A 57,671-nucleotide genomic window follows, 5' to 3' on the forward strand; every position below is an offset into this window, starting at 1 on the left:
CCCCCCCCCCCCACCTCACTGTATTATTGATCTAGTCTGCATTGAAGATAAAGTGAGTTGAGAAGTGAAAATTGCATTAGGGGACTTCCGAAAAGCACTTTGGCATCTCCGCCAGGGTGGTCCGCAGCAATTGCAGGAGTGGTACCAGCGTCGCAACTATGATTTGCGCACCGGGGGACAGCAGCGCTACTTGCGAACCGATGTTGAGAAATTGCTTGGACTGCAATTCCCACCAGTAGAATTTGAACCTTCAGAAGACCACGATGGAAAGTTAAACGTTGCCGTCATTCTTGATGATTTCAGCGCGAAAGCTTGGGCGCCTGAATGGAACTGCACCTTTATCACCCCCAGCTCATGGCAGGATGAACTTGAAACACGAGAATTTGATCTTCTCTTTGTGGAGTCGGCCTGGGCTGGAAACAACAAGTCTTGGCAGTACCACCTAACCGGCCCTACAGCACCTCGACCAGCGTTTGTCGAGATGGTGGAAGCGTTTAAAGAACGATCTGTTCCAGCAGTTTTCTGGAATAAAGAAGATCCACCGCACTTCGCCGACTTCCTTGACTCTGCAAGGCTGTTCGATGTCGTTTTCACATCAGATTCCCGCAAGATTCCGGAATACCATGAAGCACTGGGCCATGAACGTGTCGCAGCGTTGAGCTTTGCAGCTCAGCCGAAGTTCCATAATCCGGTACGGACAGTTAGCCAAGAACGCCGAGATGTAGCTTTCGCCGGAATGTATTTTGCGGACAAGTACCCCGAACGACAAGAACAGATGGAGATCGTGCTTGGCGGAGCTATCGACATCTCGCCAAAGCTCACTAGCGGGCTAGACATTTTCTCCCGACAGCACGGCGGGGACGCGAAGTACCAGTTCCCGGCACCGTATGACCAGAATGTTGTCGGCTCGCTCGACTATGACAAGATGCTTTCTGCGTACAAGAACTACAACGTTTTTCTGAACGTCAACTCCGTGGTCGATTCGCCAAGCATGTGTGCCCGTCGAATATTCGAGATCACCGCCGCTGGCACTCCTGTGATTTCGGCTCCAAGCGCTGCGATAGAGAATTTCTTCACGCCTTCAGAGGTACTTCAGGTATCCACCAGGGAACAAGCATCTAACTCGATTCGCAGCTTGGTTCGGAGCCCAGAACTTCGCCAGCGAATGGTCCATATGGGTCAGCGCAGGATCTGGAAGAACCATACCTATGCGCATCGTGCTCAACAGGTTGAACAATTCGTTGGGCTCCGTTCTGCTCACGGTCAGCCAATGTCCATGTCCTGTACTCCAAAGGTAAGTGCGATTGTTTCGACCATAAGGCCTCACCAGCTTCAGCATATATTCGACACTGTAGGGAAACAGAAGGATGTTGAAGTTGAGCTCGTACTCGTGGCTCATAAGTTCTCGGCCGCCACTGGAGAACTGGCCGCTATGGCATCAGCAGCTGGAGTAACGAACTACCAACTGCTTGAGATGGGTGAAGAAAGTACTTTGGGTGACTGCTTGAACGCCGCGGTGGCCATGGCCAACGGCGACTTCATCACCAAAATGGATGATGACGACCTTTACGGGGAGTACTATCTATTCGATCAAATTTCAGCGCTTCGATACAGCGGTGCCTCGATAGTAGGCAAGCAGGCGCATTACATGTACCTCGCGGATTCAGATGCTACTTTGCTGAGATTTGCCGAGCGTGAGCACCGTTTTACGAACCTCGTGATGGGTCCGACGATGCTTGGTCGCGCGCACGTTTTCCGCGAGACACCCTTTGATACACGTAACCGTGGCGAAGATACAAGATTCCTAAAAGACGTCATTGAACGTGGAGGAACGATTTATTCGAGTGACCGTTTCAACTTTACCCAGATGCGCGGGAATGATGGCCTAGCGCATACCTGGGATCTGAGCGATGCGGAGTTGACTGCAACTGGTAGTATTCAGTGGTTTGGACGCAATGATAAACATGTCTTTTTCTAGGAAAGTCTTATTGTGCAAATAGTACGAGGTAAATCAGGGGAGTGAAGAAGATGAAAGTTATGCTTCTGACTCACTCGTTCACGCCTGAGATCTCTCCACCTCAGCGACGCTGGTCAATTATTGCCGACGAACTGGGGCAATTGGGGCACGAAGTTACTGTAGTGACCCCGAAATCAAATCGGATTGCAACTAGACGGCAAAGTCGTCTTCTTGATAATTATTATTTGAAGCTGCAGCACTATCCATCAATGCGCCGTTCCAAAACGATGCTCGGAAAAGTATTGAAGCATGGCGTTGATGCCGTTCTGAGCGTCCCTGCTGCATTCCGAGGGCAAAAGCCCGACGTTATTATCGCAACTGTCCCAGCAATTCCGACGCTAATTGTTGGCTTCGTGGCTAGCCGCTTGCGGGGTGTACCGTTAGTTGTCGACCTCCGGGATGCTTGGCCAGATTTGCTCAGTGAATCACAAGTAATCAAGTTCCGCTGGGTTGAGCCAGCTATTTCGAAGATCATCAGTTTCGTTGTGAATAGAAGCGATATGCTCGTTACGGTGACGTACGGCTTGGCGGGCAAGATGAAGCGAAATGGCGTGAAGAACGTCGTCACAATCACAAACGGCGTTGAAACCGAACGCGAAGATCTTACAGTTGCTCAACGCGATATCGATGACGAATTCCATATTCTCTATCTAGGGAACATTGGTCGGAGCCAGGGTCTGGAGACCGTTATCCGAGCGATGGAGTACGTACCAGAATCTGTACGTCTGCGCATTGTTGGCCAGGGTACTGAAAAGAGTAAATTGATGAGCCTAGCGATGGATCTTGGGCTTGATATTGACTTCCAAGACCCTGTCTACGGCCAAGAGGTACTGGAAAATTACTCGTGGGCGGATACATGCCTAGTTTCTCTGCGTCCTGACTGGCCGAGCTTTAACCACACAGTGCCCTCGAAACTCTATGAACTTCTTTACTTGAATCAGCACGTCAGCGGCTTGGTCAGAGGAGAAGCAGCGGAAATTATTCGGGATTCCGAGGCTGGGACTGTGATTGAACAAGATGTACCTTCCCTGGCCGCTTACATTAACAACTTGGTTGCGAACCCTGGAATTTTGCGGACCGATCGTCGCGGGACCGACTGGGTCAGGAAACATGGATCGCTACGTCAAGCCGGGCGGGAATATGCCGAACTACTAGCCACAGTTGTCGATGCGTACTCCAAGAGATAGAGCAGAACTTTTGAATCTAAAAGTCATTCCGAATGCAATCAACACCGGTAATTTGGTACTCTCCAACATTGCTGATGATCCTACTTATTTTGCGCTCCAAGTTGCTCGCCGCTTCAAGTCCAAGCCGGTTCTGCGCTCGTTGATTATTACTCTTGGGAGTGATAAATCCAGCATTCGGCTACGCGCGCTCTCGGCCATGCTGAAGGATGACACTAGTGCCCTGCTCTCTGCCTGCAGAGAATGGTTAAGCTCCGACAGCAACCCAAGCCAATCAGTATTCCTGGCTAACCTTTGCATTGCTTCCAATGAGTGGGAACTTGCAGAAGAATTACTCAATAGGGGCATACCTTCCATCGCCCACGTACGTGCCAAGGCCCGTCTATTGTGGTCATTGGGCTGGATGACAGATGCCATTGAGCTGTTGCAGCAGAATCGCAGTGGCCGTCAACTTCGTCACTATGAATCAGAATTGGCATCCTTCAAGGGGGCAGAGCCCTGTCTTTCTCCGCTCCGTACCGCCGGTATATCGACTAGCGCGACTCGTTCTGTTCTTTACGTTGCTACCAATTCGTTGCCACACACGGGTAGCGGTTACGCACAACGAACTCACTCAATTCTCGCGTCATTAAGGGATGCAGGATGGGGAGTCAAAGGACTTACCCGTGTGAATTATCCCTTGAATATCGGCAAACTATCCGTCTCAGAAGCTGACGTGGTTTCTGGTATCGAATACCAGCGCTGCCTGCCTTTTCCAGCGAAGCATGACTTCACCGGAAGAATCCAGCAACAAGCTGAAGACCTATTGAGCAGAGTCCTTCAAGAGGCCCCTTCTGTACTTCACACGACGACAGATTTTTCCAACGCTCTAGCGGTTAAGTCCGTTGCAGAAGCGACCGGTATACCGTGGGTTTATGAAGTTCGCGGACAGCTGGCAGACACGTGGCTTTCTACGCGTCCCGAGCGCTCGAAAGATTCAGAACGATACCGACTATTCGTGGAACGCGAAGCGTTTGTAGCTCGGCATGCCGATCATGTCTTCACCCTGGGCGATGCCATGAAACGCAACCTGATTGACGTGGGCGTTGATGAATCAAAGATTTCAATATTACCGAACGGGATAGGGGAAAAGTTCCTAGAGGAACCCGTGCCCAGGGTCCAAGCTCGCGCGCAGCTGGACCTTGATCCTGAAGCATTTTATGTGGGGACGGTTAGCAGCTTGGTCCCTTATGAGGGGCTTTCGACAGTTGTCCGTGCTGTTGCTGAACTTGCAAAGCAGCACAACGAGTTACGTTTGTTGATCGTTGGCGATGGTACGGATCGCGAAAATCTGATCAGTCTTGCCAAAAGTCTAGGCATCGCCGCGCGTTGCGTTTTTCCTGGTCGCATTCCGCGGGAACAATCGCACCTCTATCATGCTGCGTTGAACGCTTTCGTCGTGCCACGAATTGACTCTGCTGTTACTCGTTCGGTAACTCCGCTCAAACCAGTTGAAGCAATGGCATCGAACGTACCTGTCTTGGCGTCCGATCTTCCTGCCCTGCAGGAGCTGATCACTGACGGTGAGAACGGTCACTTGATACCTGCAGGGGATGTGGCTTCGTGGGCAGAAAATATCGAAAAGTTGATTTTAAACCCAGGGATAGCTGAGCGCATGGGCAAGTCAGGGCGGAAATTCGTGCTTGCCAATAGAACTTGGGAGCAAAACGCGCGCAGCATTGTCCAAGTTTACGAGCGAGTAATAAGTAAAGCTCCGTGACAATGAGACTGTCGTTGAACTCAGTGATGGGATATGGTTTATACGGCTAATCTTGCACATCCCGTGCTATAAGATCAGCTTGCAGGCCCTTTCGTAGGGAACATCGCTCGTACCAGAAGGAAAGTCACTTTAGTGAACAACATTAAAGAAGTCGCCGTAATCGGTTTGGGTTACATCGGATTGCCTACCGCCGCAATTCTTGCCTCGAAGGGCATCACCGTAAAAGGCGTCGATGTAACTCCTCGAACTGTAGAGGCGGTGAACAAGGGCGAGGTGCCGTTCGTAGAACCGGCGTTGGGCGAATTCGTTTCCGCCGCGGTGGCTGCAGGTACCTTGTCTGCAAGCTTCGATACTCCAGAAGCTGAAGCGTACATTGTTGCTGTGCCAACGCCGTTCAACGATGACTACACCGCTGACCTGTCATACATTGAGGCTGCAGCAGAGGGCATCGCTCCAAAGCTCAAGGGCGGCGAATTGGTTATCCTCGAGTCGACCTCGCCTCCAGGTGCAACCCAGCACCTCTTCGACTACCTGCTGAAGAAGCGTCCCGACCTGAACAAGGACAGCCTGCTTGTAGCACACTGCCCAGAGCGCGTACTTCCTGGCTACGTCATGGAAGAATTGGTCACCAATGACCGTATCGTCGGCGGTATCACCCCAGAAGCTGCAGAGAAGGCCAAGGCACTTTACGAGACCTTCTGCCAGGCAGCTATCCTCACCACCGATGCTAAGACTGCTGAAATGGCAAAGCTGGTCGAGAACTCGTACCGCGACGTGAACATCGCCTTCGCTAACGAACTGTCGGTCATCTCCGACAAGCTGGGCATTGACGTTTGGGAACTGATTTCCCTGGCCAACCGCCACCCACGCGTAAACATTCTTCAGCCCGGTCCAGGCGTTGGCGGTCACTGCATCGCAGTTGATCCATGGTTCATTGTCTCGGCTGCTCCTGAAGAGTCAAAGCTGATCCGGATGGCTCGTAACACCAACGATGCGAAGCCGAACTGGGTTATCGACAAGGTTGTAGAAGCTACCAAACTCCCATCCTTCAACGGCAAGGTAGCGGTCATGGGTTTGGCTTTCAAGGCGAACATTGACGACATGCGTGAATCGCCATCGATTGCGATCGCTCGCAAATTGGCTGAAGCCAACCCAACCGTCGAGTTCCTTGCAGTGGAGCCGCACGTAGAAGAATTGCCTAAGAATCTTGCGGGCATCGCCAACCTGAAGCTGGTTGCAACCGATGAAGCCCTAGAATCGGCAAGTGTAATTACTTTGCTGGTCGACCACGACCAGTTCAAGTCCGTACCAGCAACCGCGCTGGCCGGCAAGGAAGTTATCGACACTCGCGGTCTCTGGCGCTAGTTCTCCAAGCTGACAAGGTATATATCTATGAAGAAGATCATGCCGATCTATGGCACTCGTCCTGAGGCCATCAAGGTTGCGCCGATCGTCAAGGCTTTGAAAGAAGCTGACGAGTTCGAATGCGTTGTTGTCGTAACAGGACAGCACCGAGAAATGCTGGATCAGGTTAACGAGCTCTTTGGCATCACGCCGGACTACGACCTGGATGTCATTCAGCCGCGCCAGACCCTGAATGGTCTGCTTACTAAGACCATTGCTGGCCTTGACGAGATTTTCGAAAAGGAAAAGCCTGACGCTGTAGTGGTCCAGGGCGACACCACCACTTCGACGGCTGGCGCAATCGCGGCTTTCTACCGTGGTATCCCAGTGGTTCACGCTGAGGCTGGACTTCGGAGCTATGACATCTTCTCTCCATTCCCGGAGGAAGCTAACCGCAAGCTGACCAGCCAGATCGCCAGCCTGCATTTGGCTCCAACGTCGTTGAGCAAGCGTAACCTTGAGCGTGAAACTTTCAAGGGAAGTGACATCGTTATCACCGGTAACTCTGTCATTGACGCTCTGCTGACTGTTGTCGAAAAGAAGGTTCCTTTCTCGGATCCCAAGTTGGAAGAACTGGTTTCTTCTGACAAGCGCATCGTTCTGGTGACGACGCACCGTCGTGAGAACCAAGGCGAACCAATGCGCGGCATCGGCCGTGCATTGGCAAAGCTCTCCAAGGCGGAACCAGATGTTGAATTCATCTTGCCGTTGCATCGCAACCCTGCGGTTCGCGAAGCGTTGCTTCCGGAAATCGATGGACTGCCTAACGTGACTTTGACCGAGCCGCTGGCTTACGGCGAATTCACTCGCATCATTGATGCTTCGACCGTCGTCTTGACCGATTCCGGTGGCGTCCAGGAAGAGGCTCCAAGCCTCGGCAAGCCTGTTCTGGTCATGCGCCTGAACACCGAGCGTCCTGAAGCTGTTACCGCGGGTACCGTACGCCTGATCGGCACCGATGAGAAGCGCATCTTCGAATCGGTCACTGAGCTGTTGCATGATGAAGCGGCTTACAACGAGATGGCTAACGCTGTAAACCCTTACGGTGATGGCAGGGCTTCCGTACGTACCGTCGCTGCAATTGCAGAATTGCTTGGCGTAGGTTCGCGTATCGAGGAATTCGATTCCAGTCTGTCAGATCCAGAAGACATGATGCGGGCAACCAGCATCTAGTTCAGTTCAAAAGACCAGTTCAACACCAGTTGAACTGGTCTTTTCTGGTTTACGCCGGAAAGAGTCATGCGATGCAGGCCTTTTCAATATGGTTTGCATAGTTTTGTCAGTACGATCGAATCATGATGAATCAAACTGCAATATTTATTGATGCCGGATTTCTGCTCTCACTAGGCGGTCATCGTGCCGCCGGAACAACCTTACGATCAGCCTTCACAACACATTACGAGGCGCTGGTACGCGGGATCGTGCAAACCGTAAAGAAGAACACAGGTCTTAATAACCTCCGCGTTTATTGGTATGACGCCTCGAAAGACGGGCTATTTACTGAGCAGCATAAGCGGATTGGCTTGATCCCCGGCGTTAAAGTGCGCTTAGGTCGTATCTCTTATAACGGCGAGCAAAAAGGTGTGGACCTGAGACTGGCGCTGGACCTTGTAGGGGTTGCCCGTAATGGCTCGGCATCAATTGCTTACTTGGTCTCCGGCGATGACGACCTCGCCGAGGCCGTCGAAGAAGCGCAAGACTTGGGCATGAAAGTAGTGTTACTAGGCGTAGCGAAATCCGATAGCCGTCTTGGAGTAGCCTCGGTGGCTGAACACCTGGCTTTGACCGCTGACTACATTGAAATCGTTCCGAATCAACTATTGGATAGCGCATTCACCAAGGTTCTTGAATGGGACAAGAATCATTCTGAAAAGACGTCTCTAATTGCTAGTGCGTCTTTGGAGACAGAAGCAAAGCCAGCAGCGAAGCCATCGGTTCCTACTCCTGCCGTCATGGCTCAGAAGCCAGTTATCAGGCCAGCCGTTGAACCGGAAGCCGAACCTGTGGTGATCTACTCCAGTGGTGGTGAAGCTTCTGGCTATCAGGGTTCCGCGGCTTATGAGCAACAAGAGTTGAAGGTTGCAGAAGAGATCGGCGCAAAGGTTGCTGAATCCTGGCTTGCCTTCACGACACAGTCTGACGTAGTAGAACTAATTGCTGACAAGCCGCAGCTGCCACCCGAAATTGACAGGACTTTGCTCAAGGATTGCGCTCAAGTGCTGGGGGAATGGAAAACTGATCAGCAGATCATCCGCCGCACACTTCGTGGCGCCTTCTGGGACTATTTGGGCAAGATCATGTGACGAGTCAGTACAATCTGGAAATCCGCTTTCTGACGCTAGCTAAGGTAAATTTATATCGTGACTTCTCAGCAGAAACCTTTTTACATCACCACGGCTATTTCTTACCCGAACGGTACCCCGCACATTGGGCATGCCTACGAGGTAGTGGCTACCGACGTTATGGCTCGATTCAAGCGCCTGGATGGTTTTGACGTCTTCTTCCTGACCGGCACCGATGAGCATGGCCAGAAGATGATGCAGACCGCAGAGAATCTTGGGGTCACGCCGGCTCAGCTGGCCCAGCGTAACTCGGATGCATTCCAGGCCATGAATGATGAGCTGGGTACAAGCTACGACCGCTTCATCCGTACCACTGATGCAGACCATCATGCGGCTGCGCAGGAACTCTGGCGCCGCATGGAAGCCAATGATGACATTTACTTGGATAAGTACGCAGGATGGTACTCGGTACGCGATGAGGCCTTCTACACCGAAGACCAGACGGAAGTGCGCGAGGACGGTATTCGTTATGCCGTTGAAACCGACACCGAAGTTACTTGGACTGAAGAAGAGTCCTACTTCTTCCGCTTATCCAAGTACCAGGACAAGTTGCTGGAGTACTACCAGAACTACCCTGAATTCGGCGCGCCACGTTCCCGCTTCAATGAAGTAGTACGGTTTGTCGAAGGCGGTCTGATGGACCTTTCGATCTCTCGAACAACTTTTGACTGGGGTATCCCGGTACCGGGCAACGAGAAGCATGTAATGTACGTCTGGGTAGACGCGCTGACCAATTACCTGACGGGCGTTGGATTCCCGGACGTGGAGTCTGCTTCTTTCCAGAAATATTGGCCGGCAGATGTCCACGTGATCGGCAAAGACATCTCGCGATTCCACGCGATCTACTGGCCAGCATTCTTGATGTCTGCAAAACTGCCATTGCCTAAGCGCGTCATGATCCATGGATTCCTGCACAATAACGGTGTGAAGATGTCCAAATCCCTGGGCAACACTGTTTCCCCAGATGATTTTGTGAACCGTTATGGCCTGGACCAGGTGCGCTACTTCTTCCTGCGGGAAGTTCCGTTCGGTGCCGATGGCAGCTACAACCACGAGACCATCGTTGCCCGTATTAACGGTGACCTGGCCAATAACTTCGGCAACCTTGCACAGCGTTCACTTTCGATGGTCGCAAAGAACTGTGGGGGAGTAGTCCCGACCCCGGGCGAATTGCTGGAAGCTGATCAGCAGATTCTGGAAGCAGCCGGCAAGCTGCTGGAGATCAACCGCGATGCTTTCTCGCGTCAGGAATTTAGCAAGGCACTTGAATCCGTTTGGCACGTTCTGGGCGATACCAATGCCTACTTCGCTGAGCAGGAGCCATGGAAGCTGAAGAAGACCGATCCCGAGCGTATGGCTACTGTCTTGTACGTGACCATTGAGATTGTCCGCAAGGTGGCGTTGCTGCTTCAGCCAGTATTGCCGCAGGCCATGACTTCTATGCTCAATGCGTTGGCAGTTGGTGAAGGTTCGGCGCGAACCTTTGAGTCCTTTGATAGCGCTTTGGTCCCAGGCACTGAGCTCCCAGCTCCTTCTCCTGTGTTCCCACGCTACGAGGAAGAGAAGTAAAAATTTTCCTGAGAGGAAATTGAGGTGTTCTGCTTGATTCGGAATCAGAGCAGAACACCTCAATTTTTTCATTCAGTCAGGGTGTGACTACTCCGGTCTGGTAGGCGATGACTACAGCCTGGACCCGGTCACGAGCTTCCAGTTTGGCCAGAATATGGCCCACATGGGTTTTGACTGTGGCCTCTGACAGGAATAGTTTTTCTGCGATTTCCGGGTTGGAAAAGCCTTCTGCAATCAAGCCAAACACTTCCCGCTCGCGAGGTGTCAGCGATTCAACAGCTGCAATTAGGTGATCCTTGTGCTGTGACGAGCTCTTCTTGAGCATTGGCGCCATGTGGTCCAGCAACCGTCGAGTGGTCGATGGCGCTATGACGGCATCTCCTCGATTGACGGTGCGTACTGACTCCAAGAGTTCTTCTGGGGGCGCATCCTTCAAAAGAAAGCCGCTTGCGCCGGCTTGAATGGCGCTTAGCGCATATTCGTCCATGTCGAAAGTCGTCAGCACGATGATCTTGGGACCATCCGCGGCCTTCTTATCTGGATCCAATAGGCGTTCGGTAGCTTCGATGCCGTCCATTTCCGGCATTCGCACGTCCATCAAGATGACATCCGCCTGAGCCATCAGTGGTGCAGCTAGTGCTTCACGGCCATTGCCAGCTTCAACAATGACTTCCATATCCTCTTGGGAATTAATGAGCATTCTGAAGCCACTGCGAACCAAGAGCTGATCATCGACCAGGCCGACCTTGATGGCATCTGTTTTAGGCATTTGAATATTAGTCCTCGGTGTAAGGGATGGAAACATTAACGGTGAAACCGCCACCGGTCCGGGGGAGTGCAGTGCAGGTACCTTCATATAAGGCTACGCGTTCTTTCATTCCCTGCAGACCTTGTCCTACGCCTTCGAGGACGATGGAACCGGCACCTCGCCCATCGTCGCTGACGCTCAAATTCAAGCCCCGGGAAGTCCACTCAATATGGACTTGGGTCTGTGTATCCGGACCAGCATGCTTAATGACATTCGTGAGTGATTCTTGAACGCATCGATAGATTGTGAGCTCCGCGCCTGCCGGTAGTTCTTTCCGCGGCGTTCCAGAAGTTTCGAGATGGACATTCAGTCCGGACACGGCAACGCTTTCCACGAGTTCAGGTACGTTTGCCAATGACGGAAGAGGGCGATTCTCCAATTCCTCGTCCTTACGTAGAACTCCCAGAAGCCTGCGCATTTCTTTCAGCGATGCGCGGCCCGTATCTGAAACTGTTTTCAGGGTCTCGATGGCAATCTCCGGGTCTTTCGCCGCCGCGTATCGTGCCCCGTTGGCCTGGGTGATGATGACAGAGAGCGAATGGGCCACGATGTCATGCATCTCGCGGGCGATGTGGTTTCTCTCGTCGGAAGCTGCCAGGGCGCGCTCGGTGAGACGTTCCTTCTCCAGGCGTTCGGCATGATCCCTCAGGGACTTCATGGCCAGACGCCTCGTTCGCGCTAAGTCACCGAAGGTCCAGGAAAGGGTGACAACCAATGCAAGACCCACGAAAGAAATCATCATGTCGAAGGTGAAGACGGGGGATGGATCAGGCGAGTACCTTGAGGAGCCGAACATGCTGAACGTCGCCAACAACGCGCCAATCAGTCCCAGCCCCAGCGTGCTGAATGACTGCCAGCGTTTCCCGTAGACAGCCATGGTGTAAACCATGATTGGAACGGATACTTGCGAGAACATCATTAGCCCGTCAAAGCCCAGTTGCAATACATGCCCGGTGGCGACAACGAGGGTCGCTGCCCATGGGCAGCGGCGCCGCACCATCAGCGGAGCTGACTGGAGAAGAGAAAGGCTCAGCACGGAGAGAACGGCGGCAACTGACATCGAAGAAGCGAGGCTGAGAGCGGCCGGTATGCAGAACAGCGTGTACAACAGGCCGGTGATGAAATCTACCCGTCCGGGATTCTCGCGGATCCAACCGTCAATTCGACGGTGGGGATTGGCAAAGATCAAGAGTTCCTGCAATTCGACGTGTTAGTAACTGTTGATCCTTATAGCGAAGCAAAGGATCTGTTTATCCAAGGTTATCGGCAATGAAGACGGCGATGCCTCATGCCCAGGGAGGAAATATGTCGGCGAAAACTCATCAGATCTCATTATTTGAGATGAACTCTCAAATGGCGGACGCTAGTCGATAGAATCTGTGCCATGGGAAATGTAATTGATATTGCGGTCATTCCGGGTGACGGTATTGGCCCAGAAGTTGTTGCCGAAGCGGTTAAGGTTCTGAAGTTCGTCACTAACGGTGGCAAGAACGAAATCAAGCTGACCGACTACAAGCTTGGTGCAGAGCATTGGCTGGCGACTGGCGAAACACTTCCGGAAGCGACGCTGGAAGCTCTTAAGAAGCACGATGCCATTCTCTTCGGCGCGGTTGGCGCTGCCCCTGGAGATACGCGCATTCCGTCAGGAATTATCGAGCGCGAAATGCTTCTGAAGCTCCGCTTCTCGCTGGATCATTTCGTGAATCTGCGTCCGGCTAAGCTCTATCCTGGAATTGAGAGCCCCCTGGCTAACCCCGGTGAAATTGACTTCGTGGTGGTTCGCGAAGGTACCGAAGGCCCGTACGTAGGCAACGGCGGTTCGGTGCGCACGGGCACCGCGCATGAAATCGCTACCGAAGTATCGGTAAATACCGCCTATGGTGTGGAACGTGTTGTCCGCGACGCATTCCGCCGTGCATCAGAGCGTGAACGCAAGCGTGTCACCCTGGTGCACAAGCACAACGTGCTGGTGCACGCCGGGCATTTGTGGAAGCGCACTGTCGAAATGGTGGCGCAGGAATTCCCAGAGGTTACCCACGATTACCTGCACGTGGATGCGGCTACCATCTTCTTGACCACGGACCCATCGCGTTTCGACGTGATTGTCACTGACAACCTCTTTGGCGACATCCTCACCGACCAGGCCGGCGCCATTACCGGTGGTATTGGCCTGGCAGCCAGTGGCAACATCAATATGGACCGTACCTACCCATCGATGTTTGAGCCGGTTCATGGTTCGGCTCCGGATATTGCCGGCCAGCAGAAAGCAGACCCAACCGCGGCGATTCTGTCCGTGGCACTGATGCTTGATCACCTCGGGCTGGCTGAAGAAGCTCGCACAGTTGAGCAAGCTGTTGAAAAAGAGATCACTTCACGTCAAGAATTGACCGATAATCGCACCACAAGTGAAATTGGCGATGCAATTGTCGCGTTACTGGCATAAGCTGAAAGTGACGTTTCTGGTTAGCTAATAACCAGTAGCAAATTCCACGAACGGATGTTCCGCACAGGCGTGGAGCATCCGTTCTTTGTTTATTGAACTAGGAAGTCCAGGGTAGATGGAATTCACCGAAAATCTCTCAACGAATCGCAAGAGCGAACAGGACCGAGCCGGCGTCTTGGCTAATCCTGGGTTCGGAGACTTCTTCACTGACCACACCGCAGTCATCGACTGGTCAGCAGACGATAGCGGCCGTAACGGTGAATGGCATGATGCTCGAATTGAGCCATACGGCCCTATCGCCATGGACCCGGCCGCTTCAGTCCTGCATTATGGCCAGGAAATCTTCGAAGGCCTGAAGGCCTACCGCCATGCCGATGGTTCGGTATGGACTTTCCGTCCGCAGGCCAACGCTGCCCGCATGAACAAGTCGGCGCAGCGCCTAGCGCTCCCGCAGCTGGATGAGGACGTTTTCGTCGACTCGCTGCGCAAGCTGGTAGCAACGGATATCGATTGGGTTCCTACCGGTGACGGTGAAGCCCTGTACCTGCGTCCATTCATGATTGCTACCGAAGCATTCCTTGGTGTGCGTGCAGCGCGTGAGGTTTCCTACCGCGTCATCGCATCACCAGCAGGAAATTACTTCGGTGGTGAACTCAAGCCAGTGGCCATTTGGGTGTCGAAGAACTACGCACGAGCAGGCCGAGGCGGTACAGGTTCGGCTAAGTGCGGTGGCAACTACGCGGCCTCGCTCGTAGCCCAGCTGGAAGCTGAAGAAAACGGCTGCAAGCAGGTTCTGTTCCTTGACTCCTTCAATGACAATGCCATTGAAGAGCTCGGGGGCATGAATGTCTTCTTCGTGACGAAGGACAACAAGCTGGTGACCCCAGCGTTGACCGGAACCATCCTTGAAGGCGTGACCCGTTCGTCGGTCATCCAGCTCGCGAAGGATCGGGGCATGGAGGTCGAAGAACGCAAGATCACCCTGGATGAGTGGCGTGAAGGCATCGCCTCAGGCGATATCACCGAGGTCTTTGCTTGCGGTACAGCGGCGGTGATCACTCCTATCGGCCTGCTGAAGAACGGCGAAGAGCTCATCGGCGATGAGAACGCTGCAGCCGGCGAAGTGACCATGTCCATTCGCGAAGAACTGCTGGGAATCCAGCGGGGCACCGTGGAAGACCGTCATGGTTGGCTGGAGCGTCTGGCGTAAAGCTACCTCAAAGTTGCTGGTCTCGAGACTTGAAGTCTCGGGACCAGTGGTTTTTAACCCGAATTGGTCATGTGCAAACGCAGTTGCTAGCGTCAGTATGTAGCAGACGCTGCTCCGCTGCAAGAAGTTCTGGGGCCGATCGAACGGAGTAATGTTTGTCTGGAGAAGAGCACAGGGAAAATAGAAGCATTGCAAGACGAAGCTTGCTCGGCCTAGCTGTTGTTGGTGGAACCGCCGCAGGGCTTTCTGTCCTCTTCCCGGACCGTCGGGCCTCTGAGATTAGCGCTCCTTCGGTGACCCCGTCTCCGAGCCCCACGCCGAAACCGACTCCCGATATGCGGTATTTAGCGAATCTGAAGAGCGGGAAAGAAATTAGTGGCCATGAAAAGGTCTTCGGCAGAGCATATTCGACGCTGAAGATTCTTGAGGCGGTACCGCTAACCAACTATCGCAATTCCTCGAAACTTCGGTTGGCGGTGTCTGTTGTCGGGCATATCAATGAACTGCAAATAGTCGATCCCTCCGTCGGCACCGCCATTCACACCTTGAACCTGCCCGATGACAGCGGGCACGGAATTGATTCGATGGTTTGGGATGAACCCCGGCAAAGACTATATGTCAGTGTGGACGGGAGTGTTCTCGCATGGAATCCAGCAATTCCTGAGCAGTTCAGTACCCTGGTGGACGTAGAAGGTGCCTCGGTTGCATATGAGCTTCGGCTTGATTCGAGCGGCAATTTGTGGGGAGGCACATATCCACTCGGAGCAAGCTTCAGCTACAACGTTGAAAGCAAGAAACTTCGAATATTTGATCGTGTAGCCGAAGACACCGACTATATCCGCCGGCTGGCATTGGATGGCCGGGGCAGGGTATGGATGGGAACGGGGTCCCGGAATCCTAGGTTATTCACCTTTGAGGCGGGGAAGCCGGATGCAGTACGTGAAATAAACCTTCCAGTGGATGTGGCCCATGGATTCATTGGGTCAATCGACCCTATCGGGCACTACCTCGCTGTTACTGTTAGCTCCGTTTCCGAACAACTCATACTTGATACCCGGACGATGAAATGGCACGAGCCAGTGACCCGGGTATGGGCATCGCGCGAGATTTCCAAGGCCAGTTCGGGGAGATTCTTCAGCATCACTTCCGGCCATCTGCATTCAACTGCATTCCAGGGAATGGACGACAAGCAGCTCGGAAAAGTCGAGGCGCGCGGCATCTTGTGCATCATTCCGCAGAATGGGCGCATCCTCATCATCAGTACGACAACCGATGGGATTCTCTGCGAAACATTCGATCTGGGTTTGAATCGCGTACGCGCTACCCGCGAAATCAGATTGACCCCGAGCGCCATCAAGATCCAATCGCTGCTCGGACACAGTGACGGAAACATCTATATCGGAGGATACAAGGCGAACGGTGTCGCCGCATTGAATCCGGAAACTGGCGTTCGTTGGAACTCCGGCGATGACGAGCAGGTGATCAACCAGATCGAAGGAATGGTCGAATACGACCAGAACAAGACCTACATCGGTTCCTACGGTAGCGCTGACCTGGTCCTCATGGATACACCTCAAAACAGTGCCGACAGAAAATATGACCGGATTGCACGGCTGCTCACTGAGTACTCGCAATCGAGGCCCTTCGGCTGGGCAGCGAATTCATCCAGCGTGTTTTTCGGAACTGTTCCGGAATATGGAGTCTTAGGCGGTGTTCTGGGGAAAATTGATCCTGCTACTGATACGGTCTCTTGGGTTCTTGACGGGGATGGCAAAGGATTCGTTTCAGGCCATTCCATCATCGGGTTAGCCGCCGATGAATCGTATCTCTATGGCACCACTTCGGTGCGCAACGGATATGGCGTTGAAGATACGAAAAGTCCTGCCAAGGTCTTCAAGATGCACATAGCGTCCCGCAAGATCCTCTGGGAATCAAGTCCTGTGGAATCCGCGGGCGCGTTGTATTCACCTGCGATTACCGGCGGTTGGCTGGCGGTAGCTGATCTGCAGGGTGTGGCCTTGCTGGACTTGGACAGCGGACAGATGAAGAAACGGCATATCGTCAACAACGTTAAAAACACTTCCTATCGTCCTGGATGGCTAGCTGCAGACGTAAGGGCAACGCCGGATGGGCAGAAGATGGTTCATGCTGCAGGGGGCGGAATAACGGTGATGGATTATGTTGCAGGAACTACTCATTCCGTTGTGTCCACACGAAGCCATGACCGGCACGGCACAAGAGTGACCGTTGGTGCCGACGGCCACGTGTACGGGATTCTAAATCAAACCACACTGGTGCAGCTTGCCCTGGAGCCGGAATTGCCCTAGCCGAGTTCGCGGCGACGAGCCGAGGTGGATTGTCGTCCGAGGATTTCCTTTCCCTTCATTCGCCGTATTTCGCAGTCGCAGTTCCTGCAGTGACGGAAAAGCCGAGACGTCATAGTTTAGGCTTGTATTCATGCGCATTGCACGATTTGTAGTAGATAGCGACCCGCTGTACGGCGTCGTCGACGGTAACGATATTCATGTTTTGGCTGGAGATCCATTTTTCCAGGGGATCAAGACCACTGGTGCTACGCACTCCTTGGATGATGTTCGGTTGGTAGCCCCGATCATCCCTCGCTCAAAGGTGGTGGGCTTTGGCCGCACGTACCGCGAGCACGCCAAGGAACTTGGAAATGAAGTTCCTGCTGAGCCGCTGATGTTCTTGAAGCCGAATACTTCTGTAGTCGGCCATGGAGACCCCGTCACCCTGCCGGCGTTTTCCAATGAAGTTTCCTTCGAAGGTGAACTTGCCGTGGTGATCGGCCGAATTTGCAAGGACGTTCCAGCCGACAAGGCGCAGGACGTGATCTTCGGCTACACCGTAGCAAACGACCTGACCGCCCGCGATGCTCAGCGCACCGATCCGCAGTGGGCTCGTGCCAAGGGCTTTGATGGTTCTTGCCCGCTGGGCCCGTGGATTGAGACCGAGATTGCCGACCCGGATGATCTGGGAATTATCAGCCGCGTCAATGGCGAGGTTCGCCAAGACGGAACTACCAATGACATGATCTGGCCAGTCAACGAATTGGTTGCTCGTGCTTCCGAAGCTTTCACCTTGCTGCCAGGCGATGTCATCATGACTGGCACCCCTGCGGGTGTCGGCCTAGTAAATGCAGGCGACGTTGTAGAAGTGGAAGTCGAAGGTATCGGTTCATTGCGAACCGTCTTCCGTCGCTAGGAACCATTACTGATGTTGTGAGGCTTTCGATCGCTAATGTGATCGGGAGCCTCGCGCTTTAACTGCAAGTTTCTTTGCAGAAGGCATAGAATGAAAACATCATGACTGATCTTTCGTTGATTCCCGTTGTTACCGAAGATACCCCGGTACGCGTTCGTTTTTGCCCATCCCCAACTGGTACCCCTCACGTAGGTTTGATCCGTACTGCCCTCTTCAACTGGGCTTACGCGCGTCACACCGGCGGCAAAATGGTCTTCCGCATCGAAGACACCGATGCCAAGCGTGACTCCGAAGAAAGCTACAACCAGCTTTTGGATGCCCTGGCTTGGTTGGGTATCGATTGGGACGAGGGCGTCAACGCGGGCGGTCCGCATGAGCCATACCGCCAGTCGCAGCGTGGTGGCATCTACGAGGACGTCATTGCGAAGCTTCGTGCTGCAGGCCATCTGTACGAGTCCTACTCGACCCCAGAAGAAGTTGAAGCACGCCACAAGGCAGCCGGCCGTGATCCGAAGCTGGGCTACGACAACTTCGACCGCGAGCTGACCGACGAGCAGAAAGATGCGTTCAAGGCCGAAGGCCGTGAACCGGTATTGCGTGTTCGCATGCCGGATCACGACATCACCTTCAACGACTTGGTACGTGGCGAGATCACCTTCAAAGCTGGATCCGTTCCCGACTACGTGGTGGTGCGCGCCAACGGCAAGCCGCTGTACACCCTGGTCAACCCAATCGATGATGCGCTGATGGGCATTACCCACGTACTTCGTGGCGAAGATCTGTTGTCCTCGACTCCACGCCAGGTCGTCTTGTATGCGTTGCTGCACGATATCGGCGTTGCCCAGTACATGCCGCGCTTTGGCCACCTGCCATACGTTATGGGACAGGGCAACAAGAAGCTATCCAAGCGTGATCCAGAATCCAGCGTATTCTTGCACCGCGACAATGGATTCATCCCGGAAGGCCTGCTGAACTATCTCGCGCTTCTTGGCTGGTCGCTGAGTGCTGATGAAGATATCTTCTCCCGTGAACAGCTGGTAGAAGCCTTCGATGTAGCAGATGTGCTGTCCAATCCTGCCCGCTTCGATGTGAAGAAGGCAGAAGCAATCAACGGAACCCACGTGCGCATGCTCGAGGCGCAGGATTTCCGTGATCGTTTGGTTCCTTACCTGAAGGCCGCTGGTCTGGTGGGCGAAGAGTTGACTGAACGTGAAAACGACATCTTGGACCAGGCTGCGCCACTGGTACAGGAACGTATTGCCCTGTTGGGTGAAGCGACCGACATGCTTGAATTCCTCTTCAAGTCTGATGACGAAATTGTCATCGACGAGAAAGCACTCAAGGGAATGCCGGCAAACCTGGTTGAAGTTGTCGATGCTACTGTCCAGGGCCTCGAAACTCTTACCGAATGGAATGCCGAAACCATCCAGGCAGCACTGCGCACGAAGCTTGTGGACGAACTGGAACTGAAGCCTCGTCAGGCATTCGGACCAGCCCGCGTTGCTATCTCCGGAAAGCGCGTATCTCCACCGCTCTTCGAGTCCATGGAAATTCTTGGACGCGAGTCGAGCCTCAAGCGTTTGCGCGCATTTGGTGAGTCCCGCTAGCTATTCGCCGAAAGCCCGCTGAAAAGCACTTTGAGCGCCTCGGATGGTTCCAGTCCTGTGACTGGTCCTGTCCGAGGCGTTCGCTTTGATTTTGATGACGCGCTCGTAGATTTGTAAACTCCCGCAATCCGCGGTTTCTCGTCCATGTCGGAGCTGGAATGGCGGCAGCTTTTGCGGTTGAGGGTGATTAGCCCGGGAGAGGTGCATCGCAGGCAAGCTCACGTTTATGGAAAAGCGAGCAATGCGGTTGCTGCGTGCGTACAGTTTGGCAGGATTAACCGCGCCCAGCGGATAAGCTTATCCGCCTTGGATCGCTGGTTACGATATCGCCGGTGCTCCTAAACCCCATTTTGCCCCGTTCCTTGGCCGGTACGCTGAATTAGAGGGTCTGCCGGCACAAGCGCTTTGCATAGGGGATGACCCTGTTGGTGGCTATCAAAGTGACGTTGATGTGGGACTCCAGCTACTTTCCAGGGCCGTGCTTCACTTCACAAGAATTTCCCTGGCTGGCAGTGGCGGATTTGGGATGACTGGCAGCTGTTCTTTGCTGATTTTCCGCGGATTCTGCCTGGGGCACCGGTCGCGAGGCTCGATTTGTGTACTGAACATTAGGCCGGTATAGTTTTATCTCGTGCTACGGCAGTGGCCGGAATGATGCTCAGCTGAATTCCGGAAAGGCCAAGTCACAGTGGGATATGGTGTAATTGGCAACACAACGGTTTCTGGTTCCGTCATTCTAGGTTCGAGTCCTGGTATCCCAGCGCTTCACCAAAGAGATTTGGTGAGCTGAAGATTTATCTTCAGCATACGGCCCCATCGTATAGCGGCCTAGTACTCCGCCCTCTCACGGCGGCAACACGGGTTCGAATCCCGTTGGGGTCACCACAGTAAAACCGCGGAGAATTCCGCGGTTTTTGCGTTTCCCGGACAAAATCTGCATCAGGCTCGCGGGTTTCCCTGTTGGCATGAGGCAAGATAGTTCTCATGGAGTCGAATTCAGATCTGGCTAAGAGCTCAGGGCAGGAAACTGCCTCGCAAACCGAAATTGGCAGTGATTCCGCGGCGCGTTTGAGCGAGCTCCAGGAGCTGCTCGAAGAGCTTTCCTTTGTAAATGGCCAGCCACGAGAAGCCTCTGCCTTCGAAGAACTGCGCAACAAGGCATTGCATCAAATCTCGGACTACCTGATTCCACGAGTTTCGAATCTCGGCGCACCGCTACTGCTGGTCGTCGGTGGCTCCACGGGCTCGGGCAAATCGACTCTGGTCAATTCCCTCCTGGGGGAACCCGTCAGTCTCTCCGGCGCTGTGCGTCCGACCACGCGGACTCCGGTCTTGGCTTTCAACCCTGTTGACCAATCCTTCTTTGAATCTGAACGGATTCTTCCCGAACTTAAACGCGTAGCCGGCCGTGGCTTCAATGCACATGCCGGAGCAGCCAGTAACCATGCGCTGTTGATGACGCCTCGTGAGCAGGTTCCACGAGGTTTGGCCATCCTCGATGCCCCGGATATCGACTCGGTTTCCGACGAGAACAGGGAATTGGCGGGCCAGCTTCTGAACGCAGCAGATCTGTGGATTTTTGTCACCACAGCCAATAGATACGCCGATGCTCTTCCTTGGGATATGCTCACCGAAGCCGGCGCACGGAAAATTACCGTCTGCGTCGTCTTGAACAGGGTGCCACCGGGAGCCGAAGACGATATTGTTCCGGATTTGAAACGCCTGTTAAGCGAGAAGGACCTGGATCCGTCGTTGCTGCATGTCCTGAACGAGACGCAACTGGATGACCAGAAATTGATTCCAAGTGAGCACGTGGAACCCTTGCTCGCATGGCTGAACTCATTGGCAGCAGATTCCGCTAAACGGCAGCAGATTGCGGCCCAAACACTTGACGGCGCGTTGCGGCGCGCCACCGCAGATGTCAGTGAGCTTATCGCTGAACTGCAAGAGCAGGAGAAACAGCTCGGTGAATTGCGCGCCCTTACCAATGAGCGCTTTGAGCAATCGTTGGCCAGAATTAGCGATTCCCTCAATGACGGCTCATTGCTGCGTGGCGAAATCCTGGCCCGGTGGCAGGACTTCGTAGGAGCGGGCGAGCTGCTGCGCGGAATCGAAGGCGCCATTGGACGGATGAGGGATCGTGTTGGCGCATTCCTGACTGGAAAACCGCCAGCGACCCATCGTGTTGAACAAGCCATCGAATCAGGCCTGCACATGGTCTTCATTGCCGAGGCAACCAAGGCCTGCCATGACGTTGACAGATCGTGGAAGAACACGCCATTTGGCCAAGCGCTACGCTCTAATCTGCAATCGCCGCGCCCGCCACAGGATCTCAATGAGCAAGCTTCGGAAAGCATCCGGCTTTGGCAAAAAGATGTCTTGGACATGATTCGGCAGGAGGGCGCCGGGAAGCGCAAGACGGCCCGCATGGCGGCATTTGGAGTCAACGGGGTGGCGGTCATCCTGATGGTTGTGGTCTTTGCGTCAACAGCGGGCCTCACCGGTCTGGAAATCGGTATTGCCGGCGGCTCCGCATTGGTAGGGCAGAAACTGCTGGAAGCAATTTTTGGCGAGGATGCGGTACGTCGCATGGCCACCAAAGCCCGCAAGATGCTTGACACCCGGGCACGGGATCTACTGGATAGGACCTCGTCGATCTATCTGGACGAGTTAGCTGCAAAATCGCAGCCGGAGCTTGCCGATCAATTGGGCAAGATTACCTCAGCCTTGAGCAGCAAAGGGGCTCACTAATGTCCGAGCGCAAGATTCTCAGAGCAGTCAGCGGTCTCAACTCGCAAATCAACAGCATCGTGGAAGCGATGCAGCTTGCAGAACCATATCTGGAACCAGAAACCATCGATCTAGCCGCGGACGTTATCACGCGTGCTGAATCCCGGCGCCAGCTTTCATCCGAACATGTGGTTGTAGGACTTTTCGGTGCCACGGGCAGCGGAAAATCAACGATGTTCAACGCTTTGGTAGGGCAGGAGTTGGCGGCCACGGGTGTCATTCGCCCGACTACTACTGATACTGTCGCTGCAATCTGGGAACCAGAAGGATCAAGCGAACTACTGGACTGGCTGGAAGTGACTACTCGCCACGTCATGGGCGATCAGGACAGCCGGGCGCAACCTGGCAAGAAAAAGAAGTTCGACTCCGGTCTCTTGCTGTTGGACCTACCCGACATGGATTCCACGGCAGTGGATCACCACAAGATTGCTGCTCGTTTGGTGGGCCAGGTGGATTATCTGGTATGGGTGCTTGATCCGCAGAAATACGCCGATGCCTCAATCCACCATGGGTATCTCAAGTCCTTGCGCAGCCAGCAGGGGAACCTGCTGATCGTCCTGAACCAGATCGACAAGATTGCAGAACACGAACGCAAGCAAGTCGTCGATTCCTTGCGCGGCATCTTGGCAACGCCGGGTTTGGAGAACCTTCCCATCGTTTGCGCTTCTGCTGCCACGGGTGAAGGCGTCGCAGATGTGCATGCCAAGATTGCGGCCGCGGCGAAAAACAAGGCACTTTCCACACGTCGGCTCCGCGCAGATGTTGATCAAGTCATCCACCGCCTGAGTGAGGAACTCCAGGTGGAGAAGGTGCGCCTGCCTAGCCAGCTGCACCAAGCGGAGTTGGAGCGTGTGATCGCAAAAGCGCACGGCGCCCAGTACATTGCTGACGCAGTGGAGACCTCCTACCTGCTTCGGGGTGCTTCGCGAACAGGATGGCCTTTGACCACGTGGCTGGTGAAGCTGCGCAACGATCCGCTGAAGCGGATGAATCTCGGGCGCCGGCATGAAGACCCGGAATTGTCCTTGACTTCGCGTCCAGAGCTTTCTGTCGCGGAGACTGCGGCTGTCGAACATGGCATCGACCAGTATGTTTCCGAGGCTTCCAATGATCTTCCGGAAAGCTGGAAAGAGCCACTGCGTGAAAAGGTGCACGCGAATACGGAGGTACTAGATGACGGCATCGATGCGGCTATAGCCGGGACACCGCTGGGTGTTGAACGGTCATCCTGGTGGTGGCCGGTAGTCAAAGTCATCCAATGGGCGGCACTTGTTGCCGCCCTGGGCGGCGCCTTGTGGCTCGCGGTCTATCCGGTGGCTGGATACTTCCAATTCGACCTGCCGCCGGCTCCCCGGGTCGAAGGAATCGCCGTCCCGACGCTGCTGGTTTTCATAGGAATACTGCTGGGTATTGTCCTTGGCTTGGCTTGCTCGTTTGTCAACCGAATAGTCGCTAAAGTTAAGCGTAGGAAAGCGTTGAAGAACATTGAACGCTCGGTATCCCACTTGGTCAGGCAGGCCGTGATTGATCCTGTTGACCAGCATTTGGACACCTTCAATAGTTATTCTGCATTGATCACCTCAGCAGCCAAGAAAGCCGATTAGAACTCTGTGACTACAAACCAACCAAACGCCGATGCAACGGTAGGTGACCTTGGGGAACAAGGCATCCTGGACGCGATGTTGCCGCTGCTTGATTCAGAACAAGCAAGTCTTGGGCCCGGCGACGACGCAGGTGCGCTGCGCGTGCGCGGAACGGAAGTTCTCGTCTCCGTGGATACCCTGGTTGAGAATCAAGATTTTCGGTTGATCTGGCCCAGCGGGCTAGAGCACAGAGCCTATGACATCGGGTGGAAATCCATTGCACAGAATGTTTCGGACATTAATGCAATGGGCGGTCAAGCTACTGGCGCCGTGATTTCTTTGTCCCTGCCGAAGGACACTTCCTTGGAATGGGTCAGGGACTTCAGCCGCGGCGTTGCCGAGGCTATACAGGGACTTGGCGCACAGGAACTTACCATTCTCGGGGGAGACCTCGGGAAGTCCCAAGAAATTTCCGTTACCACTACAGTTCTGGGCGAATGCGAGCATGGCAAGGTCCTGAGGAGCGGAGTCCGAGTTGGCGACCGCATTGCCGTGGCGGGACGTGTCGGTGCTGCGGGGGCAGGGCTTTCGGTGCTTGAGCATGATCGCAACGAACAAGGCTGGAGCCGGGCAGTGCGCCGGCTGGTCCAGGCGCAGTGCCGTCCCGTGCCACCGTTGGAATCCGGCCCGCGTGCCGCGGAAGCTGGTGCTGCAGCCATGATGGACATATCTGATGGGCTGATCCGTGACGCTGGGCGCTTGGCCAAAGCCAGCCATGTGAATCTCGAGTTAGAGTCTTCCGCGCTGCAGGATTATGCTGTTCGCTTGGAAGCCGCGTCAGAACTGACCGGCACCGATCCGATGTCGTGGGTATTGTACGGCGGCGAAGATTTTGGACTCCTTGCTGCCTTCCCAGAGGGAATTGAAATCCCAGAGGAATTCACCGTAATTGGTGCTGCCAAGCCGGCTAATGGTCGCCGCGCAGTGGTGAAACTTGATGGCAAGGTAGCAAAGCCTGAGTCAGGCTTTGACCACTTCGGCTAGCTGCTCCGAACCTGCTTCATGAGCTGGCTACGCGCGGTCATTCTGGATGCGCAGCAGTTCGGAAAGCTCGTGGGCGGCGCTAGTCACGGCTTCGTGGTGAATCTTCCCTGGCTGGCGCGTGAGCCGTTCAATCGGGCCGGATAAGGACAGGGCCGCAATGACTCGTCCGGACTGCCCGCGAACTGGTGCTGATACGGAAGCTACACCTGGCTCGCGTTCGCCCAGCGACTGGGCCCAGCCACGCCGACGGACGCCAGCCAGAATTGTCGGCGTGAAGCGCGCGTGATGCAATCCGTCGACCATGCGTTCATTGTCTTCCCAGGCGAGCAGAATCTGGGCTGCCGAGCCGGCTTTCATGGACAGCTGGGTTCCAACAGGGATGGTGTCACGCAGGCCGATTGGACGCTCAGCACTGGCGATGCACACACGATAATCGCCCTGCTTGCGGAAAATCTGCGTGCTTTCACCGGTGAGGTCGCGAAGCTTGATGAGCACGGGGCCCGCTGCGCTGACCAATCGGTCTTCGCCAGCGGCGCTGGCGAGTTCCACCAGACGGTTCCCCAACTCAAAGCGGCCGTGCATGTCGCGTCCCACCAATCCATGGTGAACCAGCGATTGGGCAATACGGTGCACCGTAGGACGCGAAATTTCGGTGAGTTCCACCAGCTGGGATAGGGAAGTGGGTCCATTCTCCAATGCGTTGAGAATGGCCGCTGCCTTGTCCAGTACGCCTACGCCGCTGCCTGTTGTCATAGTTCCAGTATCACGTCTCAGTATTTGAGATTCAAGTCCGCATACTGGAAAAGTCGATCTATGAAGTGTCAAAGTTGGAGTATCAAATGTTCGTAGCTTGAGGAGTGTGTCGCATGTCCGCCATGCAGTCGCCCCAGACATTGGCAGAAAAAGTCTGGAATGCGCATGTTGTGCGCCGAGGAGAAGGCGAAGGCGAAGCTCGCCAGCCAGATTTGATCTACATTGATCTCCACCTGCTGCACGAGGTGACCTCGCCGCAGGCCTTCGAGGGCCTTCGCCTGGCTGGCCGTCCACTGCGTCGGCCGGACCTGACGATTGCGACCGAAGACCACAACACCCCAACGCTGGATATTGACAAGCCCATTGCTGACCTGACCAGCCGCACCCAGATCCATACCCTGCGGGATAACTGCAAGGAATTCGGTGTCCGCCTGCACTCCTTGGGCGACAAGGAGCAGGGCATCGTTCACGTGGTGGGTCCGCAGCTGGGTTTGACCCAGCCAGGAATGACTGTTGTCTGCGGTGATTCGCATACTTCGACCCATGGCGCCTTCGGCGCCCTGGCTTTGGGCATCGGCACCTCGGAAGTCGAGCATGTCATGGCCACTCAGGCGCTGAGCTTGAAGCCATTCAAGACCATGGCCATTAACGTCGAAGGCACCTTGAAGCCTGGTGTCACCTCCAAGGACATCATCTTGGCGGTCATCGCCAAGATCGGTACCGGTGGCGGCCAGGGATACGTGCTGGAGTACCGTGGTTCTGCGATTCGCTCGCTGTCCATGGATGCCCGCATGACCATCTGCAACATGTCCATCGAGGCTGGCGCCCGCGCCGGCATGATTGCTCCGGACGAGACCACCTTCGAATACGTCAAGGGACGCCCGCATGCACCGGCAGGCGAAGACTGGGACGCCGCCGTCGAGGACTGGAAGCAGCTGCACACCGATGATGGCGCGCGCTTCGACGCTGAAGTCTTCTTGAATGCAGATGAACTTGAACCATTTGTCACCTGGGGCACCAACCCGGGCCAGGGTGTCTCGCTGTCCGAGAATGTGCCTTCTCCGGAAGACTTCGAAGACGAGAATGATCGCAAGGCCTGCGAGCGTGCCTTGGACTACATGGGTCTGACCGGCGGCACGCCGCTGAAGGACATCCGCGTGGATACCGTCTTCCTGGGGTCCTGCACCAACTCCCGCATGGAGGACCTGCGTGCAGCAGCTCAGGTCATCAAGGGCAAGGAAAAGGATCCTGATGTCCGCATGATCGTGGTACCCGGCTCGGCGCGTGTTCGGCTGGAAGCCGAAGCAGAAGGCCTGGATCAGATTTTCAAGGATTTCGGTGCTGAATGGCGCTTTGCAGGTTGCTCCATGTGCCTGGGCATGAACCCGGACCAGTTGGCCGAGGGGGAGCGCTGCGCGTCCACCTCCAACCGCAACTTCGAAGGACGACAGGGCAAGGGCGGACGTACCCACCTGGTGTCGCCACTGGTGGCCGCGGCTACCGCAATCCGTGGAACCCTCTCGTCGCCTAGCGACCTCGTCAACGTACCGGCTTCGGTCTAGGAAGGATCACCGTCATGGAAAAGATTGTCAGCCACACCGGTATTGGTGTTCCACTGCGCCAGAGCAATGTGGACACGGACCAGATTATTCCTGCCGTTTACCTCAAGCGCATCACCCGCACCGGCTTCGAGGATGCGTTGTTCGCGGGTTGGCGACGGGATGAGAAATTCATCCTGAACCAGGAACCTTTCAATACCGGCTCCGTGCTGGTGGCAGGTCCCGACTTCGGCACCGGTTCTTCGCGCGAGCACGCTGTCTGGGCGTTGAAGGATTACGGATTCAAGGCTGTGATCTCCGCTCGGTTTGCCGATATTTTCCGTGGCAACTCGGGCAAGCAGGGACTGGTTGCTGCTGAAGTTGCCCAGAGCGATATTGAATTGATCTGGAAGGAACTGGAGAACAATCCGGGCACCACGGTCACCGTTGACCTGGAATCGCGTACGGTCCAGTGCGGTTCCATCTCGGCACCGTTCCAGATTGACGACTACACCCGCTGGCGCTTGATGGAAGGCCTGGACGATATCGGCCTGACCTTGCAGCATGAGGAAGATATCACCGCATACGAAGCCAAGCGTCCTGCGCATAAGCCGCAGACTTTGCCGGCACGAACCGCAGGCTAAGCACCGAGTTCAAAGTAATTGGAATGGTCCGCTCCTCCTTGACGTTGTTAGGGGTGAGCGGATTATTGCATTCCTGATGGAATGAATTTCGGCAGAGCATAATAGGTCTGTCTGAAAGCATGCTCACAATGTGTGCGCCACGAGATGATCTGGGCATACTGGCAGGTACAGAGGCGGTATGCTTACTTAGTCCTGCCAGTTCGAAAGCCTAGAAGCTTCGGCGGGCGATAACGACTACGCGATGAGGTAATTCATACATGGGTAAGATCCTGACGATCCATGGTGGTGTCCCGCTCAAGGGCACCGTACGAGTCGGCGGAGCAAAGAACCTAGTGCCAAAAGCCATGGTCGCGGCTCTGCTTGGCGATACCCCTTCGGTATTGCGCAACGTACCGGAGATCAAAGATGTAGCTGTCGTGCGCAGCCTTCTTGAAATCCACGGTGTCAAGGTTGACCAGGACCCTGAAACCGGCGATCTCACCATGGACCCTACCCAGGTCAAGACCGCCTCGAACCAGGCGATCGATGCCCATGCCGGTGACTCGCGTATCCCTATTCTTTTCTGCGGACCATTGATCCACGCCTTGGGCGAAGCGTTCATCCCGGATCTGGGTGGCTGCCGCATCGGCGACCGTCCGATTGACTTCCATCTGGAAGTCCTGCGCGACTTTGGCGCGATCGTTGACAAGGCCGCCGATGGCATCCGCATCTCGGCCCCTAACGGATTGACCGGCGCCAAGGTTGAACTGCAATACCCAAGTGTTGGCACCACCGAACAGGTCCTGCTCTCGGCCGTTCGAGCCAAGGGCGTCACCGAAGTCAGCAACGCTGCCATTGAGCCAGAAATCCTTGACCTGATCTCGCTGCTGCAGAAGATGGGCGCCATCATCTCCGTGCACCGCGACCGCGTGATCCGCATCCAGGGTGTCGAGAAGCTTACGGGCTTCGACCACTCCGCGTTGCCTGATCGCAACGAAGCCGCATCCTGGGCCTCTGCCGCGCTAGTCACCAAGGGCGATATTTTCGTCCAAGACGCGACCCAGCGTGATTTGACTGCTTTCCTGCACGTCTACCGCCAAATCGGTGGTGAATTCGACGTCAAGTCCGACGGCATTCGCTTCTTTCACCCAGGTGGAGACCTTAATCCACTGATCCTGGAAACCGACGTCCACCCGGGCTTCATGACTGACTGGCAGCAGCCGCTGGTAGTGGCCCTGACCCAGGCCAAGGGCGTATCGGTCATTCACGAGACCGTGTATGAGAACCGCTTCGGATTCACCGATGCGCTGGTTCGCATGGGTTCCACCGTCCAGGTTCACACCGACTGCCTCGGATCCACACCTTGCCGCTTCGGACAGCGCAACTTCAAGCATTCTGCTGTTGTCGTAGGCCCAGCGAAGCTGACCGGTGCCGACATCGATGTTCCTGATCTTCGTGGCGGATTCTCCCATTTGATCGCTGCCCTGGCTGCCGAAGGCACCAGCAAGGTCACCGGCATTGAAATCATCAACCGAGGCTACGAGCACTTCATGGAGAAGCTGCAGGCCCTGGGCGCAAATGTCGAGCTGAGCAACTAAAGGGGATCCGATTCGTGGTAAAGATTCTGGCCCCTGGCGAATCTGCTAAGACTAAACGGGTTTTCTCGCTATTGGCGGGCATTGTCCGTTCTGCCATGAACGGTTTGATGGGCAAAACGTGGAAGGGCTTCGAAACCCTCCCTCCGGACGGGTACATCCTCTGCCCCAATCACCTGACCGAGATTGATCCGCTGGTTGTCGGCCATGCTATTTACAGCAATGGCCGGCTGCCACGCTGGCTGGCCAAGGAATCCTTGTTCAAGATCCCAGTGCTCGGATGGATGCTGCGCGAGACCGGCCAGGTTCCGGTGTCACGCAGCGCATCCAATGCTGGCGAATCGCTGGCCGCGGCCCGAAAAGTCTTGGACGCCGGCGGGGTCATAGTCATTTACCCGGAAGGGACGCTGACCCGCGACCCTGCTCTGTGGCCAATGGTAGGACGAACCGGTGCCGCACGTTTGGCCCTGCAGACTGGCGCACCAGTGGTACCGATGGCTCACTGGGGCGACCAGGAACTGCTGCCGCGCTATTCCAAGAAAATGTATCCGTTCCCGCGAAAGCACGTCACGGTGTCAGTTGGCCAGCCAGTGGATCTTGATGACTTGCGTGATGGCCCGCGGACTCGTGCAGTGCTGCAAGAAGCCACCGATCGCATCATGGACGCGATCACCGCACTGACCGCAGAACTGCGCCAAGAAGAAGCACCAGCTGCGCGTTGGGATCCCAGCAAGCATGGCCAGTCGAAGACTGGACGCAATTTCGATACCCCGGATAACTAATTACCTTGATCAACACCTTCCAGAGGACTGACATTGACTAAGCCGCTACCACGCAAAATCGCCGTCATGGGCGCTGGCAGCTGGGGGACAACCTTCGCCAAGGTGCTTGCTGATTCCGTTGCAGACAAGGGCATCGACGTTCAGATTTGGGCCCGTCGCGAAGACGCCGCCACTGAAATCAATGAACGCCACACCAATTCACGCTACCTGCGCGAAACCAAGCTTCCGGCCAACATCACGGCATCATCGGATCCGAAGACCGTTCTCACCGACGCTGACCTTGTCGTCTTGGCGATTCCGGCTCAGTCGTTGCGCCAGGAATTGGCGAAGTTCAAAGAATTCTTTGAACCCGGTGCGGTCTTGCTTTCACTGATGAAGGGTCTTGAACGCGGGACCGATCTGCGCATGAGCCAGGTCATCGCCGAAGTCACCGGGCTGCCTGCAGAGCAGATCGCTGTGCTTTCCGGACCAAACCTGGCAATGGAAATCGCACGCGAGCAGCCAACAGCTTCGGTCGTGGCCTGCACCGATTCTGATATTGCGCAGTGGATTGCTGAACTGTGCTCCGCTGCATACTTCCGTCCCTACACTAATGACGATGTCTTGGGTGTTGAGCTTGGCGGAATCGTCAAGAACATTATCGCCCTTGCCGTTGGCATGTGCGATGGCATGGGAATGGGCGATAACACCAAGTCCACCGTCATCACGCGCGGCTTGGCTGAAACCACTCGCTTGGTCCTCGCCCTGGGTGGCCGTTTGGACACCTTGGCAGGTCTTTCTGGCTTAGGCGACCTTGTGGCTACCTGTTCTTCCTCGCTCTCCCGCAACAACACTGCAGGACGCCTGCTTGGCCAGGGGCTCTTCTTGGAAGAGGTCAATGACCGCATGTCGCAGACTGCGGAAGGCATCAAGTCAGCACGTGCCGTATTCGACTTGTCCCAGGCCCATCACGTGGAAATGCCAATCACCGAAGCAGTGGTCATGGTCCTGGAGGGCACCTTGAGCGTTGAAAATATGGCTGCACGCCTGTTGGCGCGTGAATTGAAATCTGAAGGAGAACGTCACTAATGACTGAACGCAAGCTCCGCGTCCTCTTGCTCTTCGGTGGCCGTTCCTCAGAGCACTCCGTTTCCTGCGTTACTGCGGCCGGCGTCATGCACGCCATCGACCGCGAGCGTTTCGAAATTGTTCCGGTGGGTATCACCCGCGACGGCGGCTGGACCCTGCTGGACGAGGATCCAGAAGGCTGGGCACTGAATACTGGCAAGCTGCCAGAAATTTCCTCGGTGGATCATCCGGTGCATCTTTCCACCGACGCGCAGAAGACATCATTGCTGTCCTACTCGGACTCCACGGTGGCAGATCTGGGCGAGATCGACGTGGTCTTCCCGTTGCTTCATGGTCCATTTGGCGAGGATGGATCAATCCAGGGCATGCTGGAAATGGCTGGCGTTTCCTACGTTGGCTCGGGTATCGCAGCCAGCGCGATGGGCATGGACAAGCATTTCATGAAGGTAGTCTTCGAAGGGGCAGGCTTCAAGGTAGGCCCATACGAAGTCATCACCAACAAGCAGTGGCTGCGCAACAGCGAAGCTGCCATGAAGCGCTGCGAAGACCTGCAGTACCCGTTGTTCGTCAAGCCGGCCCGTGCAGGATCTTCGGTAGGCATCACCAAGGTAGACGAGTCTTCGGGGCTTCGTGCCGCTATTGAAATTGCCCGTGCTGAAGATCCCAAGGTGATCATCGAGCAGGGGATCGTTGGCCGTGAAATCGAATGCGGTGTTCTTGAAGGCCGCGGCTGCGAACCTTCGCGTGCGTCATTGCCAGGCGAAATCGCGGTGGCAGATAACGAGCACACCTTCTACGATTTCGAAGCGAAATATGTTGATGGCGCCGCGGCCGAGCTCAGCTGCCCAGCAGATCTGAGCGAGGAAGCCACTCGCGAGATCCGCGAACTTGCAGTCAAGGCCTTCGACGCTATTGATGCAGAAGGCTTATCTAGAGTTGATTTCTTCTACACTCCTGAAGGGGAGTGGATCATCAATGAAATCAACACCATGCCCGGCTTCACGCCGTCAAGCATGTACCCGCAAATGTGGGCCAAAACGGGAATTGAGTACCGTGAACTTATTGATGAGCTGATTGGGCTGGCTACCGACCGGAATATCGGTTTGCGCTAATCCGGGAATAGCCGTTAAAGCGTGAGGGTGTGTTGAAGAATCAACACACCCTCACGCTTTACTTGTAGGCGATCCGCTTACAAGTTCACTGACTTGTCAACGCTGACGCACTTTTTGGAAGCCGGGATCTTCTGGGCTGCATCCGACAGCGTGGCCAGCACGGTACTTGACGGGATGACGTTAGGATCCAAGACGACTTCGGTCGCCGGCGTCCGGCCGTAAGTAGTCAAGGTCCAGATACCTGATTCTTCATCCTCATTCGCTACCCAGTCGACGTCATTCACGGATACGCAGGGGTCAGTAGTGGGTCCTGGAACTTCGACACCGCAACGCAAGACAACTTTTGACGGGTCGCCCCAGGCCGAGGTTGCCTGCGAGGTCGTTGAACGACGCTCGGCATCATCGATGGCTTCGGGCAGGACAACCATCATTTCCGCACAAAGCGGGTTGGCTGCGTCCGGGGCAGCGTCCACGGAAGCGACTGATGCGCAGCCTGCAAGTACTGGTAGTAATAAAGTACCGCTCATCACCAATGCCGAAGTTTGAGCAAGTTTTCGGTTAAGTTTTGGTGACAGTCGGGCTTTCAAGCTGATTTTAGACACGTTATAAGACTACATCGGCACTCTGAAAGATAGGATGTACAGAGTTGAAACTGTGAAAGGTAGCAAATGTCCTTTGAAGAGCACCCAGCGCGACCGCGCAAAAAGAAAAAGCGCACAGGGCGAGCCATCGTCTTAAGCGTGCTTGCCCTCGTCATGGTCGCGGCGCTTGTTGCCGCCGGTTACCTTTGGAACCTTGGCAGAACTTTCGACTCTGAAAGCCAGACGATTACGGATGCCTTCCCTGCCGAAGAAACTCGTCCTGAAGTCAATGACGAGTCCAAGGACGCCGTCAACATCCTGCTGCTCGGAAGCGATACTCGCGCAACTCGTGAGGCGGATGAGGACAGCGAAGACTTTGGTACCCTGCCTAACGGTGGCCGCTCAGACACCATGATGCTGGTTCATATTCCTGCAGACCGCGAGAATGTGTTTGTCACCTCCGTCATGCGCGACACCTGGCTTGATATTCCGGGCGTAGGCACTGCCAAGATCAACCGCGCTTTTGCCAGCGGTGGAGTGCCCAAAGCAGTCGAAACCCTTGAGGGGCTCTTCGGTGTTCGCATTAACCACGTCGCGTCCGTCGATTTCGAAGGATTCAAGGGTCTAACCGATGCAGTGGGCGGAGTTACCGTCAATAATCCGCGCGGCTTCAAGCAGTCGATTGTTAATGGCATGTACTTCCCAGAGGGTGTTCAAACTCTGGACGGTGAACAGGCACTGGCATTTGTCCGTGAACGCAAGTCCTTCCCAGGCAGCGACTACGAGCGCGTCAAGAACCAGCAGCTTTTCGTCAAGGCTTTGCTTGGTCAGTTGATGTCCAAGGAAACCCTGACCAACCCGGGTAAGGTCTCTGAAGTTGTTTCTCAAATTGCACCGTTCATTGCAGTTGATGAAACTCTGGATTCTGGCAAGGTTGCCTCTTACGCTTCCTCCATGCTGAACCTGCGTTCGAACGATATGGAATTCTTCACCCTTCCTAACAAGGGTCCGGGACGTTCTGCCGACGGACAGTCAATTGTCATTCCGGATATGGAAGTGATTGAGAAGTTTGGCAAGGCACTGCAAGAAGACAAGATGGCAGAGTTCGTAGAAACTACTGACCTGTCACGATAACTCCACCGAAGGACCAACTTTCCATGACTCCCCAAAAACTCGATACCTCGGTGCGTGCCATCAGAGAATGGCTCGCACGGAGTGTCAAGAGTCTCGGGAACCATTCTGACCGGCTCAATGCCATCAACGTTTTCCCGGTAGCAGACGGAGATACGGGCAGTAACCTGTATCTGACTGCACGGGCAGGTCACGATGCAGTGAGTAAACTGGAAAGCGACGACATCGGTGGCTTCTTAGAAGTTGCTGCGCGCGCGTCAATGGAATCGGCGCGCGGCAACTCTGGAACCTTGCTGGCTGTGTTTCTCAGCGGCCTGAGTGAACCGTGGGTCGGTTACGAGCGGCTTACCGCTCCGCTGCTAGCTCTTGGGCTTGAACGTGCCAAGGTGCGCTCCTGGTCAGCACTGAGTGAACCAGTTGAAGGCACCATGCTCTCCGTGATCAACGCCATCGCGTTGGCCGCAGGCTCAACCCTTGCTCACTTGAAGTGTGATTTAGAGAGCCGTGCAGCGTTGGACACGGTATTGACCCAGATGAGCCAAGCGGCTCGATTGGCAGTGAAGGGAACTGAAACAGAGCTCCCGTCCCTCGTTGAAGCCGGTGTAGTAGATGCGGGCGCGGTGGGCATGCTTATCATCATCGATGAATTTTGCGCTGCTATTCGAAGCGACGCCACTGATTTTGAGTCCTACGAGAAATTCCATGGCTATCAGGTCCAGGATCCGCATGTTCATCTGAACAATGACACTGAAACCGGCGTCGAAGTCATGTGCACTGTCTCTCTGGATGCATTAGGCGCTGCTACTCTGCGCGGTCAGCTAGATGCCATGGGCAATTCCGTGATCATGTCACCGGTAAACCAGCTTGAAGAAGACACTTACCGTTGGCGCGTACATGTGCATGTCCCGGAGTCTGAAAAAGCCTTGGACCTGATCAAGAAATACGGTGACCCAGTGAATATCAGCGTCACCGATCTGTGCACCCACGATGGCTGAAACAACGCTGACAACGTTTGAGAATGCAGAACTCTCAACATTCCTCGGAAATAAGAACGCCACCGCGCTGGAAAAGGCATTCGGCTACAGCACAGTGGGGGAGTTCCTCTGGCATTTTCCGCGGCGCTATGTCGAAGTAGGCGAACTTACGCCGATTTCAGAGCTTCCCTTTGACGAGCACGTCACCGTTGTAGCCCAGGTGGTCAACGTTAGCCAGCGACAGATGCACTCGCGTCGCGGTTTCATTTTTGAAGTGACCGTTAGCGATGAGCTCAGTGCAGGTGGCCAAGAGCTGAAGATGACCTTCTTCAATGGTTACCAAGCCCGAACGGACCTGGATATTGGAACTATTGCAATGTTCAGCGGCAAGGTTGGCTGGTACCAAGACCATCTGCAGCTGAGCCAGCCCGAATACGCGATCCTAGATGAGGCATCACAAGCGGATCCGCGCCCTATCCCGATCTATCCGGCTTCGGCGAAGATGCCGAATAAGCGCATCAGGGATTTGATGGCGTTGTTGATGGAACAATTCACAGATCAGAATCTTCCTGAATTTCTTCCAGCAGAACTGCTACGCACCCATCATTACCCAGTACGCCATCAAGCGTTCTTGGATCGACATTTTCCCAAAGAAATCAAGCAGGCATACGTGGCTCGACAGCGCTTTGCCTTTGAAGAAGCCTTCATGCTGCAGCTGGCATTAGGGGAACGCGGTCGCCAGCTGGGAGCGCAGAAAGCTATCGCGCGTCCACAGGTGCCAGGACGACTGGCCGATAAATTTGATGCCATCCTGCCGTTTACCCTGACTGAAGACCAGCTCCTTGTCGGAGAACAAATCTCTGCCGATCTGGCACAGCCACATCCGATGCATCGGTTGCTCCAGGGAGAGGTGGGCTCCGGCAAGACCATTGTCGCGCTACGCGCCATCTTGCAGGTGATCGATGCCGGAGGACAGGCGACGCTCCTAGCGCCGACAGAAGTCCTGGCCGCCCAGCACTATGCGTCTATCAAGAAGATGCTTGGCAACCTTGCAGAACCCGGATTGTTCGGCGAAGGCGAGGGAACTGGAGTCGCGCTCCTGACAGGTTCGGCAAAAACTGCACAGCGTCGCGAAGCTCTATTAGGTATTGCCAGCGGTGAAACAGGACTGGTGATTGGGACGCATGCCCTGCTGGGCGATCAGGTGCAATTTGCTGAACTTGGCCTAGTCATCGTGGATGAGCAACATCGTTTTGGCGTTGAACAGCGCGATGCCTTGCGGGCTAAGGCGGCCGGCTCTGTTCCGCATACACTGGTCATGACCGCTACGCCGATCCCGAGAACCGTCGCTATGACCGTGTTCGGCGATTTGGACACGTCGACAATCAAGCGCCTGCCCGCGGGGCGCGCACCGATCCAAACGCATATTGTGCCCATGCAGCTGACCGGTTTCCGGGACAGGTTGTTCTCAAGGATCATTGAGGAAGTCGGGAAGGGCCACCAAGTCTATGTGGTGTGTCCAAGAATTTCGGACACGACAGCGGAACAAGGCGTTCTCCTAGCGACCTATGAAGATTCTGCCGGACAAACCATGAGCGTCGAAGCCATGCAGGAGTTGCTGGGTGGGATGCCTGAATTTGTTGGGATACGTACCGAAGCGCTGCACTCGCAACTGGATGCAGCAGACAAGCAAGAAACCATGGATTCCTTTGCACGTGGCGAAATTGACGTGCTGATTTCTACGACTGTCATTGAAGTCGGTGTTGACGTTCATAATGCGACGTTGATGGTGATCATGGACGCTGAGCGCTTTGGCATCTCGCAGCTCCACCAGCTGCGTGGCCGCGTAGGCCGTGGCGGATTTCCCGGGACGTGCCTCATGACCACATGGTTGGACGCGGACCATCCGTCGGTAGGACGATTGAAGACGATCGAGTCAACAATCGATGGCTTTGAGCTAGCTGAAGCAGACTTGGCGGAACGCAAAGAAGGAAATATCCTTGGCGTTCAGCAATCGGGTAGCCGATCGTCGTTGCGGGAACTGAGCATCATCAAGGACCGCTCGCTTATTGAGCGGGCTAGAACCGATGCGGGTCTCCTCCTTGCCGATGGCAACTGGGGACGTCAACACCCCGGACTCCTGGCGGTTGCCGGGAATTGGCTTGATGAATCCACCAAAGAATATTTGAATAAGAACTGATTGAAGGTAGATCTAGGCAATGAGCCGAATAATCGCTGGAGCCGCTGGCGGGCGTCCACTGAAGTCCGTACCTGGTGATGCAACACGCCCTACAACGGACCGGGTCAAAGAGGCTCTCTTCTCCCGTTTGGAAAGCTGGGATATCCTCTCTGGCGCACGAGTACTGGATCTCTTTGCAGGATCAGGGTCGCTAGGCGTCGAGACAGCCAGCCGCGGGGCGCGGCAGGTTGTTCTGGTAGAAAAGGCGCCCAAAGCGGTCTCTGTTTGCCAGCAAAATGCGGCACTGGTGAATAAGGTTCTGAAGACCGATACCGTTACGGTTCAGCGCGGGAGTGTTGATAGCGTCCTCGATGGGTATTACAACGCGGTTTCGGGAGTGCCCAGCAAGACCTTTGACGTGGTCTTGCTGGATCCTCCTTACCCGCTGACTGAAGAAGAACTAGCTGTCACGCTCGAGAAGATATCCAGAATCCTAGCTGAAGATGCCACCGTGATCGTCGAGCGTTCCGGTCGTTCACCAGAACCAACATGGCCGAGCGCCATGGAGAAGTTCGCCGACAAGAAATACGGCGAAACGCACCTATGGTTTGCAGAACCCATCTAGATCCATCGAATGGCGAACCTCTGACGGGTGTGGTCCCGCTGCCTGGCATTGGAGTATTAGATCGTCCCGGAATCGTTGGCGGGACGCTGTCAATATCAAGTTCCCGGGGAAGCGCTTGGTAAACATTTCCGGACTTGAACTCAGCATCACGAATTCAAAGCTGGAACCTGCTGCCTCAACTTGAGAACAAGTGAAATCCAAGGGAGGATCATCGCCAATGTTCACAAACAGCAATCCGTCGTTGGCCAATGAATTCTTGAGTTCTGCGTAGTAGCCGTCGGTGGTGAGGTGTTCTGGTGCGTCCGGCCCAGAGAAGATATCCAGTACGATGACGTCAAACTTTTCATCGACCAGTTGTTCGGCAAGCACGCTCCTTGCATCGGCAACAATTGGGGATAGATCGCAGTCTTGAGGCAAAGGCAGATGCGTGAGAACGAAATCAAGAAGTTCCCGCTCAATGTCTACAGCTACGTGAGTACTCGGCGGATAAACCACACTCGCCCAGCGAGCCAGAGTCAAAGCGCCTGCGCCGAGATGCAGCATCTTCATTGGACGCTCCTCTGGGCGCAGGACCTTCAGATGATTGGCAATGCGCGCGAGATATTCGTAGAAGACTTCTTCCGGATGCGAAAGATTGACATGCGACTGGGGCGCGTCGCCGATGGCGAGTATTTTTGACCCGGGGACCAAGTCATCGTCGTAAATCGTGGCGTGTTCCTGGACGAAACCAAGCCACCGTTTAGCCAGCTTTCGTGTCAATTGGAGAGCACCTCTGGCAGGCGCTGCAATCGCTGAACTGCATCGGAAATCACGTCAGTCTTTTTGCAGAAGGCGAAGCGCAGCAGGCCCTGGTAGTCATTTCGGTTTTCGGGATGGACAAAGGCCGACATCGGTATCGCCGCAACTCCGAGGTGCTCGGGCATCATTCGTGCTACTTCAGCAGCATCATTCAATTCAAAGCCACGTAAATCAGCAACCAAGAAGTAGGTACCCTTTGGGCGAATCACCGGGATGCCAGCTGTTTCCAGACCTGATGCGAGAATTTCTCCCGACTGTCCGAGATCGGCGGCGAAGCGCTCGAAGAAGGCGTCTGGAAGTTGCAGGGCTTTCGCTACTGCCGGTTGGAACGCTGGGCCCGAGGAGTAGGTCAGGAACTGTTTCACTGTACGGACAGCAGTGATCAGTTGGCGAGGACCGGTTGCCCAGCCTACTTTCCAGCCAGTAAAGGAGAAAGACTTGCCCGCTGAAGAAATGGTGATGGTTCGCTCTGGTCCACCGGGCAAGCTCGCGATGGGAACATGTCGCACACCGAAAGTCAGATGTTCATAGACCTCATCGGCGATGATGATGCAGTTGTGCTGATGCGCCAGGGCAATGATTTCTTGGAGCACTGAAACATCTAATACGGTGCCAGTTGGATTATGGGGATTATTCACGAGGATTACCCGCGTCTGGTCAGTGACTGCACGTCGAAGGTCATCCAAATCTGGTTCGAAATTCGGAGCCTTGAGCTGAACGACCTTATGCACAGCGTTGGTCAACCCAATCATGGCTGCATAGGAGTCGTAGTAAGGCTCAAAGGTCACAACTTCATCGCCAGGTTCCAGGAATGCCAGCAGAGAAGCGGCGATGGCTTCAGTTGCGCCTGTGGAAACGACAATCTCAGTCTCCGGGTCAAGCTTCAACGAATAGAACCGTTCCTGATGCGCAGCGATAGCTTCGCGGAGGTTCAGGGTCCCTGAACCTGGTGCGTATTGATTAGCGCCATTTTGAATTGCGTCGATGGCAATTTGCTTGATTTCTGGTGGACCCTCGGAATCGGGAAACCCCTGGCCTAGATTGATGGCCTTGTGGTGATTCGCTAATGCGGTGATTTCTTCAAAGATCGTCACTCCGGGCTGTCCATTGGAATCTAGTAGGTTGGCACCATATGCGGTTCGCTGCCATGGAGTGAATTCAATGCTCATGAGTCCATTATCGTCTCGTACAGAGGAACGAGGGTATTAAGTCATGGAATCTTTACGAGACATTCACACCAGATCGCTAATTTGACATGAGTTCTTGATAGATTCAGTTCATGCGAAGAGCGGTATGCCCGGGTTCTTTTGACCCAATTCATAATGGACACGTCGAAATCATTGCGCGTGCGGCGAGCCTTTTTGATGAGGTGATCGTGGCAGTGTCCACGAATTACTCCAAGAAGTATCGCTTCAGCGAAGACGAACGAGTCACCATGGTAGAAGAAACTGTCGGTGGACTGCGTGGGGTTTCCGCTGTGCCGATGGGCCAGGGGCTGCTAGCTGATTTCTGCAAGGAGCAGGGAGCGGAAGCAATCGTCAAGGGATTGCGTAGCACTGTTGACTACGCCTATGAGATTCCCATGGCCACGATGAATCGGCATCTGACAGGTGTTGAAACGGTCTTCCTTCAGGCTGATACGCGATACACGCATCTTTCCTCATCTCTGCTCAAGGAAGTACAGGCTCTTGGCGGGGACGTTGATGAGTACTTCCCGCGCGCTGTAATCAAGAGGCTTACTCATCCGTAGGTAGTTGCGCAATACTGTCGCCATTAACTAATCCGAAGATAGGGGATTCAACACTATGTCTGCACCTCGCGCTATTACCAAAGCGGTCATTCCGGCAGCCGGTTTAGGGACACGTTTCCTTCCTGCAACGAAGGCAATGCCAAAGGAAATGCTCCCAGTCGTCGACAAGCCAGCGATTCAATACGTTGTCGCCGAAGCTGCTCGTGCTGGGCTTAATGATGTCCTGATGATTACCGGACGAAACAAGCGCGCTCTTGAAGACCATTTTGATCGTGTTCCGTCACTGGAAGCGTCTTTGGAAGCGAAGGGTGATACGAAGAAGCTCGCGTTGGTGCAAGATGCCACAGCGTTGGGGGATATCCATTATGTACGGCAACGCGATCCTCGCGGGCTGGGTCATGCAGTCTTATGTGCCAAGCAACATGTAGGGGATGAACCATTTGCGGTTCTTCTCGGTGATGACTTGATCCATGAAGATGATGACTTGCTTTCTTCCATGATTGACATTCAAAAGTCGACTGGCGGTTCAGTTATTGCTCTGATGGAAGTTGATCCGAAACAAATCAGTGCTTATGGATGTGCAGATGTGTCCCCGGTAGAGGATGCCGACTACGTCAAAGTTAATGGATTGGTTGAGAAACCGAGCGTTGAAGAAGCACCGAGTAATCTAGCTGTCATTGGACGTTATTTACTGCATCCCCGTGTATTCGAGATTCTGAAGCACACGGCTCCCGGTAGGGGCAATGAAATTCAGTTAACGGATGCTCTACAAGAGTTGGCGACTGCCGACGGGGAGGGAGCTGGTGTGCACGCTGTAGTTTTCCGAGGTCGGCGTTACGACACAGGCGACAAACTAAGTTATCTGCAAGCGAACATTGCCCTTGCTGTGGAGAACGAAGAACTCGGGGCCAACTTGAAGACTTGGCTGAAGAATTTCGTTAGAACTCTAGAAGACTAGTTCTTGACCTAGGCTACTCAGGATAATCACATTTATCTTGGGTAGTCTTTTTCATTGCGCGAAGTCACCCAGGCTGCCGTTGACCTTGGGGGATCGTTGCCCGGTGGAGTAGGAATGAGAATAGTGCAAGACCAAGATTCAGTCTTTTTGTCGCGGAGCGCGCGGACTCGATCTGAACGTCGGAAAAAGAAGAGAACACAAGGCATCGTCGTGTCTGTAGTTGTAGTGCTCCTGGTGGCAGTGCTCAGCACCGGCTATGTTCTTTTCGATTTGCAGCGCCAGTTCAACACGAAATCTAATACCGTGGATTTAGGATTTTCAGACGCCGAGGAGCAAGCTCGTCCGATCAAAGATCCTGAAGATAAGTCCATGAATGTCTTATTACTGGGCGTCGATCATGCAGATGAAGGTACTGCCGATGCTCAAGCTCTTGATGGGGCAGTTTCACAACGTAGCGATTCAATGATGCTTGTACATATCCCGGAAGACCGCTCACAGGTCTACGTTATGTCGATGGTTCGAGACATGTATGTGGAGATTCCGGGGCATGGAATGAACAAGCTCAATGCCGCGATATCGCTTGGCGGGGTTCCTCTGTTGATGCAAACGATTGAAGGACTCTTCAGCACCAAGCTTGATCATGTAGCCATGGTTGATTTCGAAGGGTTCCGTGAATTATCGACTGCTCTCGGTGGTGTGACTGTAAATAATGAGATCCCATTCACGGCAAATGACACGGACTACTTCTACCCAGCCGGCGACATCACGCTGGAAGGCGACCGCGCACTTCGGTTTGTGCGCGAGCGAAAGTCGTTTACCAATGGTGATTACCAACGTGTCGCGAATCAACGCAAGTTCATCGCTGCAGCAGCAAATCAGGTGCTCTCATCAGGAACATTAACTAACCCTGTCAAGCTGTACGAAATCGTCGACAAGGTTTCTCCCTATCTCACCTTTGACGACAACTTTGATGCCGCAACCTTGGTCGGACTGGGTTTGCAACTCAAAAACGTGGACACGGAGAATATGGAGATGTTCACCATGCCAACTGCTGGAACATCGACTAGTGCAGACGGGCAATCAATAGAATTGGCAAGCGAACTCGCTATTGCTCAAATTAGCGAAGCTTTGCAAGGCGATGCCATGGCTGACTACCTTCGCGAAAACCCGCCTGAAACACCGTAAGTAGTAGATGTGGGATGTACTACACCAAGCTGAAGAGCGAAAGCCAGAAGAACAGCTCTCCATCTACTAGACTTTGTACATCTATGCTTAGCCGATAATGCATCAAGAAGCATTCGAACAAGAGGACATAATTCGCATGACAGTTGCAGATGAGGCCGAAAAATACGGCTTGCACCGTGTTGGTGCAAGACCAACATTGGTCAACTATCTGAAGCAGACATGGCAACGCCGCGAGTTCATTTATGAGCTGGCTAAAGCACGCGTCCAATCGCAGAACCAGCGAAATCGCCTGGGGATGGTATGGATCGTAATCAAGCCGACATTCAATGCTTTGGTGTACGGATTTGTCTTCGGCATCTTGCAGGGCGGCGCACGAGGTGTCGATTTCCCCGTTTATGTCGTGATCGGCGTTTTCCTTTTCGAGTTCTTCTCAACCTCGATGAACGGCGGAGCCAAGTCGATCACGGGGAATGCGGCTTTGGTGCAATCTCTTGCCTTCCCACGATTATCTCTGCCTGTCGCTCAGGTTACCCAGAACTTGCTGACTCTCATGCCAATGATCGCAGTGATGTTCATTTACGCTCTGATTCTTGGTACCAGCCCTAAGTGGACTTGGTTTGGGATTATACCGATCCTTGCAATCTTTACTGTTTTCAACCTCGGAGTCGCGTTAATTTGTGCTCGCATCACTGTGCACGTCCGTGACTTCTCGAACGTGTTACCCATGATTGGCCGCGTTCTGTTTTACACCTCAGGAGTGCTTTTCAGCGCAGAACGACTTCTGAATCATTGGCCCTGGATGATTGCAATCTTCGACATACATCCGATATATCAGACCCTGCAATTGGCTCGTGGATTCATCATGGATCATGCTGAGTATGACCCGCAGGCATGGTGGGTTATATCCGTTTGGGCAATTTTCATGCTTATCGCTGGGTTGATCTTCTTCTGGAAGGCCGAAGAAAGGTACGGACGTGCGAATTAGTTTCGATGATCTGATTAACCCGCAGCTGCATCCGGAGTACGAGCCAGCGCCTATATTCTCAGATGACACCTCCTTCATCGATGTTGTGACGCCTGACCAAGTCGAGTCGCAGTCGATTACTGTGGATTCGTCAAGGCAGCCTGTCGTCATCGTCGATAATCTGCATGTGAAGTATGAGGTGTTTGCAAGTGGCAAGGCAATTGGAAACGCAGGCGCCCGCCGCCTTCTCCAACCAAAGCTCAGAGGTGTTCGAACAGTTCATGCGCTCAAGGGAATTTCCTTTGTCGCCTATGAAAATGAATCAATCGGTGTAATTGGTTCGAACGGCTCGGGCAAATCCACGTTGCTTAGGGCCATCACTGGACTGACTCCGCCATCGGATGGCGCAGTATTCGCTCGTTCACGCCCCAGCCTACTTGGCGTAGGCGCAGCTTTAATCCCCGATCTTTCAGGCGACAAGAACATTACCCTAGGCGGGTTGGCGCTTGGATATAGCCGCGCTGAAGTCGAGAAGATGCGGGAAGAGATTACGAAATTTGCCGAGCTCGAAGAGTTTATCGACCTCCCAATGCGTACATATTCTTCGGGCATGGGCGCAAGGCTAAAGTTCGCGATTGCAGCTTCTAAAAAACATGACATCCTCATTGTTGATGAGGCTCTTGCTGTAGGCGATGCGAAATTCCGAAAGCGCAGTGAGGCCAAAATCCGCGAAATCCGGGATAGCGCGGGTACCATTTTCAATGTTTCCCACTCTATGAATTCCATCAAGGAAACCTGTGATCGTTGCATCTGGATTGAAAAGGGTGTGCAAATGATGGATGGTGACACTGCTTCAGTGATAAAGGAATATCAGAAATTCTTGAAAGCGAAGAAGTAAGGCCCGCATGACTCAACTTCCTGGCGTTTCCTATGTCATGCCCGTGCTGAACGAAGCGGACTACCTTGAAGAAGCGGTAAGTTCGATCTTGGGGCAGGACTATTCTGGCGAGAAGGAACTTGTACTGGCATTAGGGCCCAGTACTGATACAACAAACAACGTTGCCCGACGCCTGGCTGATGCCGACGCAAGAATCGTATTAGTCCATAATCCTCTTGGCAGAACACCCATTGGTCTCAACTTGGCTATTCGGGCGTCTACTTTGCCGATAGTTATTCGCGTCGACGCCCATAGCGAGCTGCCGTCGCACTACACACAACGTGGAATCGAAACTCTTTTTCGCGTGAATGCGCACGACGTTGGGGGACTGATGGACGCAAAAGGGCGTACACCTGTCCAGCGAGGAATCGCAGCGGCTTATCATTCGAAGTTTGGTTTTGGCGGACCGGCATATCATTCGGGTGCCCCAGAAGGCCCTGCTGAATCTGCGTACCTCGGTATCTTTCGTCGCGAAGTATTTGAAGAAGTCGGTTACTACAACGAGGAACTATGGCGAGCCCAGGATTGGGAACTCTGCTTGCGTATTCGCCAGGCGGGCCACACCGTTTGGTTCGATCCAGAACTAAAGGTCGGCTACTATCCGCGTGATAGCTTCAAATCCTTGATTAGCCAGTCCAAGGCCTCGGGGACTTGGCGAGCAGAAATTGCGCGGCGCTTCCCTGAAGGTAAGTCGTTGCGCCACGATGTTCCACCACTATTGCTTTTGGGGGTTGCAACGGGACTAGCGGCAACTGTAATTGAGCCGCTAGTTCGCGAAGCAGCCCCAACCGGTGTGAGCGTAGTTTTGAACTTGGCCAAGGCCGTACCTGCGGTCTATGCAGCGATCGCGTTGGCTGCGGGGCTGACTAGCAACGCAAAAGGATTGAAAGACAAGTTGCTGGCAGCATGTGCTTTCCCCGCAATCCATTTGCCTTGGGCTTTTGGATACATCAAGGGTCGTTTTTGCGGGGCAGCCGGCACTGTCGACAAAGGGCGCGTTAGGTAATCATGGTTGAACGTCCAAAGAATCCAACGCTCGAACAGCTGCGTGCGGTCTGCCAACCTCCGGAAGTCCGTGCGCGTAAGAATGCCGAGCACTGGACAGCTGAGCTGTACCTGCGCCATATCTCCATTTACCTCACCGCAATACTGGTGCGCACGCGTATCAGTGCCAATGGCGTTACCGGCTTGATGATTCTTGCGGGTTGGTTCATGTCTCTAGCGCTGTTGATCCCTGGCATCTGGGGACCGTTGCTGGCAGTAATCTTGTCGCAGCTCCAGCTGTATTTTGACTGTTCTGACGGAGAAGTCGCACGTTGGAGGGGAACTCAATCTCCTCGCGGTATTTTCATTGACATGGTTGGGCACCACACAACAGAGGCGCTGATCCCAATTGCTTTGGGCTACCGAGTCTTCAGAGAACTATCTGCGGATGATTCCTCAGTTGAGCAGGCCTGGCCTACACTGTTCATGGCCGCTTGCCTGTCGGTTCTTCTGGTCCTGAACCGTTCGCAGTCACTCATGGTTCATGCGGCCAGAGGCATGGCGGGTCTCGGGAAATTGCCGGATACTGCCGCCGCCAGATCTGTTCCAACAATTTCATTCGTTGGAAAGCTGCGTTCCTTGGCTCGCTTCTTGCCATTCCATAAGCTACTGCACGCAGTGGAACTATCGCTGATCATTCTTGGATGCTCAATTATCTCCGTAATCGTTGGTATTCCAGGAGTCGCTGAAAAGTGGATGATCTGGATCCTGTTGCCTGCATGCGTCTTGGTGAACTTTGGGCATTTCCTTTCCAATATGGCCTCGTCCCGACTCAAAGCATAGTTTGACCTAATTCCGTATATCCCACCGCCTTAGAGGACAAATGCCTGCAGAGATCAAGCCAACCATCGGCGTAGTTGTGTTGACCATGGGTAACCGCCCGGTTGAGCTCCGACGCGCCCTGGAATCTTTGCTGGCCCAACGCTCAGTGCTGATTGACGCTGTAGTCGTAGGCAACGGATGGGATCCTACGGATATCCCTGAAGGGATCAAGACTCATTTTCTTCCAGAGAATTTGGGCATTCCGGCCGGCCGGAATGCTGGAGTGAACCAGGTAAATGGCGAATACTTGTGCTTCCTCGATGACGATTCATGGTTCATCGATGATGACTTCTTGATTACGGCTGTCGAACGGTTCAAGCATTACCCTCGCATGGGGCTGTTGCAGCCGCGCATCACTGATCCGGAAAACGAAGAACAGAATCCACGACGTTGGATCCCGCGATTGAAAAAAAGAACGGCAGTTGAACCAAGCAAAGTTTTCCACGTGGGTGAAACTTGCCTAGTTACTACCCGTAGAATTTTTGATTCCACCGGTGGCTGGGCAGGGGGATTCTGGTACGCGCATGAAGGCATCGAACTTGCCTGGCGTGTATGGGACACCGGCACTTACGTCTGGTATGCCGGCGACATGCAGATTGGCCATCCAATCGTGGATCCACGACGCCACGACGAGTTCTATCGTTTGAATGCCCGAAACCGGGTGTGGCTGGCTCGCCGTAACTTGCCCGTGCCGCTGCGTTGGATCTATCCAACAACCTGGATGCTCATTGAGTGCTTGCGGCTGCGACACAACAAAAGCGCTGTGTCCCAGTACATAGCCGGATGGCGGGCAGGTTGGACCGGCAGCCCCTGGTACCGTGAACCACGGCCTAAACTTAGATGGAAAACAATAGTTCGCATGACCCTCGCGGGTCGTCTGCCTATTATCTAACGACGAATACAAGTGAGCGCCACTAGCTGAGCAAGCGAAGCTATTACCTTACTTCGAAAGGGACCCATGACTAAAACTGTTTTGACGTACGGAACTTTTGACCTGTTCCATATCGGCCACCTGAATATCCTGAAGCGTCTTAAGGAGAAGGGCGACCGCCTGGTTGTTGGCGTATCCACTGATGAGTTCAACGCCATCAAGGGCAAGAAGCCTGTAGTTCCTTTCGAACAGCGTCTCGAGATCGTCCAGGCCATCAAATACGTAGACCTCGCCATTCCCGAAGAGAACTGGGAACAGAAACGTACTGACATCAAGAAGTACGATGCAAAGGTCTTCGGCATCGGCGAAGACTGGAAGGGCAAGTTTGACGACCTCGGTGATGAGGTCGAAGTTGTCTACCTTCCACGTACCTCCGGTATCTCGACAACCGAAATGAAACGTGTCCTGAGCGAGTTCGATGAGCGACATGTCACGTCGTTAAAGAACACATTGGACACTTTGAGCCAGATCGTAAAGGAACTGAGCTAGTAAACTCGTTTGGTTGTAAGTTGTTGTTTTCGAGATTTGAAAGTACTCATGGCTAGCGAGCACATCACAGACTCCATCAAGTCCAGCGTAAAGGGCGCCCTGCAAAAAGTGGGGCGACGTCCGGAAGCAAAACGGATATCCCGTCTGATGGGGCTAACCGGTCGTCCGTCGGCCAATGTGAATGTTGGTGTATCCAATATTCCGGTACCAGGATCTGTAGCGGTTTACTTCGGAGATGGCGCTGACAAGATCTATCAGGTGACTCAGTGGCTTCCGGTGCTTGAAGAACTGCATGAGAAAGAAGAAGTACTGCTGGTCTTCCGTACTTTGAGTGCTTTCAAAGCGGCGGAGAAATTTACAGACCTGCCACAGATCTATGTACGCCGATTGACCGATCTCATGGATCTTTATGATGACAATGACCTGAAGCTGGTCATATACACCAACAATTCGCGCACGAATTTCCAGTCCCTGGATCACCCAAGGCTTGTTCACGTGCATGTAAACCATGGTGAGAGCGACAAACTCTCGATGGTTTCGAATAAGGCCAAGGCCTACGACAAGGTTTTTGTCGCAGGCCCTGCAGCCATCAAGCGCCACGAGGCAATGTTGATTGACTTCGAGTTCAACAAATTAGAAGTCACCGGTCGTCCGCAGCTGGATATCAACTTCGAACTCGAATTGGAACCAAGCGAGAAGTTCGATGTCATGTATGCGCCGACGTGGGAAGGGGAAAACGAAGACAACAACTACACCTCGTTGGACAAATACGGTGTTGCCATTGTCGAGTCATTATTGGAGAACCCTTCTTGGCGCGTCGTCTACAAGCCGCACCCACGAATTCAGGAAAGCAATACTCCTGGCGTTGCTCAGGCACACGCACGCATTCTGGAAATGATCGAAGCTGCCAATGAAGCCGGCGCAGAGCACGTGATATCCGAACAGGGCAATATCTTGGCCATGTTCGAGTCGATCGATGCGCTGATTACCGATGTTTCCAGCGTAGGCCTGGACTACCTGTACCTCCACCCGGGCAATCCGTTAGTCATTTCCGACCGACGTAGTAACCGCGAAATTCTTCACCGCGATGCACCCGTTGCGCAGGCCTGCCACGTGGTAGACCAAGATAGCGTGAAGAACGTTGGAGACCTGCTCGCCGATGCACTGACTCGTGACGGACACAAGGATCAGCGCATTGAAATGCGCCAGTTCTACTTTGGCGACCTGAACCGAGGCGATTCAACTAAGCGATTCCAGGACGTCATTCAGAAGCTGATTGTTGAACGTCAAGGAAAGCTGGAGAACTTCCGGGGTTGGCACAGCTAGAGGTCCGCTGACTCCTTGGTCCCGATTCGTACCATACGAATTGGGACCAATTGCTTTAAGCGCCAGATAATGACAACGCTCCAGTCGAGGCAGACTCTATGGCCATTTGCAGGTGTCCGTGGCGGTTTCAAACTGATTTGAGCGCCCATGGGCGGTAATCTTAGACTGTGGATCACATGAAATGACGGCCACTGCCGTGTGGTGCTAGCGGCCTATTCATGTTGTACACGCGCGATTTCCAGGCTGTTCCGCTGAAAGACTGACGCGGGGGATAACAGCTAAAACATTGAAGGACACTATTCGTGGCAGTTGAAATTCGAGCTATGCAAGACTTGGCGCAGTCAGCGATGCAGACTTTGCGTACCCAGCGGTTAAAGCGCAAAAAGTATCGCTACTACAGCGGCTACCAAGAGCTGAACCTTGCAATTCGTGATGAAGTTCTGCATCTGGACGCTAGCGTTGCCCATCCCGTGCAATCCGTTTCGGTATTACACGGTAGCCACATCGTTCTTTCTGTTGCGCCACTTACGTCTGATCTAGTCAAAATCGGTCACGATGAATCCCATCGAATCTATGCTGAGATCTCTCTGGATCCCCTTCTTGATCGGTGGCAAGACTATCGCGAACTCGCTTCCAGCAACGAAGAGCCGGAATCCAGCGTTCCTGATTCGGATGACGCAGATGACAACCAAGTGACTCTGGAAAATGACCTGTACGCCGGTACGGTTCGTCTTGCACTGACCTTCAGCTCCGAATTCGATCAATTGCCTCCGGGAATCGCATGGTTGCAGCTAACTGAAGACGGTGAATTGCTCAGGCGCAAAGAGGTCCGGGAACGGATCGACGCCGGGGAACTAATCCTCAACGGCCCTGTTATCGCCCACCGTATTCTGGGGCGGTTCTCGTCGACTACTTTTAGCCATGACACGGTCTATAATTCAGGCGAACGCAGCGTAGGACTTTATATCAATAAGAAGGCCGAAGTGGCTTTGGCCCTGAACCGTCCTCTACGCTTCAAATATCGAATTCGTACTGACATCACCCGGATCCACGACGGCATGCTGTCGTTGGGCGGAGTTCTGGAAACGCAGAGCGACCGGTTGTCCTCAGTCACTTTGCAACTGGTTGGACGTAAATCGGAATTTGCAGTTGAAGTTCCAGCGGAGCTGGTTTTCGACGAAAAGCATGCAGCAAAGCGCTTTGGACGTGCTATCTACAGCTGGTCAGCAACCCTGGATTTCAAATCTGCTGACTGGGAGGCGATCGATCGTGGCGATAACTACGATCTCTATCTGCTGGCGACTTCGAATTCCAGCGGTGAGCTTGCACGCATTCGAGTGACTCGTACCCCGTTTGCCGTGCGCAGCACGACGCGTGCAGATGCGGTGACAATCGGTGAAAAGACTCTAGCGATTTCTCCGTATTTCACCTTCAAAGCAAAATCAACATCGGTGATTCTGGAAGTGTTCGACAAAGAAGCCTTTGCCGTACTTGCTAACGCTAAACAGCGCAGTTTCCCAATCAGCCAGCCATCGGATTCGAAGCCGATTTGGATCGTCGGCGAACTATCCTACAAGGCTCAGGACAACGGGCTGCATCTGTTCAAATACCTGCGCAAAGAACGCCCAGATATTGATGCATACTATGTCATCGATGAGAAAGCTCCCGATTTGCGGAATTTCGATTCCATGGATCACGTCGTTTTCCATGGCAGCAAAGAACATTTTGAATTGGCTATTCGTGCGCAACGAGTCATCGGCACGCACCATGCCGATTACTTGTACCCAACAAGGCACCATAGCTTCTCCTCGCGTTGCCGCGCTACTCGGGTGTTCTTGCAGCATGGCGTCATGGGAACCAAATGGATGGTTCCCAACTACGGCAAGAATTCACCTGGCTTTGCGACGGACCTTTTCATGGTTTCCTCTGAGCGCGAGAAGCAGTACATCGTTAAGGACTTCCTCTACTCGCCTGGCGAAGTCAAGGTCACCGGGCTATCGCGGTTCGATTCCTTGCTGGCGACGGATTTGAGTGTTAACGAGAACATGCTCCTGATCATCCCAACGTGGCGTGATTGGTTGCAGAATGAGGAAGTTTTCCTAGAATCGGACTACCTCGAGCAATGGAAAAACCTGCTTAATTCGGCGGAACTTGCAGAATTAGTCCAGAGGTATGGCCTGGAAGTTGTTTTCTGCCTCCATCCCAACATGATGCAATTCAGGGATCATTTTGCTGGCGCGCCCGCTCGACTAATTGTCCAAGGTGAAATTGACGTCCAGGAACTAATCAAGACCGCGGCAATCATGGTCACGGATTACTCTTCAGTGAACTTTGACTTCAGCTTCCTGCACAAGCCTGTTCACTACTACCAGTTCGATCGCTCTCGCTTCTTGGGACCGAGCGGATCGCATTTGAACTTGGACGACGAATTGCCAGGCCGCATTGCCTTTGACGCAGAAACATTGCTGGATGATCTTTCACGTACCCTGCAACGAGGGAAAGCCATGGAAGACAAGTACCGCCAACGTGCTGACGTGTTCATGACCCATCGGGACCAAAACAATTCGCAACGCATAACGGAAGAAATCGAGCGAGCCGAGCTGCGCGGCAGACCCAACGTTGGCTGGCGTGCCGAATTGCCGGTTAAGTTGAAGAACAAGTTCCGTAGGAACAAGCGGTACTTTGACGTCATGCGCAAGCTATACAAGTTGTACAAGCTTGCTCCCATGGAAGAAGACCTCATCGTCTTCGAATCAGGTCTCGGGAATCAGTACGGCGACTCTCCTCGGTATATTTACGAGGAATTGCTGCGACAAGGTGACACACGTCGCAAGGTATGGGTTTACTCGGGAAAGCACCGCTTCTCCGATCCTTTGACGACTACCGTTAAGCGATTGTCACCGGAATATTTCTGGCACCTCGCACGGGCAAAATACTGGGTGAATAACCAGAGCTTCCCGCACTATGTGAAGCGTCGCGCGAAGGGAGTGTTCCTGCAGACCTGGCACGGAACACCACTCAAGCAGATGGCACTCGATGTTCGCGAAGTTCAAGGCCGCGATGAGGGGTATCTTGAGCGTGTTACACGAGCAACGCGCCAATGGACGCACCTCATTTCGCCTTCTCGCTACACGAGCGAGATCATGCGATCCGCCTATGCATTCTCAGGCGAAGCCGTGGAGCTTGGCTATCCCCGAAACGACATCTTGACCGGTACCGACGTTGCTGAGCAAGAAAAGCGTGTTCGTGATGAGCTTGCAATACCCCCAGGAATCAAGACCGTACTTTACGCGCCGACATTCCGTGACGATGCGGCTTCAAGCCGCGGTAAATTCAGATTCGACCTGCCAATGGATCTGGAGGAGTTCGACCGTCGTTTTGGCGAAGATACCATCTTGATGTTGCGCATGCATGTGCTGGTATCAAATGCCGTGTCGATTCCGGAGAGCCTGCGGCACCGCATTATCGATGTCTCGAGTCATCCAGATATTCAGGAACTGTACCTTGCTTCTGATGTATTGATTACTGATTATTCGTCGGTGTTCTTCGACTACTCGCTGTTGCGACGACCAATTATCTTCTATGCATACGATCTGGAGAACTACCGGGACAATCTGCGTGGTTTCTATTTGGACTACGAGAGTGCGTTGCCTGGCCCAATTGTTGAAGAAGAGAGCGACCTTTGGGATGCACTATCGTCAGCCTTGGCGGGGGCTGATCTGCCAGGGGTGAATCGAGACGAATTCATTGAAAAGTTTGCCCCAAACGATGACGGACATGCTGCGCGACGCGTTGTTGAGCGCTTCTTCAAATAAGGAAGACTCCGCAGCTTATTGAAATTGTGTTGCCGGGCCTCTTGCAGGCCCGGCACCACTATGCTGCTGAAGCTGGCTAGTGATCAGTGACGCTGTCTTCTTGCACTAGCGCCAGCGTTTCTGCAATGAAACGTTGCATGCTGGCACCGGGGGAAACGTCGCCAAAGTAGTAATTCACCAGTCCTCGTAGCTGCGGGTTGCTGCCGGCCAAGGCCTCTCGCGCCAGCCGGCTGATTTCCGTTGCCGATGCAGCTGTAAGGGCAGGCACCTGTTGCAGCGCTGGAGTTTCATCAACGGTAGCCTCGGTGGACACTGGTTGCGTCACGAACATTGGTTTCCCTGTCGCCAAAAAGTCATAAGCAACTGCGGAAATGTCAGTCACGCAAAGGTCGGCAGCTGACCACTGCCAGCCCCAGTGGGCCGAGTCATCGAAAATGAATTGGGCTTTTGAAGTTTCGCTGTGCGCCCTCAGCTGTTTTCGGATTCTTTCTACGCCTTGCCCATAGGGTTTCGCACCCATTCCAGAACGTGGATGGGGACGAAAAATAACGTTGAATCCGCCGTCCTTGATCAGGGCGTCAATTAATTGTTCACCATGGGATAGTACTGAGCCATAATTCATGGAAGGCCGGTCGCCTTCCCACGTTGGGGCATAGAGAAGTGTTGGTAGTTCCTTATTCAGGTTCACCGGCGACGCATAATCCACATCTATTTGCGGACGCCCAATTAACCGGCATCGCAACGAAGCGTCGAAATTGCGCAAGTGATTTACCAGGCGATCTTTAGCTGCTTCACCGGCTGAAAATACATAATCGTAGGCCTTGAGCTGGTTGGACCACATGTAGGCTTTTTCGCTTTCGCCATGGCAGATGAAGACATGATTAGGCGCATTGAACCGCATGATTTGAAAGTTCCGGATATTTTGATTCACGTAGAACACCACACGTAGATCCTGGGATTGCATGAATCGCTCAACATCTACAACGGCGGGGGCGAAGTGAATCGGTAGCGGGCATTCCTTGCGCAGCGACAGTGCAGTATCAGGACTTCGTACGATGATTACCACCGGCACGAATTCTGCCAAGGCTAAAAGCGGTTCGTACCATTGCCTGATCTGGTAGGCGTTGGCCATCTCATCGGGAAAGTGCAGCGCTACCTTGTACCGGTCAGCGTCCACGGGCAGGTGACGTAGTTCTGTGGCGTGGTTCTGAATGAACTTCAGGTGTCGCCGTGTCTCATAGCGCGATTGCACTTTCTTGACGACGCTATTGACGGTTCGTAACACTTTCACAGAGAATCCCTCACCACTTAATTCGAAGCATGACCAAGCATAATTCGCTGGGCAGGCTTTCTTCGGGACGTTTGCTATAAGCCGTTTTGCGTCGCGCTCGCCCGTGGCGTTATTCCGATTCTTCTTCGAAGTCCGCGGCCCGGATTGCAAGGTCGGGAATGTTGGATTAGCAACGCGTGCAAGTAGGGATTGGCAGGTCGTCTACGATATGCTGTGGTGAGTGCAACACCGGCATCGAGCTCTGAAAACTGGTTTCAGTTTGGGAACTTGGCCTACGGCAAGCTAAGATGAAATGTCGGACTATGTTTCTATAGGAGTCATCATTAGCGAAAAGCGTTCTGATCGATCGTCACACGGCGAACTCGATCGCAACTCGCCTCTGGTTTTTTCAACCAGGGAGCTCGGCCGTTCGCCTGGCTCAATGAAAACTCTCAATGAGCAGGTTTCGGCACCCGCAGATGTGGGAAATGCACTCATCGGTATTCGTGGAGGATCTGAGCTTGACTTAGATCTTCGCTTTGAAGCCGTGCATGAAGGAATTCTGGTATCGGGTACCGCTACAGCGCAAATCGCTGGGGAATGTGGACGATGCTTGGAGCCCATCGAGTACGACTTCGAGGCTGATATTCAAGAGCTCTTCTATTATGAAGAGAGCGAAGAATTCGAAGACGATGATGATGTGGATCAGTATTGGGTGGTCGGTGACTTGATTGACATCGATCCGGTAGTACGGAGCGCAGTGGTTACCGCCCTGCCGTTCCAGCCGGTTTGCCGGGAAGATTGCTTGGGGCTCTGCAGTGAATGCGGAATCAGTCTCAACGATGACCCTCAGCATGATCATGAGATTCTGGATCCACGTTGGGCAGCGCTAGCGCAGCTGTCCGACATTGTCGCAGAGGATGCGACAAATGATAAAACGTCAGACAAGAGAGAAGAGAAGTAGTCGTGGCTGTTCCAAAGCGGAAGATGTCCCGTGCGAATACTCGTGCCCGCCGTTCTCAGTGGAAGGCTACCGCACCGAACCTGGTGAAGACCGTTGAAAACGGTCGCGTAACCTACAGCCTGCCTCACCAGGCTAAGGTTGTCACCGACTCGGCTGGTACCGAATTGTTCCTTGAGTACAAGGGTCGCAAGGTCGCAGACGTCTAAGACATGTCTTCAAAAGAAGAACTTATGAAGCGTCTCGGAATCGATATTGATTCCGAGACGTTTCGTCTTGCATTTACCCACCGCTCATATTCCTATGAGAACGGTGGCATTCCAACGAATGAACGCCTTGAATTCTTAGGCGATTCAATTCTTGGCTTCTGCGTTGCAGAATACCTATACGCAACTTTCCCGAATCTGCCAGAAGGCGATCTCGCGAAGCGGCGAGCGGCTATCGTCAGTACCCGCGCCTTGGCGATCATTGCCCGTGATCTGGAAGTGGGGGAGCACCTGCTCCTAGGACGTGGGGAAGCCCAGTCCAACGGAGCCAATAAATCCTCCATTCTGGCAGACACCATGGAAGCAATTCTTGGGGCCACCTATTTGGTTCAAGGCATGGAAGCTGCGCGCTCGTTTGTGCTTCGTTTCGTCACTCCACTGCTGGAAGATCATCGGCTGCTGGGCGCGACGACTGACTGGAAAACTGTAATCCAGGAAGAAGTAGCCTCCCAAAAGCTAGGCGAGATGCACTACCAGGTCACTGGTTCCGGTCCTGACCACGCACGCACCTACCTTGCCGAACTCCACATCGGAAACGAGGGATACGGCCAGGGACATGGGCCATCCAAGAAGGAAGCTGAGCAGGAAGCGGCGCACAAGACTTGGCTGTTGCTGCATCCAGGTGAGCAGCTACCTAAGGGATAGCGTTTAGTTCATGCCAGAACTGCCAGAAGTTGAAGTAGTCCGCGAAGGGCTGGATAAGTGGGTTCGCACTCGAACGGTACTAACCGCTCAAGTGCTGGACCCGCGTTCCGTCCGCCGTCATGCCGACGGCGTTGAAGATTTTGAACAGACATTGAGCGGTTGCTCTATCGCTTCCGTGGTTCGCCGGGGCAAGTTCCTCTGGATGGACCTCGAAGGCCTTTCAACTCCTGCAGCATTGGTTGCCCACCTCGGCATGAGCGGTCAACTTCTTGTCGAAGAACCTGATGCTCCCGATGAGAAACATCTAAAAGTCAGGCTCTCACTCAGCGAAAGATCCGATTTCCCCAGTGAACTGCGTTTCGTAGACCAGCGTATCTTTGGGGGAATGTTCCTCTCCCCACTGGTTGCAACAACCGATGGGTTGCCTGCCGGAGCCGGGTCGCTAAAAGCATCGATCCCACAGGCGGCCGCTCACATTGCCAGAGACGTGATGGATCCTCACCGCAACCCCGAAGACCTGTACGTCGCGCTTCGCAAAAAGACGACAGAACTCAAGAGAGCCATTCTGGACCAGGGGATCATTTCCGGAGTCGGCAACATCTATGCGGATGAAGCACTCTGGCAAGCAGGCCTTTCAGGTTTGCGCAATACTGGCACTATCAGGCGTCCAGAAGTGCAACGCCTCAATAATGCTTTGGTTGATGTGATGACACGCGCCCTCGCCGCTGGTGGTACGAGCTTTGATTCTCTATACGTGAATGTTAACGGCGCTAGCGGTTACTTCGCCAGGTCCTTGAACGCCTACGGGCGCGAAGGCAAAGCCTGTCTGCGTTGCAGAGAAAACGGTCGTGAGTCTCTTATTCGTCGTGATCCCTTCATGGGCCGTTCTTCCTACAGCTGTCCCGTGTGCCAGCCGCGACCACGCCGAACAAGACGTTAGCTGCGATTCCAAAGTATCGTTTACTCGTGGCTGGCACTCCCGGGGATCCGATCAAGAGGCAACACGCGATTCGTGCTAGCCCCGGGAAGTCAATTCACATGTTCGATGAACAACGACTACGTGATCCTGAACCCCACAGTGACGATTCCGTCCCAGGCTGAAGGCTGTGCGGATTGTCCGCAAAAGTCCGAAACTTTATCGACAAGTGGTTGTGCCGCAGACTCTGAACTAGCGGCAACAAATAATTCAAGTGCACCATCCGGGCGGCTTGTAATTTTACCTGAAATGCCTCCAATTCGTGCTAATTTCTTGATGGTTCTACCTGAATATGGACGTAACTGAACAGAACCGCTCTCAGAGTCGAAAAGGTACCTTTGGCGAAACGGAAAACCGTGCTTAGGCAGTGCGGGTAACGTTAGTTTCGAAGCCAAACCTTCTGCGAACAGATTACGCACCGCAGAGGGATCAAAGCGGATCGTTTTGAACGAGTCACCGGTGGGCCTGGAAGAGCTAGGGAAGAACGAGTCAAGTATGGCTTTTGGAACGTCGCGACCAGTGCCGATCGATGGATACATATTCACGCCAATCTGTGGCCGCGAATTGATTTCAATTATCACGTAGTTTGTC

General features: G+C 54.0%; 48 protein-coding genes and 2 tRNA genes (1 of these 50 running past the window's edge). 42 read left to right on the top strand and 8 right to left on the bottom strand.

Going from position 1 to position 57,671, the window contains the following annotated elements; translation table 11 throughout:
• Positions 1–64 precede the first annotated feature (64 nt).
• The 7 genes from AAZQ98_RS04370 to metG all read left to right on the top strand — a co-directional run bounded on the left by AAZQ98_RS04370 (position 65) and on the right by metG (position 10,275).
• Complete coding sequence (locus tag AAZQ98_RS04370; protein ID WP_434690116.1) at positions 65–1,978, top strand: glycosyltransferase family protein; 1,914 nt, start codon at positions 65–67, stop codon at positions 1,976–1,978.
• Between the two features lie 50 nt (positions 1,979–2,028).
• Positions 2,029–3,204, top strand: coding sequence for a glycosyltransferase family 4 protein (locus AAZQ98_RS04375; protein ID WP_434691306.1), 1,176 nt, complete (start codon positions 2,029–2,031; stop codon positions 3,202–3,204).
• On the top strand, positions 3,185–4,960 hold the full coding sequence (locus tag AAZQ98_RS04380; protein WP_434690119.1) for a glycosyltransferase family 4 protein: 1,776 nt from the start codon (positions 3,185–3,187) through the stop codon (positions 4,958–4,960). The genes AAZQ98_RS04375 and AAZQ98_RS04380 overlap by 20 nt, the downstream gene beginning before the upstream one ends.
• 132 nt (positions 4,961–5,092) lie before the next feature.
• A complete protein-coding gene (gene wecC / locus AAZQ98_RS04385; protein WP_434690122.1) occupies positions 5,093–6,325 on the top strand; it encodes a UDP-N-acetyl-D-mannosamine dehydrogenase in 1,233 nt (410 codons plus the stop codon).
• 27 nt (positions 6,326–6,352) lie between these two features.
• Positions 6,353–7,537 (top strand): non-hydrolyzing UDP-N-acetylglucosamine 2-epimerase, encoded by a 1,185-nt coding sequence (gene wecB, locus AAZQ98_RS04390; RefSeq protein WP_434690125.1) that lies wholly within the window; start codon positions 6,353–6,355, stop codon positions 7,535–7,537.
• A 122-nt stretch (positions 7,538–7,659) separates the two neighbouring features.
• Entirely contained in the window at positions 7,660–8,667 is a 1,008-nt protein-coding gene (locus tag AAZQ98_RS04395; RefSeq protein ID WP_434690127.1) for an NYN domain-containing protein, read from the top strand.
• A 57-nt stretch (positions 8,668–8,724) separates the two neighbouring features.
• On the top strand, positions 8,725–10,275 hold the full coding sequence (metG, locus tag AAZQ98_RS04400) for a methionine--tRNA ligase (RefSeq protein ID WP_434690129.1): 1,551 nt from the start codon (positions 8,725–8,727) through the stop codon (positions 10,273–10,275).
• Positions 10,276–10,351: 76 nt separating this feature from the next.
• On the opposite strand, the gene AAZQ98_RS04405 is transcribed toward metG, so the two are convergent.
• Together AAZQ98_RS04405 and AAZQ98_RS04410 are read right to left on the bottom strand one after the other, a co-directional pair.
• Positions 10,352–11,044: a response regulator gene (locus AAZQ98_RS04405; RefSeq protein ID WP_426734661.1), complete on the bottom strand. Its 693-nt coding sequence runs from the start codon at positions 11,042–11,044 to the stop codon at positions 10,352–10,354.
• 7 nt (positions 11,045–11,051) lie between these two features.
• Positions 11,052–12,284, bottom strand: coding sequence for a sensor histidine kinase (locus AAZQ98_RS04410; protein WP_434690132.1), 1,233 nt, complete (start codon positions 12,282–12,284; stop codon positions 11,052–11,054).
• Positions 12,285–12,467: 183 nt separating this feature from the next.
• Here AAZQ98_RS04410 and AAZQ98_RS04415 point away from each other — a divergent pair, with 183 nt between their 5' ends.
• The 10 genes from AAZQ98_RS04415 (at position 12,468) to thiL (ending at position 24,982) form a co-directional block, all read left to right on the top strand.
• Positions 12,468–13,526: a 3-isopropylmalate dehydrogenase gene (locus AAZQ98_RS04415; RefSeq protein WP_426734658.1), complete on the top strand. Its 1,059-nt coding sequence runs from the start codon at positions 12,468–12,470 to the stop codon at positions 13,524–13,526.
• A 115-nt stretch (positions 13,527–13,641) separates the two neighbouring features.
• Positions 13,642–14,736, top strand: coding sequence for a branched-chain amino acid aminotransferase (locus AAZQ98_RS04420; protein WP_434690134.1), 1,095 nt, complete (start codon positions 13,642–13,644; stop codon positions 14,734–14,736).
• 155 nt (positions 14,737–14,891) lie between these two features.
• Positions 14,892–17,063: a hypothetical protein gene (locus tag AAZQ98_RS04425; protein WP_434690137.1), complete on the top strand. Its 2,172-nt coding sequence runs from the start codon at positions 14,892–14,894 to the stop codon at positions 17,061–17,063.
• Between the two features lie 130 nt (positions 17,064–17,193).
• Entirely contained in the window at positions 17,194–17,958 is a 765-nt protein-coding gene (locus AAZQ98_RS04430; protein WP_105661153.1) for a fumarylacetoacetate hydrolase family protein, read from the top strand.
• A 101-nt stretch (positions 17,959–18,059) separates the two neighbouring features.
• Positions 18,060–19,565 carry a glutamate--tRNA ligase gene (gene gltX / locus AAZQ98_RS04435; RefSeq protein WP_434690141.1) on the top strand — a complete coding sequence of 502 codons (1,506 nt, stop codon included), beginning with the start codon at positions 18,060–18,062 and terminating at the stop codon, positions 19,563–19,565.
• Positions 19,566–20,254: 689 nt separating this feature from the next.
• Positions 20,255–20,326 (top strand) — tRNA-Gln (locus AAZQ98_RS04440).
• Between the two features lie 48 nt (positions 20,327–20,374).
• Positions 20,375–20,450: transfer RNA gene (locus AAZQ98_RS04445), tRNA-Glu, on the top strand.
• A 99-nt stretch (positions 20,451–20,549) separates the two neighbouring features.
• Positions 20,550–22,316: a dynamin family protein gene (locus AAZQ98_RS04450; protein WP_133833494.1), complete on the top strand. Its 1,767-nt coding sequence runs from the start codon at positions 20,550–20,552 to the stop codon at positions 22,314–22,316.
• Positions 22,316–23,959, top strand: coding sequence for a GTPase (locus tag AAZQ98_RS04455; RefSeq protein WP_434690143.1), 1,644 nt, complete (start codon positions 22,316–22,318; stop codon positions 23,957–23,959). Before AAZQ98_RS04450 ends, AAZQ98_RS04455 begins: the two co-directional genes overlap by 1 nt.
• Before the next feature lie 6 nt (positions 23,960–23,965).
• Positions 23,966–24,982 (top strand): thiamine-phosphate kinase, encoded by a 1,017-nt coding sequence (gene thiL, locus AAZQ98_RS04460; RefSeq protein ID WP_402734918.1) that lies wholly within the window; start codon positions 23,966–23,968, stop codon positions 24,980–24,982.
• A 27-nt stretch (positions 24,983–25,009) separates the two neighbouring features.
• On the opposite strand, the gene AAZQ98_RS04465 is transcribed toward thiL, so the two are convergent.
• Positions 25,010–25,735, bottom strand: coding sequence for an IclR family transcriptional regulator (locus AAZQ98_RS04465; RefSeq protein WP_105659150.1), 726 nt, complete (start codon positions 25,733–25,735; stop codon positions 25,010–25,012).
• Positions 25,736–25,857: 122 nt separating this feature from the next.
• Here AAZQ98_RS04465 and leuC point away from each other — a divergent pair, with 122 nt between their 5' ends.
• From leuC to AAZQ98_RS04495, 6 genes are all read left to right on the top strand, one after another.
• Positions 25,858–27,297, top strand: coding sequence for a 3-isopropylmalate dehydratase large subunit (leuC, locus tag AAZQ98_RS04470; RefSeq protein WP_402734990.1), 1,440 nt, complete (start codon positions 25,858–25,860; stop codon positions 27,295–27,297).
• Positions 27,298–27,311: 14 nt separating this feature from the next.
• Positions 27,312–27,917: a 3-isopropylmalate dehydratase small subunit gene (gene leuD, locus AAZQ98_RS04475; protein ID WP_402734917.1), complete on the top strand. Its 606-nt coding sequence runs from the start codon at positions 27,312–27,314 to the stop codon at positions 27,915–27,917.
• 257 nt (positions 27,918–28,174) lie between these two features.
• Positions 28,175–29,494 (top strand): UDP-N-acetylglucosamine 1-carboxyvinyltransferase, encoded by a 1,320-nt coding sequence (gene murA, locus AAZQ98_RS04480; RefSeq protein ID WP_434690148.1) that lies wholly within the window; start codon positions 28,175–28,177, stop codon positions 29,492–29,494.
• A gap of 107 nt (positions 29,495–29,601) precedes the next feature.
• Positions 29,602–30,273: a lysophospholipid acyltransferase family protein gene (locus tag AAZQ98_RS04485; protein ID WP_434690151.1), complete on the top strand. Its 672-nt coding sequence runs from the start codon at positions 29,602–29,604 to the stop codon at positions 30,271–30,273.
• Between the two features lie 33 nt (positions 30,274–30,306).
• Positions 30,307–31,341, top strand: coding sequence for an NAD(P)H-dependent glycerol-3-phosphate dehydrogenase (locus AAZQ98_RS04490; protein ID WP_400288809.1), 1,035 nt, complete (start codon positions 30,307–30,309; stop codon positions 31,339–31,341).
• The gene (locus AAZQ98_RS04495; RefSeq protein WP_434690153.1) at positions 31,341–32,453 is read left to right on the top strand and encodes a D-alanine--D-alanine ligase family protein; all 1,113 of its coding nucleotides are present in this window, start codon (positions 31,341–31,343) and stop codon (positions 32,451–32,453) included. Before AAZQ98_RS04490 ends, AAZQ98_RS04495 begins: the two co-directional genes overlap by 1 nt.
• 77 nt (positions 32,454–32,530) lie before the next feature.
• Here the strand turns inward: AAZQ98_RS04495 and AAZQ98_RS04500 are convergent, their stop codons facing one another.
• A complete protein-coding gene (locus AAZQ98_RS04500; RefSeq protein WP_400289345.1) occupies positions 32,531–32,980 on the bottom strand; it encodes a DUF3515 domain-containing protein in 450 nt (149 codons plus the stop codon).
• Between the two features lie 141 nt (positions 32,981–33,121).
• On the opposite strand from AAZQ98_RS04500, the gene AAZQ98_RS04505 reads away from it, so the two are divergent.
• The 4 genes from AAZQ98_RS04505 to rsmD are packed head-to-tail and all read left to right on the top strand — an operon-like array spanning position 33,122 to position 37,943.
• Positions 33,122–34,168: an LCP family protein gene (locus AAZQ98_RS04505; protein WP_105661161.1), complete on the top strand. Its 1,047-nt coding sequence runs from the start codon at positions 33,122–33,124 to the stop codon at positions 34,166–34,168.
• A 23-nt stretch (positions 34,169–34,191) separates the two neighbouring features.
• Positions 34,192–35,160, top strand: a complete 969-nt coding sequence (locus AAZQ98_RS04510; protein WP_105661162.1) for a DAK2 domain-containing protein — start codon at positions 34,192–34,194, stop codon at positions 35,158–35,160.
• A complete protein-coding gene (locus AAZQ98_RS04515; RefSeq protein ID WP_434690156.1) occupies positions 35,153–37,339 on the top strand; it encodes an ATP-dependent DNA helicase RecG in 2,187 nt (728 codons plus the stop codon). Before AAZQ98_RS04510 ends, AAZQ98_RS04515 begins: the two co-directional genes overlap by 8 nt.
• 19 nt (positions 37,340–37,358) lie before the next feature.
• Positions 37,359–37,943 carry a 16S rRNA (guanine(966)-N(2))-methyltransferase RsmD gene (rsmD, locus tag AAZQ98_RS04520; protein WP_105661164.1) on the top strand — a complete coding sequence of 195 codons (585 nt, stop codon included), beginning with the start codon at positions 37,359–37,361 and terminating at the stop codon, positions 37,941–37,943.
• Here the strand turns inward: rsmD and AAZQ98_RS04525 are convergent.
• A complete protein-coding gene (locus tag AAZQ98_RS04525; protein ID WP_434690158.1) occupies positions 37,920–38,702 on the bottom strand; it encodes a spermidine synthase in 783 nt (260 codons plus the stop codon). The genes rsmD and AAZQ98_RS04525 overlap by 24 nt on opposite strands.
• Positions 38,699–39,910, bottom strand: a complete 1,212-nt coding sequence (locus AAZQ98_RS04530) for an aminotransferase class I/II-fold pyridoxal phosphate-dependent enzyme (protein WP_434690161.1) — start codon at positions 39,908–39,910, stop codon at positions 38,699–38,701. Before AAZQ98_RS04530 ends, AAZQ98_RS04525 begins: the two co-directional genes overlap by 4 nt.
• 110 nt (positions 39,911–40,020) lie before the next feature.
• Between AAZQ98_RS04530 and coaD the strand changes: the two genes are divergently transcribed.
• The 11 genes from coaD to AAZQ98_RS04585 all read left to right on the top strand — a co-directional run bounded on the left by coaD (position 40,021) and on the right by AAZQ98_RS04585 (position 52,962).
• On the top strand, positions 40,021–40,491 hold the full coding sequence (gene coaD, locus AAZQ98_RS04535; protein ID WP_434690164.1) for a pantetheine-phosphate adenylyltransferase: 471 nt from the start codon (positions 40,021–40,023) through the stop codon (positions 40,489–40,491).
• 55 nt (positions 40,492–40,546) lie between these two features.
• Positions 40,547–41,449 (top strand): UTP--glucose-1-phosphate uridylyltransferase GalU, encoded by a 903-nt coding sequence (gene galU, locus AAZQ98_RS04540; RefSeq protein ID WP_133833489.1) that lies wholly within the window; start codon positions 40,547–40,549, stop codon positions 41,447–41,449.
• A gap of 210 nt (positions 41,450–41,659) precedes the next feature.
• Positions 41,660–42,634 carry an LCP family protein gene (locus AAZQ98_RS04545; RefSeq protein WP_400288821.1) on the top strand — a complete coding sequence of 325 codons (975 nt, stop codon included), beginning with the start codon at positions 41,660–41,662 and terminating at the stop codon, positions 42,632–42,634.
• Between the two features lie 136 nt (positions 42,635–42,770).
• Entirely contained in the window at positions 42,771–43,619 is an 849-nt protein-coding gene (locus AAZQ98_RS04550; protein WP_133833488.1) for an ABC transporter permease, read from the top strand.
• 85 nt (positions 43,620–43,704) lie between these two features.
• Positions 43,705–44,496, top strand: a complete 792-nt coding sequence (locus tag AAZQ98_RS04555) for an ABC transporter ATP-binding protein (RefSeq protein WP_388022946.1) — start codon at positions 43,705–43,707, stop codon at positions 44,494–44,496.
• A gap of 7 nt (positions 44,497–44,503) precedes the next feature.
• Positions 44,504–45,541 (top strand): glycosyltransferase family 2 protein, encoded by a 1,038-nt coding sequence (locus AAZQ98_RS04560; RefSeq protein ID WP_388021784.1) that lies wholly within the window; start codon positions 44,504–44,506, stop codon positions 45,539–45,541.
• Between the two features lie 2 nt (positions 45,542–45,543).
• Positions 45,544–46,362 carry a CDP-alcohol phosphatidyltransferase family protein gene (locus AAZQ98_RS04565; RefSeq protein ID WP_434690169.1) on the top strand — a complete coding sequence of 273 codons (819 nt, stop codon included), beginning with the start codon at positions 45,544–45,546 and terminating at the stop codon, positions 46,360–46,362.
• Positions 46,363–46,402: 40 nt separating this feature from the next.
• Complete coding sequence (locus AAZQ98_RS04570; RefSeq protein ID WP_400288827.1) at positions 46,403–47,293, top strand: glycosyltransferase family 2 protein; 891 nt, start codon at positions 46,403–46,405, stop codon at positions 47,291–47,293.
• A gap of 66 nt (positions 47,294–47,359) precedes the next feature.
• The gene (locus AAZQ98_RS04575; RefSeq protein ID WP_105659212.1) at positions 47,360–47,821 is read left to right on the top strand and encodes an adenylyltransferase/cytidyltransferase family protein; all 462 of its coding nucleotides are present in this window, start codon (positions 47,360–47,362) and stop codon (positions 47,819–47,821) included.
• A gap of 48 nt (positions 47,822–47,869) precedes the next feature.
• Positions 47,870–49,147 (top strand): CDP-glycerol glycerophosphotransferase family protein, encoded by a 1,278-nt coding sequence (locus AAZQ98_RS04580; protein ID WP_434690172.1) that lies wholly within the window; start codon positions 47,870–47,872, stop codon positions 49,145–49,147.
• A gap of 302 nt (positions 49,148–49,449) precedes the next feature.
• On the top strand, positions 49,450–52,962 hold the full coding sequence (locus tag AAZQ98_RS04585) for a CDP-glycerol glycerophosphotransferase family protein (protein WP_434690175.1): 3,513 nt from the start codon (positions 49,450–49,452) through the stop codon (positions 52,960–52,962).
• Positions 52,963–53,038: 76 nt separating this feature from the next.
• Here the strand turns inward: AAZQ98_RS04585 and AAZQ98_RS04590 are convergent, their stop codons facing one another.
• Positions 53,039–54,253, bottom strand: coding sequence for a CDP-glycerol glycerophosphotransferase family protein (locus AAZQ98_RS04590; RefSeq protein WP_434690176.1), 1,215 nt, complete (start codon positions 54,251–54,253; stop codon positions 53,039–53,041).
• Positions 54,254–54,674: 421 nt separating this feature from the next.
• Here AAZQ98_RS04590 and AAZQ98_RS04595 point away from each other — a divergent pair, with 421 nt between their 5' ends.
• Genes AAZQ98_RS04595 through mutM form a run of 4 tightly spaced genes read left to right on the top strand, consistent with a single transcriptional unit; the run spans position 54,675 to position 57,044 of the window.
• The gene (locus tag AAZQ98_RS04595) at positions 54,675–55,196 is read left to right on the top strand and encodes a YceD family protein (protein ID WP_181148963.1); all 522 of its coding nucleotides are present in this window, start codon (positions 54,675–54,677) and stop codon (positions 55,194–55,196) included.
• A gap of 2 nt (positions 55,197–55,198) precedes the next feature.
• Complete coding sequence (gene rpmF, locus AAZQ98_RS04600; protein ID WP_013348816.1) at positions 55,199–55,402, top strand: 50S ribosomal protein L32; 204 nt, start codon at positions 55,199–55,201, stop codon at positions 55,400–55,402.
• A gap of 3 nt (positions 55,403–55,405) precedes the next feature.
• The gene (rnc, locus tag AAZQ98_RS04605) at positions 55,406–56,104 is read left to right on the top strand and encodes a ribonuclease III (RefSeq protein ID WP_434690181.1); all 699 of its coding nucleotides are present in this window, start codon (positions 55,406–55,408) and stop codon (positions 56,102–56,104) included.
• Positions 56,105–56,114: 10 nt separating this feature from the next.
• The gene (gene mutM / locus AAZQ98_RS04610) at positions 56,115–57,044 is read left to right on the top strand and encodes a bifunctional DNA-formamidopyrimidine glycosylase/DNA-(apurinic or apyrimidinic site) lyase (protein WP_400342290.1); all 930 of its coding nucleotides are present in this window, start codon (positions 56,115–56,117) and stop codon (positions 57,042–57,044) included.
• A 116-nt stretch (positions 57,045–57,160) separates the two neighbouring features.
• Here the strand turns inward: mutM and AAZQ98_RS04615 are convergent, their stop codons facing one another.
• Positions 57,161–57,671 carry the final stretch of a hypothetical protein gene (locus tag AAZQ98_RS04615; protein ID WP_434690184.1) on the bottom strand. The gene runs 902 nt beyond the window's last position, so 511 of the gene's 1,413 nt are visible here — the last part of the coding sequence; its start codon lies off the right edge, out of view; the stop codon is at positions 57,161–57,163.

This window comes from Glutamicibacter sp. Je.9.36, assembly GCF_051129975.1.
Lineage (GTDB): Bacteria > Actinomycetota > Actinomycetes > Actinomycetales > Micrococcaceae > Glutamicibacter.

Bases quoted from the DNA above. Each gene is read 5' to 3' on its own strand.
- AAZQ98_RS04375 (WP_434691306.1), top strand. From the start codon at position 2,029: ATGAAAGTTATGCTTCTGACTCACTCGTTCACGCCTGAGATCTCTCCA.
- AAZQ98_RS04380 (WP_434690119.1), top strand. From the start codon at position 3,185: ATGCGTACTCCAAGAGATAGAGCAGAACTTTTGAATCTAAAAGTCATT.
- wecB (WP_434690125.1), top strand. From the start codon at position 6,353: ATGAAGAAGATCATGCCGATCTATGGCACTCGTCCTGAGGCCATCAAG.
- AAZQ98_RS04395 (WP_434690127.1), top strand. From the start codon at position 7,660: ATGATGAATCAAACTGCAATATTTATTGATGCCGGATTTCTGCTCTCA.
- AAZQ98_RS04405 (WP_426734661.1), bottom strand. From the start codon at position 11,044: ATGCCTAAAACAGATGCCATCAAGGTCGGCCTGGTCGATGATCAGCTC.
- AAZQ98_RS04415 (WP_426734658.1), top strand. From the start codon at position 12,468: ATGGGAAATGTAATTGATATTGCGGTCATTCCGGGTGACGGTATTGGC.
- AAZQ98_RS04420 (WP_434690134.1), top strand. From the start codon at position 13,642: ATGGAATTCACCGAAAATCTCTCAACGAATCGCAAGAGCGAACAGGAC.
- AAZQ98_RS04430 (WP_105661153.1), top strand. From the start codon at position 17,194: ATGCGCATTGCACGATTTGTAGTAGATAGCGACCCGCTGTACGGCGTC.
- gltX (WP_434690141.1), top strand. From the start codon at position 18,060: ATGACTGATCTTTCGTTGATTCCCGTTGTTACCGAAGATACCCCGGTA.
- AAZQ98_RS04450 (WP_133833494.1), top strand. From the start codon at position 20,550: ATGGAGTCGAATTCAGATCTGGCTAAGAGCTCAGGGCAGGAAACTGCC.
- AAZQ98_RS04455 (WP_434690143.1), top strand. From the start codon at position 22,316: ATGTCCGAGCGCAAGATTCTCAGAGCAGTCAGCGGTCTCAACTCGCAA.
- AAZQ98_RS04465 (WP_105659150.1), bottom strand. From the start codon at position 25,735: ATGACAACAGGCAGCGGCGTAGGCGTACTGGACAAGGCAGCGGCCATT.
- leuC (WP_402734990.1), top strand. From the start codon at position 25,858: ATGCAGTCGCCCCAGACATTGGCAGAAAAAGTCTGGAATGCGCATGTT.
- leuD (WP_402734917.1), top strand. From the start codon at position 27,312: ATGGAAAAGATTGTCAGCCACACCGGTATTGGTGTTCCACTGCGCCAG.
- murA (WP_434690148.1), top strand. From the start codon at position 28,175: ATGGGTAAGATCCTGACGATCCATGGTGGTGTCCCGCTCAAGGGCACC.
- AAZQ98_RS04485 (WP_434690151.1), top strand. From the start codon at position 29,602: ATGGGCAAAACGTGGAAGGGCTTCGAAACCCTCCCTCCGGACGGGTAC.
- AAZQ98_RS04495 (WP_434690153.1), top strand. From the start codon at position 31,341: ATGACTGAACGCAAGCTCCGCGTCCTCTTGCTCTTCGGTGGCCGTTCC.
- AAZQ98_RS04500 (WP_400289345.1), bottom strand. From the start codon at position 32,980: ATGAGCGGTACTTTATTACTACCAGTACTTGCAGGCTGCGCATCAGTC.
- AAZQ98_RS04505 (WP_105661161.1), top strand. From the start codon at position 33,122: ATGTCCTTTGAAGAGCACCCAGCGCGACCGCGCAAAAAGAAAAAGCGC.
- AAZQ98_RS04510 (WP_105661162.1), top strand. From the start codon at position 34,192: ATGACTCCCCAAAAACTCGATACCTCGGTGCGTGCCATCAGAGAATGG.
- AAZQ98_RS04515 (WP_434690156.1), top strand. From the start codon at position 35,153: ATGGCTGAAACAACGCTGACAACGTTTGAGAATGCAGAACTCTCAACA.
- rsmD (WP_105661164.1), top strand. From the start codon at position 37,359: ATGAGCCGAATAATCGCTGGAGCCGCTGGCGGGCGTCCACTGAAGTCC.
- AAZQ98_RS04530 (WP_434690161.1), bottom strand. From the start codon at position 39,910: ATGAGCATTGAATTCACTCCATGGCAGCGAACCGCATATGGTGCCAAC.
- coaD (WP_434690164.1), top strand. From the start codon at position 40,021: ATGCGAAGAGCGGTATGCCCGGGTTCTTTTGACCCAATTCATAATGGA.
- galU (WP_133833489.1), top strand. From the start codon at position 40,547: ATGTCTGCACCTCGCGCTATTACCAAAGCGGTCATTCCGGCAGCCGGT.
- AAZQ98_RS04550 (WP_133833488.1), top strand. From the start codon at position 42,771: ATGACAGTTGCAGATGAGGCCGAAAAATACGGCTTGCACCGTGTTGGT.
- AAZQ98_RS04560 (WP_388021784.1), top strand. From the start codon at position 44,504: ATGACTCAACTTCCTGGCGTTTCCTATGTCATGCCCGTGCTGAACGAA.
- AAZQ98_RS04565 (WP_434690169.1), top strand. From the start codon at position 45,544: ATGGTTGAACGTCCAAAGAATCCAACGCTCGAACAGCTGCGTGCGGTC.
- AAZQ98_RS04570 (WP_400288827.1), top strand. From the start codon at position 46,403: ATGCCTGCAGAGATCAAGCCAACCATCGGCGTAGTTGTGTTGACCATG.
- AAZQ98_RS04575 (WP_105659212.1), top strand. From the start codon at position 47,360: ATGACTAAAACTGTTTTGACGTACGGAACTTTTGACCTGTTCCATATC.
- AAZQ98_RS04580 (WP_434690172.1), top strand. From the start codon at position 47,870: ATGGCTAGCGAGCACATCACAGACTCCATCAAGTCCAGCGTAAAGGGC.
- AAZQ98_RS04595 (WP_181148963.1), top strand. From the start codon at position 54,675: ATGAAAACTCTCAATGAGCAGGTTTCGGCACCCGCAGATGTGGGAAAT.
- rnc (WP_434690181.1), top strand. From the start codon at position 55,406: ATGTCTTCAAAAGAAGAACTTATGAAGCGTCTCGGAATCGATATTGAT.
- mutM (WP_400342290.1), top strand. From the start codon at position 56,115: ATGCCAGAACTGCCAGAAGTTGAAGTAGTCCGCGAAGGGCTGGATAAG.